The organism is Atribacterota bacterium, assembly GCA_028717805.1.
Lineage (GTDB): Bacteria > Atribacterota > Phoenicimicrobiia > Phoenicimicrobiales > Stramentimicrobiaceae > Stramentimicrobium.
The window spans coordinates 1-42,460 of sequence record JAQUNC010000019.1 but is presented as its reverse complement, the minus strand read 5'-3'; the positions used below and the strand labels follow the sequence as shown (position 1 = coordinate 42,460).

Here is a 42,460-nt window from a genome sequence, read left to right as displayed (position 1 = left end):
GACAAATTATAAGCTTGATTTTCCTAATTTTCGCTATAATCTGGATAGTACCATTCAAGAGGTACTCTTAATAATAGAAAAATGGCGTTTCCAGAAAAGGGTATCACATATCCATCTTTTTTTTAACCGTCCAACAAGCAGTTCTTCTTTTAAACCAGGTCATTTTCAGTTATATCCTTTAGACCCTGATTGGCTCAGGGAGTTGGTAGCAAAGCAATGGCCTTCCCGTTCCATACCATTGTATACTATCCCAGCTGACACTTTGTTTAACCTGGTTATCCGCCAGTATTTCTATATTTCGCTCTATAAAGCGTTCATTGAATCAATGGCCAGTGAAAATGCCAGCAGACTTATTGCCATGCGCAAGGCAGAGCAGAATATTGAAGAACAATTAGAAGAGCTGAATGCCCAGTTTAATAAGCAAAGACAGGATTCAATTACCGAAGAGTTGCTGGACATTGTTGCCGGGTTTGAAGCTCTTACTAAATAATAATTATCGGTACTTCCGGTTTACAAAATGTCAATTAGGAAAGTCATTAATGGATAATAAAAATAATTCAAAAGCAAAAGACTTTAAAAAAAGTATTCAGATTACAGGAATGACCTGTATAAACTGTGCAAGGCGAGTAGAAGAGAATCTTCAAAAAATAGAGGGAGTAAAACTTGCCTCAGTAAACCTGGCTACCGAATCTGCATACCTGATAAGTGACCACCAACTTTCCTTTGAAGAAATAAAAAAGGCTGTGGAAAGTGCAGGATATGGGATTTCAAAGAATAGAGATGATGATTTGGGGCAGAAAAGATTTAAAAAAGTAAGAGAAAACCTAATATTATCCTGGATTATAACACTTCCTTTATCAATCATGATGATTTTTCATATGTTTGGTTATCAAATTCCAGGCTTTGTGTGGATAGAAGTGTTTGCTGTGGCTCTGGTTATCTTTTATTGTGGTAAATCTACGATAAAAAGTGCCTGGATAGCATTTAGACACTTTCATTCTAACATGGATACCCTTATTACTATCGGTTCGATAACTTCTTGGTTAACTGCAATATTAAACAGGTCAGCTTTACCTATAATATCTTTTGGAACGTTAGGTGCCATGATTATGGCTATTCATCTTAGCGGACGTTTTATTGAATCTAACCTGAGAGATAAAGCGGCGAAAGACATCAAGGCTTTAATATCTCTTCAAGCAAAAGAGGCCACGGTTTTGATAGAAAACAAAGAGACTACCTTGCCAATATCAATGATAAAAGTCGATTATCTTGTTAAAGTAAAACCTGGAGAGCGTATTCCTGTGGATGGAGTTGTTATGGAGGGCATTTCGTCAGTTGACGAATCTTTTATCAGCGGAGAACCTATCCCCAAAAAGAAAGAAAAAGAAAATAACGTTATTGGTGGTTCAATAAATCTGACCGGTGTACTGTTGATAAAGGTTACTAAGGTTGGAGAAGGATCGTTTTTATCCCAGATGATACAATTAATCAAGGAAGCCCAGGGTACAAAAGTTCCAATACAAGCATTGGCAGATAGGATAACTAATTGGTTTGTACCGATTATTATTTTCTTAGCAGTGATAAGTGGTATTTTCTGGTATTTTAACCTGAACAATTATCAGTCATTTTTATTAAATGCCAGGGAAATGTTTCCATGGATATTAATTACTGACAACAATTATTCATTTGCAATATTTGTTTTTATTTCAACTGTTGTCATCGCTTGTCCCTGTGCTTTAGGATTAGCCACACCAATGGCACTGGTGACAGGAAGCGGACTGGCGGCTAAAAAAGGATTAATTATAAGAAATGCTGAAGCAATACAGACCTCCAAAGATATAGCATATGTATTAATGGATAAAACCGGAACTATAACGCATGGCAATCCATCAGTAATAAATCATAATCTTAGCCAGGAAGAGATGGATGTGGTGGCGTCAATTGAAAGTAATTCTCATCATCCGTTAGCCCAGGCTATTGCTGGCAACTTGAAAAATTTCAAAAATATTAATAATTTAAAAGAAATTCCCGGAAAAGGAGTTATAGCATATTTTAATGGAATAAAATACTTTGTTGGCAAACCGGAAGAAAGGGAAGAGTATTTACCATATTTTAAAAAAGGTCAAACCATAGTTGAAGTATTAAAAGAAAATGTTAAACTTGGTTTTATTGTTTTAGCTGATAGAATAAGAGGTGAGTCAGAGAAAGCGATTAATCGTTTAAAAGAATTGAACATCACCCCGGTAATGGTAACCGGTGACCATGAGATAATTGCTCGGGTTGTGGCAGATGAAGTGGGCATTGAAAAAATATATGCGGGTATTAAACCTGAGGAGAAGCTGGAAATTGTCAGGAAGTTTCAAAGTACCGGGGAAAAGGTACTTATGATAGGGGATGGAATAAATGATGCTGCCTCCCTGAAAGGAGCAGATATAGGAGTAGCTATGGGAAAAGGTGCTGATTTAGCTATAGACAGTGCTGATATAGTTATAATAAGGGAAGGACTACATGGTCTAATTTATAGTATTAGTATATCTGCAAGTATTTTTAATATTATCAAACAAAATCTTTTCTGGGCTTTTCTATATAATACTCTGGTCATACCCATGGCCATGTTAGGGCTTTTACATCCGGCAATTGCAGAAGGAGCAATGGCTTTTAGTTCCATTACCGTTATTCTGAATTCTTTGAGAATCAGGAATAACTTAAAATAAAACATAAAAAAATAAAAATAAAAATATGATATAAAACGAAAGGAAAGAATAATGACACATAAATTGATTACTTTAGATGGGAATACGGCAGCTGCCCATACTGCCTATCACCTTAGCGAGAATATCACTATTTATCCAATTACCCCTTCTTCTGTTATGGGAGAATTAGCTGATTTATGGGCTTTTCAGGAGAAAAAAAATATCTGGGGAGCAGTTCCCTTTGTAGCCGAAATGCAGAGTGAGGCCGGAGCAGCCGGAGCTGTTCATGGATCTCTACAAAGAGGAGCACTAACTACTACCTTTACTGCCTCTCAGGGATTACTGCTCATGCTTCCCAACATGTTTAAAATTGCTGGTGAATTGACACCTGCAGTATTTAATGTGTCAGCCCGCTCAGTGGCAACACATGCCTTATCTATTTTTGGTGACCATTCTGATGTAATGGCTGCCAGAACTACAGGTTTTGCTTTATTGGCAGCTGCCTCTGTACAGGAGGCCATGGATTTTCCGTTAATTGCTCAGACAGCTTCTCTGAAATCCAGAGTGCCGTTTCTACATTTCTTTGATGGATTCCGTACTTCTCACGAAATATCCAAGGTAGAACTACTGGAAAATGAAGAGATGAAAAAGATGATTAATGATGATCTTATATATCAGCATAGAGCTCGCGCACTTTCTCCGGAACGTCCCTTTATCAGGGGAACAGCTCAAAATCCGGATGTATTTTTTCAGGCACGAGAGGGATGTAATCCTTTTTATGATAAATGCGCTGATATAGTAGAGGAAACGATGAAAGAATTCAAGGAGATTACCGGCAGAGAATATCATCTCTTCCAATATGCAGGCGCTCCTGATGCACAATATGTCATTATACTAATGGGTTCAGGTTGTGAAACGGTTCAGGAAACTGTGGAATATCTGGTAAGAAAAGGTGAAAAGGTAGGCCTGATAAAAGTAAGACTATTCAGACCGTTTTCAGTGAAGCATCTATATAAAGCTATCCCTGAGACCGCCAGGAAGTTATGTGTCTTAGACAGAACCAAAGAGCCAGGCAGTGCAGGCGAACCTTTATACATAGATATCTCATCTGGTATTAAAGAATATATGAGCGAGAATAATATGGAAAGAAGAATAAAAGTATTTGGCGGAAGATATGGATTATCATCTAAGGAATTTACACCTGCCATGGTTATGGGAGTATTTAATGAGATAAAGAAAGATAAGCCCATGAATCACTTTACCGTTGGCATTAATGATGATGTAACCCATAAGAGCGTTCAATACCCAGAACATTTCCATATCGAACCAGCTAATAGGGTTAGAGCCGTTTTCTATGGATTAGGTTCAGACGGAACGGTAAGTGCTAATAAGAGTTCTATCAAAATCATCGGAGAAGAGACAGATAATTATGCTCAAGGTTACTTTGTCTATGATTCCAGAAAAGCAGGTTCATTAACTATTTCCCATTTACGTTTTGGCAAAGATCCTATTCATTCACCATACTTAATTCAAAAAGCAAACTTTGTGGGTTGTCATCAGTTCTCATTCCTGGAAAAATATGATGTCTTGAAATATGCGGAAGACAATGCTGTACTACTGTTGAATAGCCAATATCCTGCTCTAGAAGTTTGGGATAAAATTCCCAAAGAAGTTCAGGAAAAAATAATCAGCAAGAAGATTAAACTATATGCTATCAATGCTTATCAAATTGCCAAGGAAACTGGTCTCGGTGTTAGAATTAACACCGTAATGCAGACAGCATTCTTCCTGTTGAGCAGGATATTGCCTGAGGATGTTGCTATTGCTAAGATTAAACAGTTCATCAAAAAATCTTATGGAACTAAGGGAGAGGCAATTCTTAATAAGAATAATCAGGCAGTTGATTTGGCTAAAGAATCTATTCAGGAAATAAAAGTACCTCCCAAAGCTGATGGTACTATCAGCAAAAAAGAAACTGTTTCTGCTGAGGCTCCCAGATTTGTCCGTGAAGTAACTGCTAAGATGATTGCCCAGGAAGGAGACGATATTCCGGTAAGTGCATTTGAACCTGACGGAACTTTCCCCTCAGGAACTACCAAATGGGAAAAGAGAAATATTGCCCAGGAAATACCTGAATGGGATCCCGAAATCTGTATTCAATGCGGAAATTGTGCTTTTGTCTGTCCCCATGCAGTAATTAGAAGTAAAATCTACTCTCCTGATTTGCTTGCTGATGCACCGGAAAACTTTAAATCTGCTGGCACTAAAATCAAGGAATTTCAGGGGCAAAAGTTTACCCTCCAAATCTCTCCTGAAGATTGTACTGGTTGCGGTTTGTGTGTGGAAACCTGTCCTGCTAAAAATAAGCAAAAGCCTGGTAAGAAAGCTATTAATATGGTTTCGGTAGACAAAATACAAAAACAGGAAAAGAAAAACTGGCAATTTTTTGAAAGCATTCCCTTGGTTGAGAGAGAAAAACTACAGTTTAGTCGTATCAGAGATTTGCAATTTGCCCAGCCCTTATTTGAATTCTCCGGAGCCTGTGCCGGTTGTGGTGAAACACCGTATGTAAAACTTATCAGTCAATTATTTGGAGATAGAATGCTTGTAGCAAATGCAACTGGTTGTTCCTCAATTTATGGTGGTAACCTTCCTGCTACACCGTGGACCTTTAATCAGAATGGACGTGGGCCAGCCTGGTCTAATTCTCTCTTTGAAGATAATGCCGAATTTGGCTATGGCATGAGATTGGCAGTAGATCAGCAGAAGAAAATGGCTATTAACCTATTAGCACAGCTGAAAGATGAAATTGGCGAAAGCCTGGTTAAGGAATTGATAGAAGCTAAACAGACTGATGAAAAGGAAATTCAGAAACAGAGGGAAAGGGTAGAGCAATTACATAAAAAATTACAGAACATCTCTAAAGAAGAAGCCAGACAATTAGATAGCTTAGCAGAAGCTTTGATAGAAAAGAGTGTCTGGATAATAGGTGGAGATGGCTGGGCTTATGATATTGGTTACGGTGGATTAGATCATGTAATTGCCCAGAAACAGAATGTAAATATCCTGGTCTTAGATACTGAGGTTTATTCTAATACCGGTGGACAGATGTCCAAAGCAACGCCTTTAGGTGCTGTGGCAAAATTTGCTGCAGGTGGAAAAGAAATGGCTAAAAAAGACCTGGCTATGATGGCGGTGAATTACGGCCATGTTTATGTAGCGAGAATAGTCTTAGGGGCAGACATGAATCAGGCTATCAGAGTCATTCGCGAAGCCGAAGCTTATCAAGGTCCCTCTTTGATTGTAGCTTATTGTCCCTGTGCTGGACATGGTTATGATTTAAAAAATAGCATAAAGCAACAAAAAGCAGCAGTAGCTTCCGGATACTGGCCTTTAATGCACTATAATCCAGAATTAAAGAAGGAAGGTAAGAATCCTTTTGTGCTGGACAGCAAGGCCCCCAGCATCCCATTAGAAGAATATATATATGCCGAGAATAGATACAGAATCCTGACCTACAGTAAACCTGAAATTGCAAAAGAATACCATAAGAGAGCTCAGGAGGAAGTATTGAATCGCTGGAAAATATATGAAAAATGGGCGAAGGATGAGAATTCTCAAAAATAAATAAAAAGATAGAATAGGAGGATAAGTAAGTGATTGATTTAAATACCAGTTATTTAGGTATGAAATTAAAGAATCCCTTAGTTGCCTCTGCTTCTCCGTTATGTGAGAATATCGAAAACATCAAGCAGATGGAAAAAAGCGGTATTGCGGCGGTAGTCTTGCATTCACTATTTGAAGAGCAAGTTATTCTACAAGAGAAAGAACTTGATTATGCCTTAACTCAAGGCACAGAGAGTTATGCCGAATCTTTGAGCTATTTTCCTGATGCGAATGATTACCATTTTTCACCTGATGAATATGTAGAATATATTAGTAAAGTGAAAAAGGCTGTCGATATACCGGTTATCGGCAGCCTAAATGGCATATCTAATAGTGGTTGGATTCGTTATGCTAAAAAGATTGAGGAAGCTGGCGCAGATGCCTTGGAGCTAAATATTTATTATTTACCAACCAGAGTTAATATTTCCTGCCAGGAGTTAGAGAAAATTTATCTTGATCTGGTAGGGGAATTAAGACAAAATATAAAAATACCCATAGCGTTAAAACTCAGTCCCTATTTCAATTCAATTGTTCACTTAGCCGAAAAACTGGTTAGGGAAGGAGCCAATGGATTGGTATTATTTAATCGATTTTACCAACCTGATATTAATTTATTAGAGATGTCAGTTATTCCTAATCTGGAATTAAGTACCTCTTCTGAATTGCGATTACGATTAAGATGGATAGGAATTTTGTATAATAAGGTTAAGGCCGATTTAGCAGTTACTGGCGGAGTTCATACAGTGGAGGATATTCTAAAAAGTATAATGGCAGGAGCTCAAGTAACCATGATGACCTCAGCGTTATTAGAAAGAGGAATTCCTTATATCGAAATGCTTATAAAAGGTACTGAAGAATGGTTAAGAAGGAATAATTACCAGTCTATTAGTGAATTGAAAGGCTTATTAAGCCATCAGAATGTGAAGGAAACAGATGCTTTTGAAAGAGCAAATTATATGAAGGTGTTACAGTCATATCATCTTGAATAATTCGCTCTATTGTTTATAATTGTTTAAAATATTTAAAAATATCTGGGTAAAAAATAGATTAAAAACATTATTATCTATTATAATAAACCAGAAATTATATTACGATATACTAATATAGAAGGATTTCAGTGCAGTGAAGTCCTCTGACAATTCTGAATGATACCTATTAATAGCAGAAAGGTTGATTAGATGGAACAAGTTATGGCAATAGGCTGGTGGGCGCATATTCCTGAGTATATTAATCCAGTGCTGATATCTTTTGGTCAGTTTAAGATATACTGGTATGGACTTATGTATCCGGTGGGTTTTTTAACTGCCTTTTTTCTGGTAATATATCGTATTCGTTCTGAAAAATTGATTTTAGAAGAATCTATGGTTTTCGATTTTCTACTCTGGGCTATTATCAGTGCTGTCCTTGGCGGCAGGGTAGGACATGTTGTCACCTCTGATTTGGGTTATTACCTGGCAAATCCCTGGAAAATTATTTTACCTTTTGATTTTTCGGAAGGTTTGCGCTATACCGGTATCCTGGGTATGTCTTATCATGGTGGGGTGATTACCCTGGTCCTGGCATATATATTATTCTGCTATATTCGTAAATTTAACCACTGGCAATTTGCAGATATAGTTGTTCCGGCAATTCCTGCTGGATATACCTTTGGAAGAATTGGTAATTTTATTAATGGAGAATTATATGGAAAGGTAACCATTCTGCCCTGGGGAATGTATTTTCCCGCTGATCCCACTCATCAATTACGACATCCCAGCCAACTGTATGAAGCATTTTTTGAGGGAATAGTCCTTTTTATTATTTTATGGAGCTTACGTAAAAAGAAATGGTTTAATGGTTTAACTCTAAGTGTCTATCTGATAGGATATGGAATAATTCGTTTTGTTATTGAGTTTATCAGGGAGCCATCCGGAATGGTAAAATTATATCTGGAATTTATGAATCTTGCACAGGTCATGTCTTTGTTGATGATTGTTGTCGGTCTGCTTATCATATTCATTAGAAAAGACAAAACTTATTTACCCATAGTCAGGGAGGGAGAGAATGAATAGCCAATTCTTAATTTTTTTAGCTATCATTGCTTTAGTGGCTTTACTTTTTAGTGATGGTTATCTAAATTTATGAAACTCAGATATTAGTCAGTGCAATTACTATACTGAAGGATTCAGTATCATTAGGTAAATTTAGGTAAAAATTAAAGGAGGGAATCATGTTAAGTGATTTAATAAAAAAAAGTCGCAGTTATCGTCGTTTTGATGAAAGCAAGAAGATAAGTAAAAAAGAGCTTGTAGATTTAGTTGATTTAGCAAGATTATCTCCTTCTGCAGCTAATCGGCAGCCGCTAAAATACTATTTATCCTATACAAAGGAAAGCAATAAACTTATATTTAGCACTCTTGCCTGGGCTGCTTATTTGAAGGATTGGAAAGGACCTGCCCAGGGAGAAAGACCTACAGCCTATATTATTATTTTAGGTGATAATAACATTGCTACTAATTTTGGTATAGATCCTGGTATAGCTGCCCAAAGTATATTACTGGGTGCCACTGAGAAAAGCTTAGGAGGTTGCATATTTGGTGCTGTAGCTCGCGATAGATTGAGAACTTTGCTTAATATATCTTCTCAATATGAAATTCTATACGTACTGGCAATTGGTTATCCGATAGAGAAAATTCAGATCGATGAAATAGGTTCACATGGAAATATCCAATATTGGCGCGATGAAAATCAAATGCATCATGTACCCAAAAGATCTCTTTCTGAAATAATCATCTCCCAATAGCGGATTTTCCCGATAATATAAAAACATAATATTTAAAGGAATAATGAGGTGGATAACCTGCGTATTATATTCTATTTTATATTTATAATCTCAATCCCTATATTATTGATTTCTTCGGCAGTAGTTTTGGAATTAGACTTTCTACCTTTTTATGAGTATGCTTACCAGAAATACCATATTAGCGAAGTAACTGGTTTTACCAATGACCAATTAATGGTGATTACCCGTCATCTGATTCAATTTTTTAACGATAAAGTAGCCCATGCTCAGTTGATGATAGAAAATAATGGTAAACCAATGTACCTATTCCACGTCTATGAAATAGAACACCTAAATGATGTGAAGGTGCTTTTCCACTATGCATTTCAGGTTTTAATCGTTACTCTTTTATACTGTTTAGGTTATCTTCTTTTTACCATGGTAAGCCGAAATAGAAAGAAATGGTATTATTTTTGGAAGGGATTAAGAAATGGGAATATCTTAACCCTTGGTTCGTTGCTTGGTTTGGGAATTGCCATATTTTTTGGTTTTCATAATCTTTTTACCAAGTTCCATTATCTGGTTTTTGGAGATCCCCGGAATTCACCATGGATGCTGGACCCCAAAACCGATTATTTAATTAGGATGTATCCTCTTAATTTCTGGCAGGATGCTGTAATACTGGGAATTGGTATGGTTATTCTTACCGCTCTGCTTTTAATCTTTATTAGCAGTATTGTTCTGATTAGTTATCGTAAAAGGATTAGATATTAGAGAATAATGTTGAACAGGAATAGGTTATGGTGACCATTATTTTATTACTGACCATTGTTGCTACTGCAGTACTGGGTACTTTACCATTGTTTGGCCCTATCCTTTCAGGTGCTTTAGCCGGATTTATGGCTGCTAAGAAGGAACCGGCTTTAGTGATTGGTTTTTTGGGAGCAATAATTGGTGGAGTGTTCTGTAGGATTCTTTTTTCCTATTCTGAAAATACCTGGCATCAAAACCTAATAACTCTTTTTGGTAGTAGAGCTGCCCATTATACAGAAATTATTATTAGGGGGAATCTTTTTTCCCTGGTACTTTATTTTGGCTTAATAGGTCTTATAGGTGCGTATGCTGGGATTTTCTTAAGCAATAGAAGAAAGAAAGTGCAATAATATACAATAGGTAAGTTTCTTTAAAATCTAAAGAAAGGAGAATAGCAAATAATGTCCTTAGCAATTAATGCTACCATTCCAGAAGGTCTTGTTCTGGCAGCAGATAGTCGTCAATCATACCGCAATCGTAAAGGCATGGCTAGAATTGGTAGTGATAATGCCTCAAAACTTTTACAGTTAAGCGGAAAAATTGGTATTGCCGTTACCGGACTGGCTTTTTTGCCCGAGAATGGTATACCAAAGAGCATTGGTAGTTATATTAAGGAATTTGTCCAGAGAAATCAAGTAGATCAAAACTCGGTAGAAAGTAATGCTGACCGGTTAATACATTTATTTGAGGAAAAATATGATTGGCAGAATCAATTAATACAAGCAGAGGAGCGCATAAAGAATGAATTGGTGTTGCAACAATGTAAAGTATTAGAAATAAAGAGAAAAGAATCCTTCATTGATTTTCGTTATATAGATTCCCATGGTCATACCAGGAGCGGAATAGGGAGAATTGACCCTATCAGTTTCATTATTGCCGGTATTAACAGTGATGATTCCTTTCAGGTTTTTACCTGTCAAATACCCGGTGATAAAAAGAAGAACAGAGATAGTAAGGAAAGGGGAAGAGAGTATGGGGCGAACTGGATTGGTCAGACTGATGTGGTATCCAGGATTGTTCTGGGATTTGATGGAAGAATAGGTAACTTACCCTTTATGGAAGAGATAGGCAACAGTATCGACAAAGAAATAATTGGGCAGCAACTTCACAACCTGGAATATGTCATTCAGTGGGGAACCATGACCCTTCAGGATGCCATTGATTTTTGTACTTTAATGATTGAAACGACTTCAGCTATTCAAAGATTTTCAGATGGGATTAAAGCAAATCCAGGTGACCTGCCGGGAGTAGGTGGATTGGTTGAAGTGCTAACTATCACACCGGAGGAAGGTTTTAAATGGATTCGTAAAAAGAAGATTTTGGTACATGATCATCTTCAAATAGAATAAAAGTAAAAAAGTTATTTTTAACCGGTTAATTTATTAATAGCAAGTCGGAAAGAATTCCCTCTTTCAAATTCATTCGAGAACATACCGAAACTGGTAGCTGCCGGTGAAAGAATGATGTTTGTTCCTGGAATTGCCTTCTGATAAGCTTTTTGGACAGCCTCAGACATAGAATAACAGAGTTCAGTTTTATTATTTAGCTTAAGTTTTTGGAAATTGTTCCAGATGATTTTAGAAGCATTATATGCTGGATGCTGCAAAATCATTATATTAATAACGTTTTTCTTCCTTTTAATAGTCTGGCACAACTTATCATAGTTTAGTTTTTTATCTCTCCCTCCCAGAATCAGGATTAATGGTTCTGCTTCTAATGATTGGATAGCAGCAATAGTGGCATCAGGAGTTGTGGCACAGGTATCATTGTAAAAATTAATTCCATGGAAGGTTTTAATCTTTTCTAATCGGTTTGGTACACCTGGGAAGGTCTTTATACCTTCCTGGATGGAAGTTAAAGGAAGTTTGTAGATAAAAAAGATATTTGAAGCAGCCAGTATATTACTAATATTATGAAGACCGGGGATTGGAATATCACTGATAGTGCAAATTTCTGTTAATCCATTTTTTGATTTAAAGATTAATCTATCTTCTTCAAGATAACTTCCTTGAGTTACTTTGTTTTTGGTGCTGAACCAGAAAATGTTTGTTGGAGTTTCTTGAGCAATATTTCTGGTGATAGGATTATCCAGATTGGTAATCAGATAGTCAGATTGATTCTGAAATTTGTAGATTAATTTTTCAGAACAAGCATAATCAATAAAACTGCCATATCTGTCTAAGTGATCAGGTAGAATGTTGGTTAAAACGGCAATATGGGGCTGAAAGGATATTTGAGAAAGACCTTCCAGCTGCCAGCTGGAAATTTCTAATAAAACAATTGTGTTGGATTTAATTTCAGGTAATATATCAAATACAGAAATACCAATATTGCCGGCATGGACAATATTCTTTTTAGACTGATAAAAAGTATGATAAATTAGATTGGTAACCGTGCTTTTACCCTTTGTTCCTCCCACAGCAATTAGATTTCGAGAAGGGCAAATTTTAAGAAATAAAGATAAATCCGTTTCAATGGGAATACCATGAGTTCTGGCAACTTGTAAATACTTTGAATTATGTGGGACTGCTGGATTCTGGATTATCATATCAGTATTAACAAAATCCTGAATTCGATGCTGGCCTAAGACGAATTGGATATTGTTGTATTCCTTTAATTTATCCAATGTTTCTTGTAATTCATATCCTGTTTTAAGGTCAGTCACCAGAACATGTGCACCTGATTTTGCTAAAAACCGAGTAACACCTAAGCCACCCTGGTTTAAACCCAATCCCATTACGGTAATCTTTTTGTTTTCCAAATCCATTTCTTTTCTCATTGCCTTTAAAATCATCCCTATTATTAATAATATTACTATATCAAATCAATCAAAAAAAGAAATAATTTTTTTCTAGTTATTTTAGTTGGTAATTTCATCATGATATTTAAAAAATTTATTATTTATACTATAAGGTAATAATTTTTTATGAGGGAAGAGATATAAATAATGATAGAAATAGTTTCATGAGATATAATAGTAAGTACTTTATATAGCTTTCTTTTTTTAGCATTTAAGATAGAGAGACAATAGTAGTCATTGACAAGTAATTAATTATTTGAATATAATTATATCAGAAGTGAATAACCGTGAGATAAAACCTGTTTGAATTTTTATTAGTCTTAAAAGTGATGGCCTTTTTATAGATTATCTCTGTTTATTAATTTTTAAATATACAAAACATAAAGGTAATTGAAAAATCACCTATTTTGATTCCTACATTTTGCATTTCTTCTCTTTGCAGCAGTTATTCTGAAAAAGAATAAGATTATAAGGAGGTGCGATATTTAAGAAATATTAATAGATTATAGTTATCTTTAAATTTTAGAAGGGATTTAAAGTACCCAAAAAATTAAAAAATAGATTTGGAGGAATTAAATGAATAGTTTTAGAAAATATTTGGTTCTGGTTTTAGTAACAGCAATTGTTTTATCAGTGATGACCTTTTCTGCTCTGGGACAGGATAAATGGAAAATAGGTATTATGACTGGTACGGTTACTCAAGGAGAGGAAGAGTTCAGGGCAGCACAAAATGTTCTGGCTAAATATGGATCAGAACATATAATAGTAATGACTTACCCGGATAAGTTTATGGATGAACAGGAAACCACCATTGCTAATATGGTAAGTATGGCTTCAGATCCGGATGTAAAGGCATTAATTATTTGCCAAGCAGTTCCGGGAACTTCACCTGGTATAGACACTGTAAAGGAGATTAGGGATGATCTTCTCATTATAACAGCGGTACCCCATGAAGATCCACCGGTAATATCAGCCAGAGCTGATCTAGTACTTGCTTCTGATGAGCTGGGAATGGGCATTACAATTCCCAATCAAGCAAAGGCTCTGGGTGCAAAAGTGTTAGTCCACTATTCCTTCCCCAGGCATATGTCTTATCCGCTTCTTTCGGCAAGAAGGGAATTAATAAAGAAAACATGTGCAGAGATTGGTCTGGAATTCGTAGATGCTACCTCTCCTGATCCTACTGGTGATGCAGGTATTTCAGGGTCTCAACAATTTATACTGGAAGATGTTCCCAGGATGGTAGATAAATATGGCAAGGATACTGCCTTTTTCAGCACAAACTGCTCGCAGCAGATTCCCCTAATCAGTGCCGTGGTGTCAACCGGAGCTATCTACCCACAGCCCTGCTGTCCCTCACCTTACCATGGATTTCCCTCGGCTCTGGGTATTGAAATACCGGCAGATAAACAGGGAGATATTGATTATGTAGTCCAGGAGATTACCAGGATTATGGCAGAAAAGGGAATGACCGGAAGGACTTCTACCTGGCCAGCACCGGTTGCTATGATGTTTATTGAAGGTTCCACTGAATATGCAAAATCCTGGATTGAAGGCCAATTCACAGAAAAGGTATCTTTACCAAAACTGGTTGAAAAATTTAAGGAATACGCTGGTGTCGATATCAATCTAAAGACTTTGGAAGAGAGCGGAGTTTCCTACGATAACTATTTTGTCGTATTACTAGATTTCCTCACTTTCTAATCTTTTAAACCAGGATATATAAAGCTATATAACAGCTGAGGGCTTTAAAAAAGGTAAGGCTGCAAAAAGCGGCCTTACCTTTTTACTTTTCTTCGAATCTGGAGAAATAATAGTACACAGGGATAACAGAGACATGATAAGCCATCATTAATACTTTCAATTTTTAATTTTAGATTAAAGGGCAATAGATTTGACTTACTAATTTTTAATTGATAATAAATAACACAGTCATTGACAAATTATTATTTTTTTGAATATAATAAAAATATATTTAAAGTAATACAATATTTAAAACCTAACAAATTTTTTAAGATTTAGAAGCACTACTCTTTTGTAAATATTCAAAGCCGTCTATATTATTTTAAAGCAGTAATTTTAAAATTGTTGATAAAAAAATCAAAAGAGGGAGTCAGGCAAATAAAATAATGCACATATGTTATTATAGGTTTAAAGCCCACTATAATTCTGACCAAAAAGAAAATTTACTCCGAAAAACCTTCCCCAATATGAAAAAATTAGAAATCATCAATTTTATTTTTTATAGAATATTTATAACTTTTCCAATTTAAATATTTAAAACATAACTTTTTATTCAATTAGCAATTAGAATAATATCTAAAATAAGGGGGTGTAATATCAAAAATAGTTGTGTTTCTAATTATCTTTAAATTTTAGAAGGGATTTAAAGTACCCAAAAAATTAAAAAATAGATTTGGAGGAATTAAATGAATAGTTTTAGAAAATATTTGGTTCTGGTTTTAGTAACAGCAATTGTTTTATCAGTGATGACCTTTTCTGCTCTGGGACAGGATAAATGGAAAATAGGTATTATGACGAACACGGTTACCCAGAATGAAGAAGAGTATAGAGCAGCACAAAATGTTCTGGCTAAATATGGATCAGAACATGTAATCCACATGACATTTCCTGATAAGTTTATGGACGAACAGGAAACTACCATTGCTAATTTAGTTAGTATGGCTGCCGATCCGGATTTAAAAGCATTAGTGATTTGCCAGGCAGTTCCGGGAACAGCTCCGGGTATAGACAGCGTAAAGGAAATAAGGAATGATCTGCTTATAATTGCCGGACAGCCTCAGGAAGATCCTCCGGTAATATCAACCAGAGCCGATATAGTATTACAACTGGACGAGATGGGAATGGGTGTGGCAATCCCCAATCAAGCGAAGGCTCTGGGTGCCAAAGTATTTGTCCATTATTCCTTCCCCAGGCATATGTCTTATCCGCTTCTGTCAGGTAGAAGAGAACTAATGAAGAAAACATGTGCAGAGATTGATCTGGAATTCGTAGATGCTACCTCTCCTGATCCTACTGGTGATGCAGGTATTTCAGGTTCACAGCAATTTATACTGGAAGATGTTCCCAGGATGGTAGATAAATATGGCAAGGATACTGCCTTTTTCAGCACAAACTGTTCTCAACAGGTGCCTTTGATTAGTGCTGTGGTGTCAACCGGAGCTATCTACCCACAGCCCTGCTGTCCCTCACCTTACCATGGATTTCCCTCGGCTCTGGGTATTGAAATACCGGCAGATAAACAGGGAGATATTGATTATGTAGTCCAGGAGATTACCAGGATTATGGCAGAAAAGGGAATGACCGGAAGGACTTCTACCTGGCCAGTTCCGGTTGCCATGATGTTTATTGAGGGTTCCGCAGAGTATGCTAAGGACTGGATCCATGGAGAATTCAAAGAAAAAATGAATATTCCCATACTCATGGAGAAATTTAAGGAATATTCCGGTGTTGATGCTAATCTGACCCAGCTGGAAGAAGGCGGCGTTAAGTATGATAATTATTATGTAATACTAATGGATTTCCTTACTTTTTAATTTCTTATACTAAGATTGTCAAGAAATGAAGTTTATAGCAAAAGGTAAGGTTGCTTCTTGTAACCTTACCTTTTGATTGGATAAGAAGGTGATAACCGAATGGCAGAAGAGTATGTATTGCAGATGAAAAATATCCAGAAAGAGTATTATGGCAATAAAGTACTGAAAGGAGTAAATTTATCGGTTAACAAAGGAGAAATCCATGGCCTTATTGGAGAGAATGGTGCCGGTAAGTCTACCCTGATGAATATACTTTTTGGCATGCCTGTTATTCATTCTACTGGTGGATATTCGGGTAATGTCTACATTAATAGTAAGAAAGTAGATATAAAATCACCCTTTGAAGCAATGAACATGGGCATTGGTATGGTACACCAGGAGTTTATGCTCATACCCAATTTTACCATTACCGAAAACATAAAACTTAATAGAGAGATTACCCAGGATAACTTAATTAGTAAAGTATTTAAAAGTGAAAGACTAAAAACTCTCAATAGCAGTGCTATGGCTGAAGATGCCAGAAAAGCCCTTAATAGAGTAGGACTCAATATTGATGAATGGGTGACCATTGCTGGGCTACCTGTGGGATATATGCAGTTTATAGAAATTGCCCGGGAAATTGATAAGACCGGCATTAAGCTTTTAGTATTTGACGAACCTACTGCAGTACTTGCTGAGAGTGAAGCCAGTAATCTTATATCAGCCATGAAAAGATTAGCTGAGACAGGCATAGCTATTCTTTTCATCACACATAGGCTGAGTGAAGTTATTTCCGCAGCAGATAATATTACTGTTTTACGAGATGGTGAGCTAGTAGCAGTCAAGGCAAAAAAGGATACAGATGTAATAGAACTGGCTGAGATAATGGTGGGAAGAAAAATTGATCTAAAAGGAAAATCTGATCAGTCCAGGGAGCATAAAGATAAAGAGGTAATTCTGGAAATCAAGAATTTACAGGTTGATATGCCCGGAGAAAGGGTGAATGAGGTAGATTTAAGTATTTATAAAGGTGAAATTTTTGGTATTGGCGGACTTGCCGGACAGGGTAAAGTCGGCATTGCCAATGGAATTATGGGTCTTTATCCCAGTAAGGGTGAAGTGTTTTTTAAAGGTGAGAAGTTAGATTTGAACAATACCAGGGGAGCTATAAATAAAGGCCTTGCCTTTGTTTCAGAAGATAGAAGGGGAATGGGATTGTTGTTGGATCATTCTCTTGAACTAAATATTGTGATTACCGCTATGCAGAATAAGGGTAAATTTTTGAAGAGATTCGGGATTTTTAGTCAATTAGATAATAAAGAAATAAGAGAATATACGAATAAAATGATCAGAGATTTAGATATAAGATGTATACGACCACAGCAATTAACAAGACAGCTCAGTGGAGGTAATCAACAGAAGGTTTGTGTTGCCCGAGCTTTAACCCTGAATCCTGAAGTATTGTTTGTTTCTGAACCTACACGTGGTATTGATATAGGTGCAAAAAAACTGGTTCTTGATTTACTGATTAAACTAAATACAGAATTAGGTATGACTATTATAATGACTTCCAGTGAATTGGTAGAGCTACGATCTATCTGTGATAGGATTGCTATTATATCTAATGGTAAGGTTGAAGGAATACTTAAACCTAGCAACAGTGATCGAGAATTTGGTCTGATGATGGCAGGAGAATATAGAAGAATGCAACAAGAGGAGGCCATGATTAATGATTGAATTAATCAAAAAATATATCAACAATATTGGCCTTCCCAGGCTTATTATTACCCTACTTTTTATTGGCATTTGTGTCACAGCCGTTATTATTGGTTTACCTGTAGGTTTGCTGGCTTCTGATGTAATCAGGAGATTTGGAATGTTTGGAGTGCTTGCTCTGGCGATGGTGCCGGCTATTCAATGTGGTACCGGCCCCAATTTTGCCTTACCTATTGGTATCATTTGTGGATTACTAGGTAGTCTTATGACTATTGAATTTAGGCTGACTTCGCCAGTTCTTGGTTATGGTTTTATTTCAGCAGTGCTTATTTCTTTGCCTTTTGCCATAATATCAGGTTGGTTATACGGTATTCTTCTTAATAAAATCAAAGGTTCTGAAATGCTGGTGGCAACCTACACCGGTTTCTCAATTGTGTCTTTTTTACAGATAGGGTGGGTGACCTTACCTTTCACTCATCCGGAAATGAGATGGCCTATCGGCAAGGGCTTAAGAGTTACGGTATCTTTAGAGTCAACTTTTGGAGAGGTCCTTAATAGATTATGGGGTTTTAATATCGGAGGAATATATATACCAACTGGGCTATTACTATTTTTCATCGGGTGTTGCTGGCTGGTATGGCTTTTTTCCAGAAGCAAAAGCGGTATTGAAATGGTTACAGTAGGAGCTAATCCAAAATTTGCTGCAGCAACCGGTATCAATGTAGATAAAAACAGAATTATTGGAACTATTCTATCAACAATAATTGGAGCAGTTGGTATTATAGTATATTCACTTAGTTTTGGTTTCCTGCAATTATATTTAGCACCCCTTTATATGGCTTTCCCTGCCGTTGCAGCTGTTTTAATCGGAGGAGCCTCCACATCCAAGGTAAAAATATCACACGTCATTATAGGAACTTTTTTATTCCAGGGGCTATTAACTGTTGCTTTACCGGTAGCAAACCAGATGTTCCCGGAAGGAAATCTCTCTGAAGTGCTAAGAATGATAGTCCAGAATGGGATAATCCTCTATGCGCTTACTAAGATGGGGGGTGAATCATAAAATGGCTCAAGTTAATCAAATTAAAATAGCTCAACCAAAACTATTAGTAAAAATAAGGAGACTACTATTTGATAATAGTGTTCCCTTATTATTTATTGTAATCTGCTTGGCAGGAGTATATTTCTCAAAATTACCTCTGGTGTTTATTTTGAATACCTTACTCTCCAGAATAACCAGAAACTCTTTTCTGGTTCTTGCCCTTGTTATTCCGGTAATAGCTGGTTTAGGTCTTAACTTTGGAATTGTAATTGGAGCAATGGCTGGACAATTTGCTATCATCATTGTTACTCACTATAAAATCGCCGGCTTTCCTGGTTTTATGATGTGTCTTTTGCTGGCAACTCCCATAGCAATCCTTTTTGGGATAATAACCGCTATGCTGCTTAACAGAACTAAAGGGCAGGAAATGATAACCAGTATGATTGCTGGATTTTTTGCCAATGGAGTTTACCAATTTATTCTTCTTTTTCTGGTCGGAACACTAATTCCAATAAAGAATCCAGATCTGGTACTCAGCAGAGGAATTGGTATCAGGAATACTATAGATCTGGCAACTGAGACTGGACTGAAATATGCTCTTGATGATGTGTTTAAATATCCCCTGTTTAATGTTTTGGTTGCAATATCTATAGCGTTATTAATAGGTCTATGTATAGATTATTATTTAAAAAGAAAAAAGGGTTATGAGGGAATAGATAATTTTAAATTTACTACCCAGATTATCATTATGATATTCGTTCTCGCAGCAAGTCTATATATAATTATGACCGGATCAATTTTAAGAACAGTGAAGCTTCCAATTGTAACTTCTTTATTTATAGCAGCACTGTGGAGTTTTAATGAATTGATTATGAAGACTAAATTAGGGCAGGACTTTAGAACAGTTGGTCATGATATGGAAATTGCTAAGATATCAGGAATAAACGTAGAGAGAACAAGAATAATTGCTATGGTTATTTCTACTGTTTTTGCTGCCTGGGGACAGATTATTTTTCTTCAGAATATTGGAACCCTTTCCACTTATGGAAGTCATGTGCAAATAGCTACCTTTTCAATTGCTGCGATACTTTTGGGAGGAGCATCTGTTACTAAGGCAACTAGTGGTCAGGCCATTCTGGGTATAATTTTATTTCATACCTTATTTATAGTATCACCTAAGGCTGGAAACAATCTTTTTGGAGATGCCCAGATTGGAGAATTTTTCAGAGCCTTTATTTCTTATGGAGTTATTGGAGTTGCTTTAGGACTACATGCCTGGAATAAAAGGATTCAGGCCATGAGAAAACGTCTTGAAATTGTTTAGAAATAGGAAATAGGAATAGGGTATTTAAAAATATAAATATAGATTGAAGGGGAATAGGAATGTTTAATAAAAAATATACTGATAAACTTCGCAAGTTAATGGGAAACAATAATATCGATGCCATCATAATTGGTCCCTCGGTTGATTTGGATTTTTTGACTGGATTTAATCCCCGCATTTGCGAAAGATTCCAGGCCTTCTTTATTTTATCAAACGGCCAATCTTTTCATATCTCCCCACAGCTTTATTTTGAGGAGGCTGAAAAACACCTCTCCGGCCAGGCAGACCTCTTTATGTGGAAAGACAGTGAAAATTTCTTAGACGCAGTTGAGCAAGCCAACCGGAAGTATCATCTGACAGGTAAAACAATTGCCATCAACAGCACCATAAGAGGAGTAGACCTATTGGAACTTAAAGATCGGCTTCCGGCCAACTTTGTCAGTGGACATGAGCTATTGGAGGCACTAAGAATTAAAAAGGAGAAAAGTGAAGTAGAAAAACTAAGGCTAGCTGCCCAGATAGCCGATGAGGTGGTGGGGGAGACTATCGCATACATCAATCCCGGCCGGACCGAAAAAGATATCAAAAAGAAGATAAAGGAACTATTTACCCAAAGGGGAGTTAGCCTTGCCTTTGATCCTATTGTGGCCTCTGGTCCCAATAGCTCTATGCCCCACTACTGTGATGATTCCCGAACCATCCAAAAAGAGGATATCATTATTTTAGATTTAGGCTGTCAGTATGAAGGCTATTGTTCTGATATATCCAGAACTGTTTTTGTTGGCAACATCACAGAGGAACAACAGCAGGTCTATCACATCGTCCTAAAAGCCAATAGAACTGCTGAGGCAAAGGTTAAAATAGGGGTCAGCGCAGAGGATGTGGATAAAGCAGCACGGGATATCATTACCCAGGCAGGCTATGGCCAGTACTTCCTCAACAGAACAGGACACGGCATTGGTATCAGCGTACATGAAGCGCCCTACATCAGGACCGGCAACAAACAGATCTTAGAGCAGGGTATGTCCTTCAGTATAGAGCCTGGTATCTATCTCAAGAATAGATTTGGAATACGTATTGAGGATATTGTAGTGGTGGGAGATAGTAAGTCTGATATCCTGAATAATTTTTCTAAGGAGATTATTGTAATTAAATAAATAGTTTATTTTCAGAATATTAGTTTAGAAATCGTTTTTTTTCTAAATTTCTGGTTAATAATGATTTTTAAATCTTAATTACCTTTTTAATTTGATAAGTAGCTTTATTAATTATCCGGAATATTATAATATTATTTAAAAAGCTGCCACTGAGTTACCACCTCAGTAGCAACTCTCTGCTTATTTTTATCCCATATTTGATCAGATATCAGCTGTTTTGATTTATCTTGCTGGGGGAATATTTTTTGTTGCACCATAATTTCTCCTGGATATTTAATTTCATGATGATATAAAACCTGTAGATGTTTTAGGGTATAATGCTGTTTTATTATCTCGGGCTTGTTTTCCATAATCCAGCCTATATATCTGGAGTTATGAACATGACCCAGGATATCAATATCTTGCATTTGAACAACATATTCTTTTTCTTCATTTTGATATTTAGGTTCCCTGAGAAGGAATGAATTTATAATTGATAAGGAGCATGCTTCTACTGGTTTAATTAGCCAAAGATTTGATAATGCCAAAGGTATTTTTGCTGGTCTTTGTTTATTCATATTATAGAAGATCCAGTGAGAAGACGCCTTAATTATACTCTCATTCTGATTGCTTTTTATTAAAAACTCTCGATAAGCGAAACATCTCTTAATCCGAGAAATCCAGGTTTCGATTTCAATCCTCTCTCTTAAATGAGGCCATCTATTAATACTGATATTCCAGGAGAGTAGTATCCAGGAATATCCTTTTTTAAATAAGGTTTCTATGGAATAGCCTAATGATTCAGAGTGGTGTCCTGCAGTATCATTAAAATAGTCGATTAATTTAACTGGATTTAATTGCTGATTATTTAAAACATCATATGAATGTACTTCAAATGTTTTATTAAAAGCCTGTTTCATAATTCCTTGATATAAATTCTAATTTTAAATATTTTTAATTATCAAAATTATCAAAATGCTCAGAATGCAACATTGCTTTATATTATAATAAAGAGAAATTTTTAAGGCAAGTGTTACTATAATATTATTTCATTTGACGAAGATATTAAATTATAATAAAATCTAATTTAGCTTTAGAGCTAATTATTATCCTCTCATCTAAATGCGCCCGTGGCTCAATTGGATAAAGCAACTGACTACGGATCAGTAGATTGGGGGTTCGAGTCCCTCCGGGCGCACCTTTTTAACATCATACTATCTGGAAAATTAAAACTGAAAAATAAATATTCTATACTCTAAAAAATTGTCAGTAAAAGTTTTTATATAAAAATAGAGTGAAAAAGTAATAAAAGGATTTCAAGGGAGTAAGCTCCCCTGACCATAGCTTAGCCTTAGCTAAGGTTAAAAATATTTCTTATCTTTATATAGGTAGAGTAGTTTAATGATAGATAATATTCACCAGATGATAATGCAAGAAGCGATTCAACTGGCCTGGGAGGCTTTTTACAGGGAAGAGGTTCCGGTTGGAGCATTAATCGTTTTAGATGAACAGATTATTGCCAGGGCATTTAATGAGAAGGAAATGACCCATGACCCCACCGCTCATGCTGAAATTATAGCACTACGTGAAGCATGTGCCAGAGTAAATAGCTGGCATCTGGATGATGCAATAATGTATGTAACTTTAGAACCATGTCCCATGTGTGCTTATGCTATCATTCAAGCCCGACTAAAGAAACTCATTTTTGGAGCATATGATCCTAAAGCAGGAGCTGCGGGCAGTGTTATTAACATTTTTGAAAAAAAGCTGTTTAACCATGAGATAGAAGTCATTGGTGGTATCCTGGAGGATGAATGCGGCGCAGTATTGAAGAAGTTTTTCCTGAATAGAAGATAATATGTCTGTCATTATCAGGTCATAAGGAGAGGTGGCTGAGTCCGGTTGAAGGCGCTCGACTCGAAATCGAGTAGGCGGCTAATAACTGTCTCGCGGGTTCGAATCCCGCCCTCTCCGCCAATTGGATAAAGAAAGGGTTAGCTCGTCCTCTGCGAGGACTCAGCTGTCGAATTTAGGTACAAATTTAATTTTTTGTCTTTATTCCACGAAGCGGAACGCCAGAAGCAGGCTTTTCGAATTTTTATGATTTATTAAATCCATTTTATTTGATAGTATAGAAATGAAAACAATAATTATATATCTTACTACAATACTATCAAAACTTTGAAATTATGATAAGTGGAAAAACAATCGGTAAAAATATCAAGAAAATGCGAGTAAAACTTGGCTTAACGCGAAATGATTTAGCCAAGAAAGCGGATATAAAAAATACAAAGCTTACCAAGATCGAAAGCGGTATAGTTAATAAACCAAGCGTTCAAACTATGGCAAAAATCGCCCAAGCTCTTGGTGTTTTAATAGAGAATTTATTAAATAAATCGGCGACAATGAACAAGGAAGATACTGACAAACACAATAGAACCTGAAAAAATATTTGCTCGAACTTTTTTTTGGCCAAAAGTGGGATTTTTTCATTTTTAATCATAGCGGACTTTTAATGTTTTTAAGTTTTGGATATGTTACTTTGGTATAAATCTGAGTTGTTCTGATATTCCGATGCTCCAAAAGTTCCTGTACATATCTGACATCCATGCCATTTTCTAAGAAGCCATTGAGGGGTCAGATACTGTCTTGAAATATCACTTTTTTGTTATATTTCAAGACCTTACCCCCAAGACATTCTATAATTAATAAATATTTTTATTCATTTTTAAGATAAGGAGAAAATATATTTATGAGAAATAAGCAAGCACTGTTGGTGATTGATATGCAAAAAGAAGGCTTGTTAAATAGAGAAGTATTTAGAAAACAAGAGTTAATTAATAATGTAAATAGCTTAATAGATTTTTTTCACAGAAAGAATAAGCCCATATTTTTTATCAGACATACTAATCAGTCTTTTTTAAAAGAAAACACTGAAGGCTGGCAAATATGTGAAGAGCTGAATTTATCCGGAGCAGACATAATTATAAACAAGAAAAATGTCAATGTCTTTCGAGAACCACATTTTTTAACTTTGCTTAAGGAGTTTAACATAACAGAGGTGGTAATCACCGGATTAGTTTCCAATGGATGTATTAAAGCAGCCGTTCTTGGTGCATTAGAGATGGGATTTTCAGCAATATTAATTAGCGATGGACATAGCACCTTCCATAAGAATGCGGAAAAGATTATTTCAGATTGTAATTTACAACTGGGAAAGCAGGGAACCAAGGTAGTTCCTACTGTCTCCTGGCTAAAAATGCAATTATAGATTTCTATAATGTGAAAAAAATAAAGATGAGATAAAATATTGTAACTGGAGCTGGAAAGCCTATTTGCAGTGGAAAAAATACTAAACTATTTTCCCTACCGGGTAAAATAAGTTTCATAATAATCAGGAAATAGGAGAGAAGCCTATGAAAAATGTTCCGGATTCACCCAAAGATATCGATGAATATATCGTCAACTTTCCACCTAAAGTACAAGAAATTCTAAAGCAGATAAGAACTACAATTAAAGCAGCTGCACCCGGTGCACAGGGAACAATCAAATATCGGATGCCCACATTTGTTTTAAGTGAGAATCTGGTACACTTTGCAGCCTATAAGAGCCATATTGGATTTTACCCCATACCTTCTGGAATTGATAAATTCAAGGACGAACTATCATCCTATAAACACGCGAAAGGTTCAGTTCAATTCCCTATCGATAAGCCAATACCTTTAAGGTTGATCAGGAAAATAGTGGAATTCCGGGTAAAAGAAATCAAAGCGAAAACATCAGCCCAAAAGAAGTAATAGTTGAAGAAATAAGAATCTATAATAGAATAGAAAAATAATACTTTAGATAAATTGAGAATAGTGCAATCTGATCAATCAGGATAAGCAAAGCACTTTTTTCTGCCAGTACAAAAAATGCAGCTATAGAAAGAACTGTTACCCAGGTTCAGTAATTAAATAATTCTATTAGTAGTTTGTAGTCATTTATAACAAATAATTGACAGGGAGGATGAAAATGAGAGTAGCCATCTATCAAATAGATGCCTTTACCAATGAGCAATTTAAGGGAAATCCTGCGGCGGTATGTCCTCTGAAAGAATGGATAAATGATAATTTAATGCAAAGCATTGCTGCAGAGAATAATCTTTCCGAAACCGCTTTCTTTATAAAAAGGGATGATGAATATGAATTGCGTTGGTTTACTCCCAAAGGGGAAGTTGACTTATGCGGACACGCTACTTTAGCTAGCGCTTATGTTATCTTTACCTATCTGGATAAAAGAATTACAAGGGCTATCTTTCAGACTAAAAGCGGAAGGTTAGAGGTAAGCAAGGAAGGGAGTAATCTGGCTATGATCTTTCCTTCCCGGGAAGGAAAATCGTGTAATGCTCCAGAATTGCTTATAAAGGGTCTGAGAAAGAGACCGAAAGAGGTGTACCTATCCAGGGATTATATGGCAGTATTTAAAACAGAAGAAGAAATCAGGAATTTAACATTAGATATGGAGGCATTAAAGCAACTGGACGGATTGGGAACAATTGTAACAGCCAGGGGAGAAGGGGTGGATTTTGTCTCCCGGTTTTTTGCCCCGAAGCTGGGAGTGGATGAAGATCCGGTGACTGGTTCCAGCCATTGTACTTTAATACCTTATTGGAAGAGAGTGTTGGGGAAAAATGAATTCGTAGCATTACAGTTATCGAAGAGAGGTGGAAAAATTTTCTGTACTGATTTGGGTGAAAAAGTCAAAATCTCCGGAGAAGCGGTAACTTATTTAGTAGGACATATCAACATTTAATCTTTTCCTGAAAGGATGAATAGAGTGAAAAATATTGGTGAATACCACGTAAAAACATTTCCAGCCAGTCAATTAGCGACCATCGATATTGGATTTATCAGTCATATGAAACAGTATGTCAGGGCGTTGATAGAACTGGATGTTACGGTAGCGCGAAAACTGATTTATGAAAAAAGAAGGCAGAATCAGAATATATTATGCTCTTCCCTGTTTCCAGCGAGTATTTATCCTATTTCTTTTACCATCGGCTCGATTATTAAAAAGCCTGGGGTAAAAAATAAAAGGGTAGAGATCAGAGAATATCTTTATGTTACAGTGTTAGTTGATCACGATATCATTGATGGTGCTCCTGCAGTTAGAGCCCTGTCTAAACTTACCAGACTGGTGGAAAGAGGATATGGTTGGGAGGGAAATTGAAGATTAAGGGATATGGTCTTGAAATATAAAAAAGTGATATTTCAAAGCCTGACTAAAGAAGTTTTGTTGTTTATAATTGTTCTATTGATTAATATATTATAGTATTAGAAAAAATAAATATTTAACAGAAGGATATTTAAAAATGGTTAAATGTATAAATACAGATAGAAGGTATAAATGTATTATAGAAAGTTCAAATAGTAAACTTTTTTCAGATACTACCAGGGATAAAGGTGGCTCTGAAGAAGGAATCAGACCTCATGAATTGTTGGAAGCAGCCTTAGCTTCCTGTTTAAATATCACTATTAGAATGACTTTAGATAACTTAAGAATTAAGGCGGATAATATCCTGGTTAGAGTTAATTTGGTAAGAAATGTTGAAGACAAAACAATCTTTAATTATGAATATAACATTAATGCAGAGTTAAATAATTATCAAAAGGAAAAAATAGAGGAATCTGTTACCAATTGCCCAGTAAAACAGACCTTACTAAAAGAGATTAGTTTTAACAAAATCAATTAATATATTTTAATACAAGATCATCTAGTGGTTCTTAATGAGAATTTGGTGATTCGGAGAACATAAATAGGAGGCCAAGTATGCGTATTGATTGTATTATTGGAATGAGCTTAGATGCCCGGATTGATTGGATAAAAAATCCTCAAGAATTACAGGAAATTTACTATGGTATCGTTATACAATCACAATATGATGGTATTATTTGTGGCAGCACAACCATATTGGATGCAACTTATGATGAAAACAATACTGAAAAATATTCCCATCAACAATTAATTGTCATTGATAGTAAAGGTAAAATAAAAAATTGGCCAATTATTAAAAAGCAAGCTTGGTGGAACGATAAGCCTATTGTTTTTTGCTCAAAGGAAACCAAAACTGATTATCTTAATAAACTGGAAGAGGAGGATATTAATTATATTGTTACAGGGGAACACAGAGTCAAACTAAAAGACTCATTATTAATAGTTGAAAAGAAGTATGGAATTCAAACATTACGAATTGACAGTGGTGGTAGTTTATTAGGCCATATGCTTCGAGAACAGCTGGTTGATAATATTGTCACGATCATTGTTCCTCAAATGACGGGAGGAATGAGTCCTAAAAATATTTTTGTTGCTAACGATCTTGATAATATTGATGGCGTTATCTCCTTGAAATTAAAGGATTGTAAAGTAATCAAAAAACAGTATGTTGTTATCAAACATGAAGTACAAAAATGATTAGGATTATTATTTTTTATTTTAACTCCAACTCCAATAAGAATGAAGAATTTTTAGAGCTTAAACAATTTTCCCAGCAAAGTCCAGCCAACAGCATTTATCCAGCTATGTTGACCAGCGCCTTCGCCAAAATTTCCTCTAATCAAAAGCTCCCTTCAGTAACTTCGGGTAAATGAAAAATGTTTGGTGTAATTTGAAATGCTTCCATTAAGGAGAATAAAGGAGAATAAAAGAATGAAAGCTCGGATATTTTACTTTACTGGAACAGGAAACTCCCTCGTAGCTGCTAAGAAAATTGCTGAGGGTATAGGAGGATGTATAGATCCAGTAGTAAGATATAAAGAACAACAAACGGTTAAAATAAAAGAAGAGGTAATCGGAATCGTATTGCCCGTATATCTTGCTCAGGTTTATGGCATCCCAGAAATCGTGAGGCAGTTTCTTGGGAAGATAGAATATGTAAAAAACAAATATTACTTTATCGTATGTACCCATGGTGGATATGCCTATCCAAATGCATTTCCAACGATTAACCGTTGTGTTAAAATTGTGAGGTCACATGGCGGGGAAATAAATGGTAGATTCTATGCCCGATTTCCAATGAATAACTTAGATTATGAACATATTCCAGTTCCTATCGAAAGAGACACCTCAATAATATTGGCAAAAGCAGAAAAAAAGATAGAATTAATAATTGAAATGATATTAAAAAAGAAAAAAGGAGATATTATTATTCAGGATGTTTTTAATTTCACATTAGGACGACTATTATCGATTGCCAAGGAACCAATAATGAGATCCATGAGGAAATATGCTCAGGAAAAGGAAGATTCAAAATTAACCTATCCCCAACTTGTCCATTTATCGGACAAGAGTATAAAATTTAATGAAGAAAAATGCATTGGATGCGGGATATGTGAAAAAGTCTGTCCTGTTAGCAACATCAAAATGGACCATGGAAAACCATTTTGGATGCATAACTGCGAAATGTGTTTTGCTTGCGATGAATGGTGTCCGCAAAAGGCAATCCATCATTGGGGAAAACTGGAGGGAAAAGACTATCACCATCCCTCTATTGCAGTAACAGATATTATAGAGCAAAGGAAATTGGGGTCTATAATTGAAAAATAACAAAAAGTGATATTTCAAGACAGTATCTGACTCCCAAAACCAAAACTGAAAAAGCTGTCTACCCCTGTAGCTTTATTGAAGAAACCCCACCAAAAGATTTTATGGAGTGGATTGATTAATGATAAATAAAACATTTTAAAAACAGTGAAGGATAAACAAATGAATCAGTATGAAAAAAAATTACAAAAGTTTATTAAGGATAATCATATTCAATGTGAATATCTACAATTCGATCAATCATGTCATTCAGTTTTAGAAGCGGCCAGAGCAGCAAATGTGGATCCTGATGATTGTGTAAAAAATATCTGCTTGATTGATGCAGAAGATCATTTAATTGTAGCTATCGTGAAAGGCGATGACAGGGTAAGTACTTCCAGGGTTGGGAGAGCTTTAAATATAGAAAGACCGCGTACTGCCACGCCTGATGAAATTTTAAAGAAAACAGGTTATCCCTGTGGTGGGACGCCTTCTTTTGGATATCAGGCTGAATTTCTTGTTGATCCGGCTGTTATGGAAAAAAATATTATTTTAACTGGGGGAGGGTCTGAATACTCACTTATAAAAATATCTCCGAAAGAGTTGCAGAAAAAGAACAATGGTAAAGTTGTAAAAATCAGGAAATAACTTATCGCTATTGCCTATAGGATGATTCCCTGATTCCTGGCGTTTTTGAAATCATAACTATTTTTAATCATGGGACTATAGGTAACAGAGTTTTTTATATCATCAAGAGAAGTGAATAATTTTTTTGATAAGGATGGATTTTCAGAAATAAAAGGAGACAAAAAATGAATATGGATATTGTAAGAAGAATGGCACAGGTATTTCTAACACTTTTAATACAGAGCATTATCCTTTTTGTTTCTGCCGGGACACTGAGCTGGAATTGGGCTTGGATTTTTATCGTCATCGGAATATTTATTTTAGTGATTAATTATACTGTACTGCCCAGGGAAGTGATTGAAGAAAGAGGAAGAGAAAAGAAAAATGTTAAAAAATGGGATAAAATATTGATGAGCATAAATATTGTTCCAATCTTGGGAATCTATGTTCTTTCTGGATTGGATTATCGGTTTAGCTGGAGCCCCTATTTGCATTATAGTATTCATATTCTTGGCATTATTGCTGTATTTTTAGGGTCGATGCTCTTCACCTGGTCAATGGTATCAAATAAATTCTTTTCTACCATGGTCCGTATTCAGGATGAGCGAGGTCACAGCATAGCAGCAGAAGGACCATACAGGTATGTACGGCATCCCGGCTATGTCGGTTATATAGTAATGGCGATAGCTACACCACTGACTTTAGGTTCAATTTACGCTTTACTGATGTCCTTTCTTGTTATGATAATATTCATCATTCGTACTATATTGGAGGATAAAACCTTACTTAAGGAGTTGGAAGGCTATAAAGGGTATTCTAAAAAAGTGAAATACAGGTTAATTCCTTGTATATGGCTATATGGTCATATTTAATTGTCCCCAGAGATATAATATAATTAATCAAATTTTTATATCTTTAAAAATCAAAGCATCAAGGACTGCACCTAATACGACTTATTTTACTAGTTGTCAATATGTATTCAGGCTGATAGTTTAGCTTGGAAACCATTGTCTGATTAAATTTTAGAGATTGTGTGGAAGTAGTTTATGGAAATAAAGTATCGAGAGATTGGCATATGCGGTCTATCCTGCCGACTTTGCCCGCATTATCACATGAATACCGAAAGCCGCTGTCCGGGATGTAAAAGTGATGGCAGGATAAAAGTGGGATGCCCTTTTATTGCCTGTGCCATTAAGAGAAAGGGACTTGAATTTTGCTGGGATTGCGCTGATAGCAGTTTCTGCGAAAGATGGAAAAATCACCGAAATGCGGGGAAAAAGGTAGATTCATTCAAATGCTACCAAAAATTAGAAGATGACATTGCATTGATTTGTGAAATAGGTATTATAGCGTTTGAGAAGGTCCAGAAAAAGAGAGAGCAATCATTAAGAGAGATGTTGGCAAAGTTTAATGAAGGACGTTCTAAAAGCTATTATTGTATTGCAGCTACTATTCTGGAGATCGGAGAGCTGGAACAGGCATTAGCAGAGGCAAAGCAAAAATCTATTGGACTGGATATAAAAGGTAAATCCAGATACCTTCATTCTATATTGGATGATATCGCCAGGAAGAAAAAATATTATCTAAAGATAAGAAGGGGAGAATAAATGATGGAAGAAATTAATCTCAATGATTTTTCATCAACGAATCCCAGGATTAAATATACCTGTGCTAAACAATCCATTATTGTTTCCCAAGAGAAACCTGGCCAACTTTATCCGGACATTGATTTTTTCATTGAACTGCTTGATAGCTCAAACAATATAATAAAATGGACAGCGATCCGGGTTATCGGAAACCTGTCCAAGGCAGACCGGGAAGATAAGATTAGCTTCATTCTTCCTCGTTTGTTGGATTTTTTAAGACGTGGAAAGCTAATTACAGTTAATAATACAATTCTGGCACTGACCGAAATCGCCAAGAACAAATCAGAACATTCAGATAGAATTATGAATGAACTGCTTAAAATAGAAGACTATCGTCTTGAAACACCGGGATGTACCAATATTGCCATTGGTAAAACATTAATTGCTTTTAATAAGCTGAAGGGCTTGATACCAGATAAAAGAAAAATAATACCCTTCATTGAAAAGCAAAAAAATAATCCCAGAGATGCCACCAGGAAAAAGGCGTTAATGCTATGCAAGAAGATTTTTAAATAGACAGATATAAAAAATTGACAATTATTTTTTAAGGAGGAGCGAATATGACTCAAGTTTTATCCGTTTGCGGATTATTATGTGACCAATGTGAATATTTCAATAGCCATTGTGCAGGCTGTCAAGCTGTTAGAGGATCTACCTTCTGGGCACAAGAGGCTTTTCCGGATAAAATATGCCCTCTATATCAATGCTCGGTGATGGAAAAGAGATATTCTCATTGTGGCCAATGTCCTGAACTTCCCTGTAAAAAGTATGCTAACCTGAGAGATCCTAATATTTCTGAAGAAGAGCATGATCAATCAATCAAAGAAAGAGTTTCAAGAATGAAACAAATGGAAAAATAAAAAGTCTTTATCTTAATAAGAGGTGATCATATGGATTATGCTCAGGTTATAAAGAAACTTTCAGCCTGTGGATTGGATTGCAGCATATGTTTCTCTCTGCCTTTAATCTGCCAAAAGAGGTTTATATTGCTACAGCCGGAGCCATTGGTTTGTTAATGATTCAACCAGAATCGTTACCTATTTTCTTAAAATTCTTTTGAAAAACTACTTATATATTCTGTAAATTAATATTATGTTAGAATATGCTAAAATATTAATAGTAAAATAAAAAATCAGGGAGAGATATATGATTATTAAAAAATTATCAGATATGCCTATCATGAAAACTGCACATAATGTTGATGCCAGAAATCTCTAAAACACCGAGAACGCAGTCATTTCTGTTATTACATTAAGACCAGGACAATCTTTAAAAAAACATATTACACCTGTAGATGTAGCTTTTACGTTTTATATGGCAGGGGTGTGGTTGAAATAGGAAATGAGAAAAAAGCCGTTGAAGCCAATACATTAATCGAGAGTCCTAAAGATATCGTGCACTGCTGGTATAATGGGAGCGATACAGATCTTTACTTTATGGTCATCAAGGTATCCAGACCTGACAGGGAAACCAAATTCATTTCATAATGACGTTTTCAATAGGTGATCAAAATAAAAATTATAAGAATAAAGTTGAAATGTACAGGTTAGCATAATGAAAATTTTAGTAGTATACAAATCAAAAACAGGATTCACAGAAAAATATGCTCGCTGGATAGCTAAAGAACTGAAAGCAGATATTTTTGATTACCATAAAGTAAAACAGAAAAAATTAGAGAGATATGATATCATTATTTATGGTGGCAGTCTTCATGCTGTGGGGATTATAGGAGTAAAAATAATAACCCAGAATCTCAATAAATTGAAAAACAAGAAGGTAATTGTTTTTGCTGTGGGTGCATCCCCCTTCCGGCAAGAGGTTATCAAGGAAGTTAGAGATGAAAATTTTTCTAAAGAAGAACAGGAATATATTAAATTCTATTATCTTCGTGGCGGTTTTAATTATAATAAATTACCTCTTTGGGATAAAATTCTAATGAAACTGCTACAAATGAAATTAAAGAGAAAAAAGATTCTGACACCTGATGACAAAGGATTGCTAAATGCTTATAAAAAACCAGTAGATTTTACCTGTAAGGAAAATATAGCAGAAATAGTGTCCTATGTGCAGTCTCTTAGTGCCTAAAATAGCACCATAATTGTTTTTATAGATTTGGAGCACATATAAATGATTTTACCTCATGCCAGGGATTTAGATTTTGATAAGTTAATGGAAAAGCTATATTCTGAGATTTTGGCTTTTGATCATCTCCCCTTGATTAATCAGATAAAAAAACAAGAAGAATATTCTTATCGAGTTTTAATAAGTACAGTATTATCTTCTCGTACTAAAGATGAAATTACTGCTCAGGCGACAGAAAGGCTATTCAGAAGAGCACCAGATGCAGTAAGCTTATCCCGAATGACTGAAGAGGAGATTATAAGTTTAATTTATCCGGTCGGATTTTATAGGATAAAGTCAAAAAATATAAAAAATCTTGCCAATATTCTGATCAAGAAATATAACAGAACAGTACCTGCTAATATTAGCGATCTAATGCAATTACCCGGAGTTGGTAGAAAGACAGCAAATTTAGTTCTGGGTATTGCTTTTAATATTGATACTATTACTGTGGATACCCATGTTCATCGAATATCTAACCGCATTGGTCTTGTTAAGACCAAAAGCCCTGCGGAAACAGAACAGGATTTAATGAAGATATTGCCACAAAAATACTGGATTTCTTTTAACACCTATTTAGTAGCACATGGTCAAAAAATATGTAAACCTATATCACCATGGTGTTCACAATGTAAAATTATTTCCTTTTGCCAGCAGATTGGAGTGACCAAGTATCGATAATTAAGCCAATATAATAACAGCTGAAATCAACTTTTACAACATCTGTGATAATAAAGCAGTATAACTTAAAATAAAATTTGTATCGCTTTTCATCCGGTTTTATTAAGCAGAACAGAATCAGGAGAATTTTTCCAGCAGAAAATTATAGAAAAAGTGGATTTTTTTAACAAAATGTATTAAAATTAAAGACTGTCTGCATCTATATTAGATTGAACTAAAGGGAATATTGTTATATCTTTTTGGAGAGGTACCGAAGTGGTCATAACGGGATCGCCTGGAGAGCGATTGGGCGGCCAAAAGCTGTCTCGCGGGTTCGAATCCCGCCCTCTCCGCCATATTTTGGAATGATGACCGTGCTAGATGGGGAGTTAGCGGTGCCCTGAACCTGCAATCCGCTAGAGCAGGATCGAAAGCCTATTTAAGGTCTTATCTTTTCAAGGTCTGACTGGAATAAGTGATGTTGAAGACTGGGTCCTGTGCAGCAAAGAATTACTAATCCCGTCAGGTCTGGAAGGAAGCAGCGGTACGTAAAACTCTTTGGGTGCCGCAGGGAAACCTGGTTGGAGTTAACTGTTTCAATATCGCTTGGGAAGATAGATCGAGGATAGGGCACGGTCATCTCTTTGCAAGAATTATATCAGAATTGTGACGGAAATTGTAAATGGCTCAATACCAATCCATCTATAGAAAATGGAGACCTCAATCCTTTGAAGATGTTGTAGGTCAGAATCATATCACCCAGACTCTAAGGAATGCTATTAAACTGGATCGAATCTCTCATGCTTACCTTTTTTCCGGTCCTCGTGGTGTTGGGAAAACTACTACTGCTCGAATTTTGGCTAAAGCCCTCAATTGTCAGAATGGTCCTACAGAGCATCCCTGTAACCAATGCTCCTGTTGTATCCGTATTAATAAAGGTCAATCTATGGATGTATTGGAAATTGATGGAGCTTCAAATCGTGGGATTGAAGAAATTAGAGAGTTAAGAAGTAAAATTGGTTTTGCTCCCGCAGAGGGAAGATACAAAATATATATTATTGATGAAGTGCATATGCTAACTAATGAGGCGTTTAATGCTTTGTTAAAAACTTTAGAAGAACCCCCCAGTCAGGTGTTATTTATTTTCGCTACTACTGCATCTCATAAGGTTCCTAAGACAATTTTATCTCGTTGCCAATGTTTTTATTTTCATAGAATTTCCATTGAGGAGATGGTAGAAAAATTAAAAAGAATTGCCGAAGAAGAAAAACTAAATATTGATTTATCTTCTTTGCGTTTAATTGCTGAAAGTGCCACTGGTTCTATGAGAGATGCAGAAAGTATCTTAGATCAGGTTATTACTTACAGTGAAAACAAGGTTACACCCGAAGAGGTCAGAGATATTTTAGGATTTATGCCACGTGAAATATTCTGGCAATTAATAGAGGCTATAATTAATCATAATACTGAGATAGGACTTAAGTTGATTAATAAACTAGTCAGAGAAGGAGTAGAGCTAAATCAATTTGTCCAGGATTTGCTTATTTATACTCATAATGTTTCTCTTCTTAAAGTTTTAGGCAAAGATAATCCTTATTCTCATCTATACCTGGAAAGCTCAGAGTTGAACAAAATCTGGGTATTGTTAGTAAATACTGATATTAAGACCATATTTGATATTATAGAAGAATTAAAAATAATTGAGGAAAGGATAAGGTTCCATCATTATCCCTGGGTTTTATTGGAATTAATGATAGTAAAGCTAACTCATGCTAAAGACAAATCTACCCAACAGGAATCTCTTGCCGCAGATATTATTAGTAAAAGTGTTACTGTTAAAAAGGTAGAAAAAATACAGCCAGCAATAGAGAAAGACAAAAATGAATATCCTTCTAAAGATAAAGTCACAACAAATATGAAAAACCAAAAAAAGTATGAACTTGAAAAATTATGGCCAAAAGTGCTATCCAGAATAAAGAAGGAAAAAATTTCTCTTTATGCTTTTTTAATGGCTGGAAATAGCATTGGCATTGAGGATGACCAATTAATTGTTAGTTTTTCAGCAGATTGTCTTTTTCATAAAGAAAGTCTGGAAAAAAAGGAAAATAAAGAAAAGGTAGAGACAATTTTAAAAGAAGAGTCAAATTGTGAAATTAAATTGAAATGTATTATCGAAGAAAATAAGAGCAAAGAAGACAAACGCTTTGCTTTAGAAAGGAATAAAGGTAAAATAAAAGATAACCATTCTTTGGTTAAACCGGTAGTGGGAGAGAAGAAAAAGAATGATAGCAATAAAGAGGAAAATTTGACTGAGAATGATATTTTAAAAAGAGCTCGTGACTTATTTGGTGGAGAGATAAGCAAAGAATAAGAAAAGAGGTTGTTAAATATGGATATGAAATTCTTAATGAAGCAGGCTCAAGAGATGCAGAAAAAAATGGAAGCTCTAAAAGAAGAGCTATCCCTTAAGGAAATAAAAGTTACCTCCGGAGGCGGCATGGTAGAATTAGTTATTAATGGACAGCAGGAAATTAAAGAAATTCATATTGAGCCAGATATTATTGACTCTGAAGATAAAGAAATGTTAGAAGATTTAGTTCTGGCAGCAGTCAATGAAGGGATTAGACAATCTAAAGAAATGGTAAATGAAGAAATAATGAAATTAACTGGTGGTATGAATCTACCAGGATTATTTTAATGGTTAATAAAAAATGAGTTATCAATATGCAAGACCATTAGCTATATTAATTGATGAATTATCAAAACTCCCTGGTATCGGCCCCAAAACTGCCCAGAGATTGGCATTATATATTCTAAATATTTCTAGAGAAGAAGCAGGAGTATTAGCTCAGTCTATTATCAATGCCAAGGAGAAGATTAAAAGATGTCAGATTTGTCATAATCTTACTGATCAGGATATCTGTGAAATATGTCAAGAAAAGACCAGACAGAGAGATACTATTTGTGTTGTAGAAACAGCGCGAGATTTAATGGCACTGGAAAAGACAGGGGGATATAAGGGATTGTATCATGTTTTACTGGGAGCCATTTCTCCTCTGGATGGAGTAGAACCAGATCATCTAACTATTGATCATCTTATTTCTCGCTTAAAAACTGAGAAAATAACGGAAATTATTTTAGCTACCAATCCTAATATCGAGGGAGAAGTAACTGCTTCCTATATTGCCAGGCTGGTTAGACCTTTAGGTATAAAGGTAACAAGAATTGCCTATGGAATACCCATAGGGGGCGATTTGGAATATGCTGATGAAGTAACCTTAACACAAGCCTTAATAGGAAGGCAAATTTTTAAAAATGAAAAATAAGGTGATAAATAATTAATGGAGGTATTTCTTATGAAAAAAATTATTGAAGTTCGATGGCATGGCAGAGGTGGGCAGGGTGCCGTTACCGCTTCTAAGTTGCTTGCCACTTCTGCCCTGGCTGAGGACAAGTATATTCAGGCCTTTCCTGAATATGGACCAGAAAGGATGGGTGCACCCATTCAGTCTTTTACCAGGATAAGTGATGAACCAATTAAGATTCACTGTCATGTAACTAATCCAGATATGGTAGTAGTACTTGATCCAACCCTAATTGGCACCGTTGATATTACGGAAGGATTACCTGATGAGGGCATAATTGTGGTCAATACTAATAAAACTCCAGCTGAAATAAGAAAAAAACTTGCTGTAAAAGGTAAAAAAATATTTACTATTGATGCCAGTAAAATTGCTCAAGAGGAGTTGGGGCGTCCACTACCCAATACCCCGATGATTGGAGCCTTAATTAAGGCAACAGGGTTGTTAAAGTTAAAAAATGTGATTAATGATATAAAGAGTAAATTTTCCGGCAAGTTTAGCCAAAAAGTTATTGAGGGAAATGTAAAAGCAATAGAAAGAGCATATCAGGAGGTGAAAAGCGAATGAGCGCTATTAAACAAAAGGGATGGAAAGAGATTCCCAAAGGAGGTTTGATTCTGGAAGCGGGAAACTCCGAACAGTATGAGACCGGTTCCTGGCGTTCTCAAAGACCGGTAAGAGATGAACAAAAATGTACACATTGCCTGATTTGCTGGGTCTTTTGCCCGGATTCTTCAATTATAGTAGAGGATGGCAAGATAAAGGGCATTGATTATAAGCATTGTAAGGGTTGTGGCATTTGTGCTGCTGAATGCCCGGCAAAAGCTATTGAAATGAAAGATGAAAATGAATTTAGAGAAAAGGAGGGAGTAAAAAAATGAGCACTAAGACAGTAGCTATTACGGGAAATGGAGCAGCTGCTTATGCTTTTAAACAGATAAATCCTGATGTTGTAGCTGCTTATCCTATTACTCCGCAGACTGACTTGGTTCAGAGTTTTTCTGAATATGTAGCAGATGGACTGGTTCATACTGAGCTTATTACTGTAGAAAGTGAACATAGTGCCATGAGTGCCTGTGTTGGAGCTGCTGCTGCCGGCGGTAGAGTTATGACTGCTACTTCTGCAAACGGACTGGCTTTAATGTTTGAAATTTTATATATTGCGGCTTCCAGCAAATTACCCATCATTATGCCGGTAGTTAATAGAGCATTATCTGGACCTATTAATATCCATTGTGACCATAGTGATACTATGGCAGCTAGAGATGCGGGGTGGATTCAGATTTATTCTGAAAATGCTCAGGAAGCTTATGATAACATTATTCAGGCAGTTCGTATTGCAGAAAATATGAAGGTTAGACTACCAGTTATGGTTATGTATGATGGATTCATCATCTCCCACGGCATTGATAGGGTTGATTTTTTAGATGATACTACTGTCCATGATTTTGTTGGCAAGTATCAACCAAATTACCCACTGCTTGATATTGACAAACCATTAACCTTTGGTCCCCTGGATCTCTATGATTATTATTTCGAACATAAGCATCAACAGGCTGAAGATATAAAAAATTCTAAACCGGTTATACTGGAAATTGCTAAGGAATTCAGGGAAATTTCAGGTCGAGAATACGGTCTATTTGAATCTTATCATTTAGAAGATGCTGAAACTGCCATTGTTGTTTTATCATCAGCTGCTGGTACTGCCAAGACAGTAGTTGATGATTTAAGAGGCAAAGGTAGAAAAGTTGGTCTTTTAAAACCGAGAATTTTTAGACCATTCCCCTATATGGAAATTGCACAAGCCCTGTCACATCTGAAGGCGATTGCAATATTGGATCGTTCTGTCTCTTTTGGAGGTTTTGGAGGCCCTCTCTTTACTGAAATTAGGTCAGCAATGATGGAATTTGGAAAGGTACCGCAGAACATCAATATAATCTTTGGTTTAGGTGGACGAGATATTAACCAGCAAGATATCACGGGGATTTATGACCAATTGGATGAAATTGTGAAATTTGGTAAGGCGAAAGAAAGAATACAATATCTTGGAGTAAGAGAATAGGTGGTGAAATAAGATGGCAAAATTAAAAGAATTAACTAAGAAACAGGATGTTTTAAGCCCGGGACATCGTTTATGTGCCGGCTGTGGCGCTTCTATTGCTGTTCGGCAGGTTTTATCTGCCTGTGATGACCCTGTAGTAGTAGCCAGTGCCACTGGTTGTCTGGAAGTAGCAACTACCATTTATCCCTATACCAGCTGGCGTTCATCATTCATTCATAATGCTTTCGAGAATGCAGCTGCTACTATCAGTGGTGTGGAGGCTATGTATCAATCCCTCAAGAAACAGGGAAAGATTGATAAAGAGATAAAATTTATTTCTTTTGGTGGAGACGGTGGTACCTATGATATTGGCTTACAGTCTTTATCTGGTGCCTTAGAGAGAGGTCATGACTTTGTCTATGTCTGTTACGATAATGAAGCCTATATGAATACCGGGATTCAACGTTCCAGTGCTACACCTCGTGGAGCCTGGACTACCACTACACCATGTGGTAAAGTAATTCCTGGTAAAACACAATACCGGAAGGATTTAACCGGGATTATTGCAGCTCATAAAATTCCTTATGTGACACAGGCTTCCATCTGGCGCTGGAATGACTTAATTGATAAAGCACATAAAGCTTTCTATACCAAAGGGCCAGCCTTTTTGAATGTGCTATCTCCCTGTCCCAGAGGTTGGCGTTTTCCCTCAGAAGATACTATCAAAATGGCTAAGCTTTCTGTTCAAACAAATTTTTGGCCATTGTATGAAGTAGAAAATGGTAAATGGAAATTAAACTATAAACCAAAAGAGAGATTACCAGTGACTGAATGGATGAAACCACAGGGTAGATATAAACATCTTCTTACCCCGGAGAATAAATCACTAGTAGAAGAAATACAACAAGATATTGACGATAACTGGGAAAGACTGCTTACTCTATGTGGAGAGAAGCAATAACATAACAGGTAAAAAGCAACGACAATATGACATTTTTCTCTACTTGTTTAGGGAAGGTAAATAGTTTATTGGAAAACTAGACTGCTCTAATCTTTTCTTTCGATTAGGGCAGTCTATTAATTTAACTATCGTTATCTACTTAAAATTTGTTTACAAGTATTATATAATTAGTTGCAGAAGAAACATAGGAGAGATATATCGCTAAAAGAAAACGAGGAGGGTTAAAGAATGGTAGAAAAATCTACTGAAAAAACTAAAAGAGGTTTAGCTCAGATGTTAAAAGGCGGAGTAATTATGGATGTAGTAAATGCAGAGCAGGCTAAAATAGCTGAGAATGCAGGTGCAGTGGCTGTCATGGCTTTAGAAAGAGTGCCAGCTGATATTCGTGCTACTGGCGGTGTAGCACGTATGGCAGATCCCAGGAAGATAAAAGAAATTATGGAAGCAGTAACCATTCCGGTAATGGCTAAGGCCAGAATTGGGCATTTTGTAGAAGCACAGGTGTTAGAAGCACTGGAGGTTGATTATATTGATGAAAGCGAAGTCCTTACTCCGGCAGATGAAAAATATCATATCAATAAATATAATTTTAAAGTTCCTTTTGTGTGTGGTGCTAGGAATTTAGGAGAAGCCTTAAGGAGAATTGCGGAAGGTGCAGCAATGATTAGAACCAAAGGAGAAGCCGGTACTGGAAATATTATAGAGGCAGTAAAGCATATGCGTTGTATGAATGAGGAAATTAGAGCAATAAAGGGATTGGATAAAGAAGAATTAATCATTAAAGCCAAAGAGTACGGTGCACCTTTTGAACTACTAATGGAAACTGCATCCTTAGGTAGATTGCCAGTAGTCAATTTTGCAGCAGGGGGTATCGCTACACCAGCTGATGCAGCGTTAATGATGCAATTAGGCTGTGACGGTGTTTTTGTTGGTTCTGGCATTTTTAAATCTGAGGATCCAGAAAAGAGGGCAAAAGCAATTGTAGAAGCTACTACACATTATAATGATCCAAAGCTTATCGCCAGAGTTTCTGAAGGATTAGGTCAGGCAATAAAAGGAATCTCTATAGACAAAATCCCTGATGAAGAAAAGATGCAGGTAAGAGGCTGGTAATTATTTGGTACATATAATATCTTAATGAGTAAACGAGTAAAATAGTTGAACAATGGTTGAGAATGAAGGAGCAATTATATATGAAAGTAGGGATTTTAGCACTACAGGGTGCATTTTTAGAGCATTTAATGATGATTAAGCAATGTGGACAGGAAGTGATACCAGTAAAAAACAAATCTGAGTTAAATCAGGTAAAGTGTCTGATAATACCTGGTGGAGAAAGTACTGCCATTGGAAGGTTAATGAATAGAAGTCAATTGGATGAAAGAATCATTGATCTTTATAATCAAACTAATATTCCTATTTTCGGAACTTGTGCTGGCATGATTTTATTAGCAAAAAAGGTAGAAGGACAACATCAACCTACTTTAGGATTAATTGATATCACTGTCAGGAGAAATGCCTATGGTAGGCAGATTGAGAGTTTTGAAGTTGAATTGGAAATTACCGGAGTCACTCCCCCTCTATTTAAAGGTATTTTTATTAGAGCTCCTTATATTACCAAAACTGGGGAAAATATCCAAAAATTGTGTTCTTTTAATCAAAATATCGTATTGGCTAAAGAGGGAAATATTCTGGTTTCATCTTTCCATCCCGAATTGGGAAATGATTTGAGAATACATCAATATTTTTTGAAAATGTGTCAATAAATTTTAATAATTTTTCTTGACAACTCCCCCTATCTCTGTTACTATCTTATTTGCCCTTCTTAAGGTAGAACCATTCTTTGGTTTAAACCGGGGGGTCCTGTACCTTGATAAACAAATAGCACCCAGCCAGATGCTTTGATCTAACTTTATCAGGTTGCCCTCACTCACAGAGGCAGCCTATTTCGGTGTCAATTTTAAGGGGAGAGCAAAGAGACGGATTTCGGTTCATCTC

General features: G+C 35.9%; 43 protein-coding genes, 3 tRNA genes, 1 other RNA gene and 1 pseudogene. 45 read left to right on the top strand and 3 right to left on the bottom strand.

What is annotated here, in order from left to right:
• The 9 genes from PHD84_05735 to PHD84_05695 all read left to right on the top strand — a co-directional run.
• On the top strand, nt 1–490 hold a 490-nt coding region (locus tag PHD84_05735; GenBank protein ID MDD5637296.1), incomplete at its 5' end, for a F0F1 ATP synthase subunit gamma.
• A gap of 49 nt (nt 491–539) precedes the next feature.
• The gene (locus PHD84_05730) at nt 540–2,714 is read left to right on the top strand and encodes a cation-translocating P-type ATPase (protein ID MDD5637295.1); all 2,175 of its coding nucleotides are present in this window, start codon (nt 540–542) and stop codon (nt 2,712–2,714) included.
• A gap of 51 nt (nt 2,715–2,765) precedes the next feature.
• On the top strand, nt 2,766–6,320 hold the full coding sequence (gene nifJ / locus PHD84_05725; GenBank protein MDD5637294.1) for a pyruvate:ferredoxin (flavodoxin) oxidoreductase: 3,555 nt from the start codon (nt 2,766–2,768) through the stop codon (nt 6,318–6,320).
• Nucleotides 6,321–6,352: 32 nt separating this feature from the next.
• Nucleotides 6,353–7,348 carry a dihydroorotate dehydrogenase-like protein gene (locus tag PHD84_05720; protein MDD5637293.1) on the top strand — a complete coding sequence of 332 codons (996 nt, stop codon included), beginning with the start codon at nt 6,353–6,355 and terminating at the stop codon, nt 7,346–7,348.
• A gap of 189 nt (nt 7,349–7,537) precedes the next feature.
• Complete coding sequence (lgt, locus tag PHD84_05715) at nt 7,538–8,410, top strand: prolipoprotein diacylglyceryl transferase (GenBank protein ID MDD5637292.1); 873 nt, start codon at nt 7,538–7,540, stop codon at nt 8,408–8,410.
• 158 nt (nt 8,411–8,568) lie between these two features.
• A complete protein-coding gene (locus tag PHD84_05710; protein MDD5637291.1) occupies nt 8,569–9,141 on the top strand; it encodes a nitroreductase family protein in 573 nt (190 codons plus the stop codon).
• A 48-nt stretch (nt 9,142–9,189) separates the two neighbouring features.
• Complete coding sequence (locus PHD84_05705) at nt 9,190–9,894, top strand: TIGR01906 family membrane protein (GenBank protein ID MDD5637290.1); 705 nt, start codon at nt 9,190–9,192, stop codon at nt 9,892–9,894.
• A gap of 26 nt (nt 9,895–9,920) precedes the next feature.
• A complete protein-coding gene (locus PHD84_05700) occupies nt 9,921–10,283 on the top strand; it encodes a hypothetical protein (GenBank protein MDD5637289.1) in 363 nt (120 codons plus the stop codon).
• A 51-nt stretch (nt 10,284–10,334) separates the two neighbouring features.
• On the top strand, nt 10,335–11,282 hold the full coding sequence (locus PHD84_05695) for a hypothetical protein (protein ID MDD5637288.1): 948 nt from the start codon (nt 10,335–10,337) through the stop codon (nt 11,280–11,282).
• Between the two features lie 17 nt (nt 11,283–11,299).
• Here PHD84_05695 and murD read toward each other — a convergent pair whose 3' ends face one another.
• A complete protein-coding gene (gene murD, locus PHD84_05690; GenBank protein ID MDD5637287.1) occupies nt 11,300–12,712 on the bottom strand; it encodes a UDP-N-acetylmuramoyl-L-alanine--D-glutamate ligase in 1,413 nt (470 codons plus the stop codon).
• 597 nt (nt 12,713–13,309) lie between these two features.
• Here murD and PHD84_05685 point away from each other — a divergent pair.
• From PHD84_05685 to PHD84_05660, 6 genes are all read left to right on the top strand, one after another.
• Complete coding sequence (locus tag PHD84_05685) at nt 13,310–14,437, top strand: DUF3798 domain-containing protein (GenBank protein MDD5637286.1); 1,128 nt, start codon at nt 13,310–13,312, stop codon at nt 14,435–14,437.
• Nucleotides 14,438–15,162: 725 nt separating this feature from the next.
• Complete coding sequence (locus PHD84_05680; protein MDD5637285.1) at nt 15,163–16,290, top strand: DUF3798 domain-containing protein; 1,128 nt, start codon at nt 15,163–15,165, stop codon at nt 16,288–16,290.
• A gap of 99 nt (nt 16,291–16,389) precedes the next feature.
• Nucleotides 16,390–18,006, top strand: coding sequence for a sugar ABC transporter ATP-binding protein (locus PHD84_05675; protein ID MDD5637284.1), 1,617 nt, complete (start codon nt 16,390–16,392; stop codon nt 18,004–18,006).
• Nucleotides 17,999–19,048, top strand: coding sequence for an ABC transporter permease (locus PHD84_05670; GenBank protein MDD5637283.1), 1,050 nt, complete (start codon nt 17,999–18,001; stop codon nt 19,046–19,048). The genes PHD84_05675 and PHD84_05670 overlap by 8 nt, the downstream gene beginning before the upstream one ends.
• 1 nt (nt 19,049) lies before the next feature.
• A complete protein-coding gene (locus tag PHD84_05665) occupies nt 19,050–20,351 on the top strand; it encodes an ABC transporter permease (protein MDD5637282.1) in 1,302 nt (433 codons plus the stop codon).
• Between the two features lie 59 nt (nt 20,352–20,410).
• Nucleotides 20,411–21,508: a Xaa-Pro peptidase family protein gene (locus tag PHD84_05660; GenBank protein ID MDD5637281.1), complete on the top strand. Its 1,098-nt coding sequence runs from the start codon at nt 20,411–20,413 to the stop codon at nt 21,506–21,508.
• Nucleotides 21,509–21,639: 131 nt separating this feature from the next.
• Here PHD84_05660 and PHD84_05655 read toward each other — a convergent pair whose 3' ends face one another.
• Complete coding sequence (locus PHD84_05655; GenBank protein ID MDD5637280.1) at nt 21,640–22,407, bottom strand: thioesterase; 768 nt, start codon at nt 22,405–22,407, stop codon at nt 21,640–21,642.
• Nucleotides 22,408–22,611: 204 nt separating this feature from the next.
• Between PHD84_05655 and PHD84_05650 the strand changes: the two genes are divergently transcribed.
• From PHD84_05650 to PHD84_05635, 4 genes are all read left to right on the top strand, one after another.
• Nucleotides 22,612–22,685: transfer RNA gene (locus PHD84_05650), tRNA-Arg, on the top strand.
• 203 nt (nt 22,686–22,888) lie between these two features.
• Nucleotides 22,889–23,344 carry a tRNA adenosine(34) deaminase TadA gene (gene tadA, locus PHD84_05645; GenBank protein MDD5637279.1) on the top strand — a complete coding sequence of 152 codons (456 nt, stop codon included), beginning with the start codon at nt 22,889–22,891 and terminating at the stop codon, nt 23,342–23,344.
• A 25-nt stretch (nt 23,345–23,369) separates the two neighbouring features.
• Nucleotides 23,370–23,464: transfer RNA gene (locus PHD84_05640), tRNA-Ser, on the top strand.
• A 212-nt stretch (nt 23,465–23,676) separates the two neighbouring features.
• A complete protein-coding gene (locus tag PHD84_05635; GenBank protein ID MDD5637278.1) occupies nt 23,677–23,931 on the top strand; it encodes a helix-turn-helix transcriptional regulator in 255 nt (84 codons plus the stop codon).
• Between the two features lie 55 nt (nt 23,932–23,986).
• Here PHD84_05635 and PHD84_05630 read toward each other — a convergent pair whose 3' ends face one another.
• A complete protein-coding gene (locus PHD84_05630) occupies nt 23,987–24,097 on the bottom strand; it encodes a hypothetical protein (protein MDD5637277.1) in 111 nt (36 codons plus the stop codon).
• Between the two features lie 142 nt (nt 24,098–24,239).
• Between PHD84_05630 and PHD84_05625 the strand changes: the two genes are divergently transcribed.
• From PHD84_05625 to pdxT, 26 genes and pseudogenes are all read left to right on the top strand, one after another.
• Nucleotides 24,240–24,758: a cysteine hydrolase gene (locus PHD84_05625; protein MDD5637276.1), complete on the top strand. Its 519-nt coding sequence runs from the start codon at nt 24,240–24,242 to the stop codon at nt 24,756–24,758.
• Nucleotides 24,759–24,903: 145 nt separating this feature from the next.
• A complete protein-coding gene (locus PHD84_05620; GenBank protein ID MDD5637275.1) occupies nt 24,904–25,284 on the top strand; it encodes a DUF1801 domain-containing protein in 381 nt (126 codons plus the stop codon).
• A 217-nt stretch (nt 25,285–25,501) separates the two neighbouring features.
• Nucleotides 25,502–26,281, top strand: a complete 780-nt coding sequence (locus tag PHD84_05615; protein MDD5637274.1) for a PhzF family phenazine biosynthesis protein — start codon at nt 25,502–25,504, stop codon at nt 26,279–26,281.
• A gap of 24 nt (nt 26,282–26,305) precedes the next feature.
• Nucleotides 26,306–26,698, top strand: a complete 393-nt coding sequence (locus tag PHD84_05610) for a 2-oxo acid dehydrogenase subunit E2 (GenBank protein MDD5637273.1) — start codon at nt 26,306–26,308, stop codon at nt 26,696–26,698.
• Between the two features lie 142 nt (nt 26,699–26,840).
• On the top strand, nt 26,841–27,221 hold the full coding sequence (locus tag PHD84_05605; protein MDD5637272.1) for an OsmC family protein: 381 nt from the start codon (nt 26,841–26,843) through the stop codon (nt 27,219–27,221).
• A 77-nt stretch (nt 27,222–27,298) separates the two neighbouring features.
• Nucleotides 27,299–27,940 (top strand): dihydrofolate reductase family protein, encoded by a 642-nt coding sequence (locus PHD84_05600; protein MDD5637271.1) that lies wholly within the window; start codon nt 27,299–27,301, stop codon nt 27,938–27,940.
• A 198-nt stretch (nt 27,941–28,138) separates the two neighbouring features.
• Nucleotides 28,139–29,071, top strand: a complete 933-nt coding sequence (locus PHD84_05595; GenBank protein MDD5637270.1) for an EFR1 family ferrodoxin — start codon at nt 28,139–28,141, stop codon at nt 29,069–29,071.
• 159 nt (nt 29,072–29,230) lie between these two features.
• The gene (locus PHD84_05590; protein MDD5637269.1) at nt 29,231–29,695 is read left to right on the top strand and encodes a YbaK/EbsC family protein; all 465 of its coding nucleotides are present in this window, start codon (nt 29,231–29,233) and stop codon (nt 29,693–29,695) included.
• A gap of 164 nt (nt 29,696–29,859) precedes the next feature.
• A complete protein-coding gene (locus PHD84_05585; GenBank protein MDD5637268.1) occupies nt 29,860–30,546 on the top strand; it encodes an isoprenylcysteine carboxylmethyltransferase family protein in 687 nt (228 codons plus the stop codon).
• Nucleotides 30,547–30,720: 174 nt separating this feature from the next.
• Nucleotides 30,721–31,281, top strand: coding sequence for a DUF3795 domain-containing protein (locus tag PHD84_05580; protein MDD5637267.1), 561 nt, complete (start codon nt 30,721–30,723; stop codon nt 31,279–31,281).
• Nucleotides 31,282–31,836: a hypothetical protein gene (locus PHD84_05575; protein ID MDD5637266.1), complete on the top strand. Its 555-nt coding sequence runs from the start codon at nt 31,282–31,284 to the stop codon at nt 31,834–31,836.
• 44 nt (nt 31,837–31,880) lie between these two features.
• On the top strand, nt 31,881–32,180 hold the full coding sequence (locus PHD84_05570) for a DUF3795 domain-containing protein (GenBank protein ID MDD5637265.1): 300 nt from the start codon (nt 31,881–31,883) through the stop codon (nt 32,178–32,180).
• A gap of 286 nt (nt 32,181–32,466) precedes the next feature.
• Nucleotides 32,467–32,807 (top strand): annotated as a pseudogene (locus tag PHD84_05565) (cupin domain-containing protein).
• Between the two features lie 67 nt (nt 32,808–32,874).
• Nucleotides 32,875–33,405 (top strand): flavodoxin domain-containing protein, encoded by a 531-nt coding sequence (locus PHD84_05560; GenBank protein ID MDD5637264.1) that lies wholly within the window; start codon nt 32,875–32,877, stop codon nt 33,403–33,405.
• Between the two features lie 42 nt (nt 33,406–33,447).
• On the top strand, nt 33,448–34,122 hold the full coding sequence (locus tag PHD84_05555) for an endonuclease III (GenBank protein MDD5637263.1): 675 nt from the start codon (nt 33,448–33,450) through the stop codon (nt 34,120–34,122).
• A 241-nt stretch (nt 34,123–34,363) separates the two neighbouring features.
• Nucleotides 34,364–34,457, top strand: a tRNA-Ser gene (locus PHD84_05550).
• A gap of 16 nt (nt 34,458–34,473) precedes the next feature.
• Nucleotides 34,474–34,737: signal recognition particle sRNA large type (ffs, locus tag PHD84_05545), an RNA gene on the top strand.
• Between the two features lie 46 nt (nt 34,738–34,783).
• Nucleotides 34,784–36,472: a DNA polymerase III subunit gamma/tau gene (gene dnaX / locus PHD84_05540; GenBank protein ID MDD5637262.1), complete on the top strand. Its 1,689-nt coding sequence runs from the start codon at nt 34,784–34,786 to the stop codon at nt 36,470–36,472.
• An 18-nt stretch (nt 36,473–36,490) separates the two neighbouring features.
• Nucleotides 36,491–36,799, top strand: coding sequence for a YbaB/EbfC family nucleoid-associated protein (locus PHD84_05535; protein ID MDD5637261.1), 309 nt, complete (start codon nt 36,491–36,493; stop codon nt 36,797–36,799).
• A gap of 13 nt (nt 36,800–36,812) precedes the next feature.
• Complete coding sequence (gene recR, locus PHD84_05530) at nt 36,813–37,427, top strand: recombination mediator RecR (protein MDD5637260.1); 615 nt, start codon at nt 36,813–36,815, stop codon at nt 37,425–37,427.
• 30 nt (nt 37,428–37,457) lie between these two features.
• Nucleotides 37,458–38,030 (top strand): 2-oxoacid:acceptor oxidoreductase family protein, encoded by a 573-nt coding sequence (locus PHD84_05525; GenBank protein MDD5637259.1) that lies wholly within the window; start codon nt 37,458–37,460, stop codon nt 38,028–38,030.
• A complete protein-coding gene (locus tag PHD84_05520; GenBank protein ID MDD5637258.1) occupies nt 38,027–38,344 on the top strand; it encodes a 4Fe-4S binding protein in 318 nt (105 codons plus the stop codon). Before PHD84_05525 ends, PHD84_05520 begins: the two co-directional genes overlap by 4 nt.
• Nucleotides 38,341–39,525, top strand: a complete 1,185-nt coding sequence (porA, locus tag PHD84_05515; protein ID MDD5637257.1) for a pyruvate ferredoxin oxidoreductase — start codon at nt 38,341–38,343, stop codon at nt 39,523–39,525. The genes PHD84_05520 and porA overlap by 4 nt, the downstream gene beginning before the upstream one ends.
• Nucleotides 39,526–39,538: 13 nt before the next feature.
• Entirely contained in the window at nt 39,539–40,465 is a 927-nt protein-coding gene (locus PHD84_05510; GenBank protein ID MDD5637256.1) for a thiamine pyrophosphate-dependent enzyme, read from the top strand.
• 228 nt (nt 40,466–40,693) lie between these two features.
• On the top strand, nt 40,694–41,578 hold the full coding sequence (gene pdxS / locus PHD84_05505) for a pyridoxal 5'-phosphate synthase lyase subunit PdxS (protein ID MDD5637255.1): 885 nt from the start codon (nt 40,694–40,696) through the stop codon (nt 41,576–41,578).
• A gap of 80 nt (nt 41,579–41,658) precedes the next feature.
• Complete coding sequence (gene pdxT / locus PHD84_05500; GenBank protein MDD5637254.1) at nt 41,659–42,228, top strand: pyridoxal 5'-phosphate synthase glutaminase subunit PdxT; 570 nt, start codon at nt 41,659–41,661, stop codon at nt 42,226–42,228.
• Nucleotides 42,229–42,460 lie beyond the last annotated feature (232 nt).

Excerpts from the sequence above, each read along its gene's own strand:
- PHD84_05535 (MDD5637261.1), top strand. The coding sequence starts at position 36,491 with ATGGATATGAAATTCTTAATGAAGCAGGCTCAAGAGATGCAGAAAAAA.
- PHD84_05695 (MDD5637288.1), top strand. The coding sequence starts at position 10,335 with ATGTCCTTAGCAATTAATGCTACCATTCCAGAAGGTCTTGTTCTGGCA.
- lgt (MDD5637292.1), top strand. The coding sequence starts at position 7,538 with ATGGAACAAGTTATGGCAATAGGCTGGTGGGCGCATATTCCTGAGTAT.
- PHD84_05580 (MDD5637267.1), top strand. The coding sequence starts at position 30,721 with ATGGAAATAAAGTATCGAGAGATTGGCATATGCGGTCTATCCTGCCGA.
- tadA (MDD5637279.1), top strand. The coding sequence starts at position 22,889 with ATGATAGATAATATTCACCAGATGATAATGCAAGAAGCGATTCAACTG.
- PHD84_05605 (MDD5637272.1), top strand. The coding sequence starts at position 26,841 with ATGGTTAAATGTATAAATACAGATAGAAGGTATAAATGTATTATAGAA.
- PHD84_05700 (MDD5637289.1), top strand. The coding sequence starts at position 9,921 with ATGGTGACCATTATTTTATTACTGACCATTGTTGCTACTGCAGTACTG.
- PHD84_05595 (MDD5637270.1), top strand. The coding sequence starts at position 28,139 with ATGCTTCCATTAAGGAGAATAAAGGAGAATAAAAGAATGAAAGCTCGG.
- PHD84_05585 (MDD5637268.1), top strand. The coding sequence starts at position 29,860 with ATGAATATGGATATTGTAAGAAGAATGGCACAGGTATTTCTAACACTT.
- PHD84_05685 (MDD5637286.1), top strand. The coding sequence starts at position 13,310 with ATGAATAGTTTTAGAAAATATTTGGTTCTGGTTTTAGTAACAGCAATT.
- PHD84_05555 (MDD5637263.1), top strand. The coding sequence starts at position 33,448 with ATGATTTTACCTCATGCCAGGGATTTAGATTTTGATAAGTTAATGGAA.
- PHD84_05665 (MDD5637282.1), top strand. The coding sequence starts at position 19,050 with ATGGCTCAAGTTAATCAAATTAAAATAGCTCAACCAAAACTATTAGTA.
- PHD84_05675 (MDD5637284.1), top strand. The coding sequence starts at position 16,390 with ATGGCAGAAGAGTATGTATTGCAGATGAAAAATATCCAGAAAGAGTAT.
- PHD84_05660 (MDD5637281.1), top strand. The coding sequence starts at position 20,411 with ATGTTTAATAAAAAATATACTGATAAACTTCGCAAGTTAATGGGAAAC.
- PHD84_05560 (MDD5637264.1), top strand. The coding sequence starts at position 32,875 with ATGAAAATTTTAGTAGTATACAAATCAAAAACAGGATTCACAGAAAAA.
- PHD84_05730 (MDD5637295.1), top strand. The coding sequence starts at position 540 with ATGGATAATAAAAATAATTCAAAAGCAAAAGACTTTAAAAAAAGTATT.
- PHD84_05670 (MDD5637283.1), top strand. The coding sequence starts at position 17,999 with ATGATTGAATTAATCAAAAAATATATCAACAATATTGGCCTTCCCAGG.
- PHD84_05630 (MDD5637277.1), bottom strand. The coding sequence starts at position 24,097 with ATGGATGTCAGATATGTACAGGAACTTTTGGAGCATCGGAATATCAGA.
- PHD84_05590 (MDD5637269.1), top strand. The coding sequence starts at position 29,231 with ATGAATCAGTATGAAAAAAAATTACAAAAGTTTATTAAGGATAATCAT.
- porA (MDD5637257.1), top strand. The coding sequence starts at position 38,341 with ATGAGCACTAAGACAGTAGCTATTACGGGAAATGGAGCAGCTGCTTAT.
- nifJ (MDD5637294.1), top strand. The coding sequence starts at position 2,766 with ATGACACATAAATTGATTACTTTAGATGGGAATACGGCAGCTGCCCAT.
- PHD84_05615 (MDD5637274.1), top strand. The coding sequence starts at position 25,502 with ATGAGAGTAGCCATCTATCAAATAGATGCCTTTACCAATGAGCAATTT.
- dnaX (MDD5637262.1), top strand. The coding sequence starts at position 34,784 with ATGGCTCAATACCAATCCATCTATAGAAAATGGAGACCTCAATCCTTT.
- PHD84_05655 (MDD5637280.1), bottom strand. The coding sequence starts at position 22,407 with ATGAAACAGGCTTTTAATAAAACATTTGAAGTACATTCATATGATGTT.
- PHD84_05520 (MDD5637258.1), top strand. The coding sequence starts at position 38,027 with ATGAGCGCTATTAAACAAAAGGGATGGAAAGAGATTCCCAAAGGAGGT.
- PHD84_05625 (MDD5637276.1), top strand. The coding sequence starts at position 24,240 with ATGAGAAATAAGCAAGCACTGTTGGTGATTGATATGCAAAAAGAAGGC.
- PHD84_05620 (MDD5637275.1), top strand. The coding sequence starts at position 24,904 with ATGAAAAATGTTCCGGATTCACCCAAAGATATCGATGAATATATCGTC.
- PHD84_05525 (MDD5637259.1), top strand. The coding sequence starts at position 37,458 with ATGAAAAAAATTATTGAAGTTCGATGGCATGGCAGAGGTGGGCAGGGT.
- PHD84_05635 (MDD5637278.1), top strand. The coding sequence starts at position 23,677 with ATGATAAGTGGAAAAACAATCGGTAAAAATATCAAGAAAATGCGAGTA.
- PHD84_05680 (MDD5637285.1), top strand. The coding sequence starts at position 15,163 with ATGAATAGTTTTAGAAAATATTTGGTTCTGGTTTTAGTAACAGCAATT.
- recR (MDD5637260.1), top strand. The coding sequence starts at position 36,813 with ATGAGTTATCAATATGCAAGACCATTAGCTATATTAATTGATGAATTA.
- PHD84_05600 (MDD5637271.1), top strand. The coding sequence starts at position 27,299 with ATGCGTATTGATTGTATTATTGGAATGAGCTTAGATGCCCGGATTGAT.
- murD (MDD5637287.1), bottom strand. The coding sequence starts at position 12,712 with ATGAGAAAAGAAATGGATTTGGAAAACAAAAAGATTACCGTAATGGGA.
- PHD84_05510 (MDD5637256.1), top strand. The coding sequence starts at position 39,539 with ATGGCAAAATTAAAAGAATTAACTAAGAAACAGGATGTTTTAAGCCCG.
- PHD84_05710 (MDD5637291.1), top strand. The coding sequence starts at position 8,569 with ATGTTAAGTGATTTAATAAAAAAAAGTCGCAGTTATCGTCGTTTTGAT.
- pdxT (MDD5637254.1), top strand. The coding sequence starts at position 41,659 with ATGAAAGTAGGGATTTTAGCACTACAGGGTGCATTTTTAGAGCATTTA.
- pdxS (MDD5637255.1), top strand. The coding sequence starts at position 40,694 with ATGGTAGAAAAATCTACTGAAAAAACTAAAAGAGGTTTAGCTCAGATG.
- PHD84_05575 (MDD5637266.1), top strand. The coding sequence starts at position 31,282 with ATGATGGAAGAAATTAATCTCAATGATTTTTCATCAACGAATCCCAGG.
- PHD84_05570 (MDD5637265.1), top strand. The coding sequence starts at position 31,881 with ATGACTCAAGTTTTATCCGTTTGCGGATTATTATGTGACCAATGTGAA.